The organism is Nonomuraea sp. ATR24 (assembly GCF_041950485.1).
GTDB classification, from domain to species: Bacteria; Actinomycetota; Actinomycetes; order Streptosporangiales; family Streptosporangiaceae; genus Nonomuraea; species Nonomuraea ceibae.
In genome coordinates this window covers 55,797-112,973 of sequence record NZ_JBGNUU010000022.1, presented here as the reverse complement: position 1 = coordinate 112,973, position 57,177 = coordinate 55,797, and the positions used below count along the sequence as shown (strand labels likewise).

The following is a 57,177-nucleotide window of genomic DNA, read 5'->3' as shown; positions in this document are numbered from 1 at the left end:
CGGCGGACATCTTCGCGTGGGGGTGCCTGGTCGCGTACGCGGGCAACGGGCGGCATCCGTTCGGGCGGGGCGACCCGATCACGCTCGCCACCCGGGTCCTGCACCTGCAGCCGGACCTGGGGGTGCTGCCCGCGCCGCTGGACGAGCTGGTACGGCGCGCGACCGACATGGAGCCCACGCAGCGTCCCACGGCGCAGGAGCTGGTGCTCGCCCTGGTCGGAGGGGCCGCGCCGACGTCGGCGAACCCGCCCACACTGGTCGCGACCGAGGTGCTGAGCGACTGGCGGGCGCCGCAGAACGTGGTGGACGAACCGGACATCACGGCCACCTTCACGACGCCCCCGCCCGGCGACACGACCGCCGTACGGCCCGCCGCGCCCGACCCTCCGAAGAAGGAAGCCGCCCACCACACGCTGCCGCCTCCCGACAGCGCCACCGACCCCGGGCACCAGCGGCCTCGCGGCACGCGGTGGCTGATCGCCGGCGCGGCGGCCCTGCTGGCCATCGCCGTCACCGGCGCGGTGCTGATCGCGACCTCCGGCCGCGACGGGGGCGTCCCGGGGGCGAGCGCGTCGCCGGTGGCCGCCGGGCAGCCCGCCGGGGACGTGGGCCGCCGGTTCACGCTGGGCGCGGGGTTCGACGACCCGATGCTGATCGTGCCGAGCGCGCCCGAGTGCGGCCTCAAGGAGTACGACGGCCGGACGCAGACGCAGGGCCAGCTCTGCGTGCTGCGCTGGACCGTGCTGAACCCCGGCGGCACGTCACGCGAGCTCGGCGACCCGGCCGTGACGCTCCGCGACGACCAGGGCGGCAGCCACGGCCCGCTGGAGGGCGGGCCGCCGGTGGCGGCGCTCGGGCCGGGTGACCGGATCGACGGCGTGTTCGTGTTCGACCTGCCGCTCTACCGCAAGCCGGTGGCGCTGTCGGCGACGATGCTCAAGGACGGCGACCAGATCGAGGTCAGGCTGTGAAGATCCTGCTGGTTCTCTTGCTGGCGCTGAGCCCGCTGTCCGTCCAGGCGACCGGGTCGGCGTGCGGCGGGGCCGCCGACTTCGACGGCGACGGGGTGGACGACGTGGCGGTGGGCGACCCGTTCGCGGACGACCGGCGCGGCGCCGCGTACGTGATCTCGGGCGACAAGGTCGTCCCGGTCGAGGTGCCGGGGCTGGCGGAGGGCGACGGGTTCGGCTGGTCGGTGGCGCTGGCCAAGGTCGACGGCGACGCCTGCGCCGACCTGGTCGTGGGCGCCCCTTACACGGATGTGGCGGGCAGTGCCGACGCGGGCGCCGCGTACGTGATTCGCGGCGGCGGGGCGGCGGCGCCACAGCGGCTGGTGGCGCAAGGGCCGCAGCGCGGCGCGCGGCTCGGCTGGTCGCTGGCGGCCCGGGACGACCTGGTGGCGATCGGCGCGCCGTACGAGGACGACGGGACGCTCGCCGACGCGGGCGCCGTCTACGTCCGCAAGGGCGCCGGAGCGCTGCGCCGGATCAGCCAGCAGTCGGTGGACGTGCGGGGCAACAGCGAGGTGGGTGATCAGTTCGGCTGGTCGCTGGCGATGGGGCCGGGCAACGGCCTGGTGGTCGGCGTGCCGTACGAGAACGACGACGGCGCGGGCCGGCAGGTGGCCGAGGGCAAGGTCGACTCGGGCTCGGTGGTGGTCGTCGCGGACGCGCTGGCGGCGCGGCTGTCCACGGTCAAGCTCGACTCCCCCACCGGCGCCTCGGGTGACCGCTACGGCTACGCGGTGGCGTGGGTGGATGGCGCCGGGCCGGCCGTGGGGGCTCCGGGGGCGGGGTACGTGCAGCTCTACGACGAGAAGCTGGCCCCGAAGGTCCAGGTGCGGCAGGGCGGCGGGGAGGCGTTCGGGTTCGCGCTGGCCGCCTCGGACGACGGCAGGCTGGCGATCGGCGCCCCGTACGGCGGCGAGGTGCGCGTGGTCGACGCCGCCGACGGCGCCGACGACCGGCGGTTCGCGCCGGCCGGCGGGCTGACCGGCTGGGCGCTGGCCTTCAGCGGCAACAAGCTGTACGCGGGCCGGCCGGACGCGGCCCCGTACGGCTCGGTGTCGGTCGCCGCGCGCAACGCCGACGGCCTGCGCGCGGTCCAGCCTCGGAAGGGGGCCGACTTCGGCGTCTCACTGGCCGGTTGAGGCGCTGGCCGACGAGACGGCAGGCGTGCCGAACAGGTGCGCCCCGCAGTTCGGCCACTGGCCCTCCCACTTGCCGGCGACCTTCTGGTAGAGCAGTTGCGCCCGGTACGTCTGCTCCTCGGCGGGCCAGGCGTGCGGCATGCCGGTGCCGCCGACGAGCTGCCACATCGGCAGGCTGAACTGGTAGAGCCCGTAGTAGGGCCCGTGCAGGTTGACGGCCTTGGGGTTGCCGCGTGACTCGCAGTGGGCCAGCGCCGCCCAGTTGAGCCGCATGACCTCCAGCCCGACGGGCACGGTGCGCGGCGGCAGCACGGTGATCACGGTGCCCTCCGCCGGGAACGTGTGCGCGGCGGGCCGCACCTGCTGGCCTGGCTGGAGCGGGATCCCGCTCTGCCGGAGCGCTTCGCGCACGGTCCTGGCGGTGGTGCGGGTCTGGCGGGTGCTGCCGTTGGCGAACACGTACACGGTGCGCTTGGTGTAGACGGTCAGCGACATGCCGGTCAGCGGCACGTGGCGGTGGCGCGGCGCCGACAGGCGGCCGGCCGGGATGTCGAGTTCGGCCAGCGCGCCGCGCACGGTGGTGGCGGTGACGACCCGCCGCGTGGTGCGGCCGTCGACCGTCAGCGTGATCGGCCTGGCGCGCCGGATCTCGATGCGGGCGCCGTCGATGACCTGCGCATGGGCGGCGGGACGTACGACGTCGTCCCTGCCGAGCTTGACTCCCTGGTCGCCGAGCAGTTCGAGGACCGAGGAGGCGAAGCTCCGCACGGCCCTCGGCTCGCCGTCGACCACCAGCACCACGTCCTTGGCCAGGCTGCCGATGACCGCGATGGCGGTCACGGTCACCACGCCCGCCAGGCACACCACAGGCGTCCACGGCGAGCGCCAGGGGATCTTGGGACGCGGGGCACGCCGCTTTCCTCGCACGGGCGACCTCCGGTTGAGCTTCCGGCGCCCGACGGTAGTGACGGCGGAACCTCCGCCGCCGCGGCTTCACCGAATCATGGCTACCACTCGCCGAAGACCGTGATTCCGTTGGCGCTGATGGTCTCGCACAGCGCGTCAGGATGGACGCCCTTGACCTCGGCGAGGCAGCGCAGCGTGATCGGGATGAGGTAGGGCGCGTTGGGCTTGCCCCGGTGCGGGACCGGCGGCAGGTAGGGGGCGTCGGTCTCGACGAGCATCAGCTCGGCGGGCGCTACCTGCGCGGCCTCGCGCAGGTAGCCGGCGTTCTTGTACGTGACCGGCCCGGAGAAGGACATGAAATATCCGGCGTCGGCGCATTTCTTGGCCATGTCGGCGTCGCCGGAGAAGCTGTGGAACACCACCACCGGCGGCGGCCCTGCCTCCGCGAGCACCTTCAGCACGTCGTCGTGCGCCTCGCGGTCGTGGATGACCAGCGCCTTGCCGGTGCGCCTGGCGATCTCGACGTGCGCGCGGAAGCTCGCGTGCTGATCCTCCTTGGACGCCCAGTCGCGGTAGTAGTCGAGCCCGGTCTCCCCCACGGCCCGCACCTCGGGCCGCCCGGCCAGCGCCTCGATCTCGGCCAGCACCTCGGGAGTCGCGTCGTGGGCCTCGTTCGGGTGCACCGCGACCCCGGCGTAGACGCCCTCGTGCGCGGCGGCCACCTCGGCGTTCCACCGCGACGACGGCAGGTCGTAGCCGATCGTCACCAGCCGGGTGACGCCCACGGCGCGGGCGTCGTCGAGGATGCTCCGCACGCTCGCCTCGGCGGCCTGCGCGGCCAGCGCCACGGGGTCGCCGGACGACGCCTGCCGGTCGCCCACCATGATGTCGAGGTGGCAGTGGCTGTCGAACACCTGCGCGGACAGCGGCTCCGGGGCGGCGGGAATCTTGCTCACGCCTCCTAAGGTAGCTTCCATGCGTTTCGGCATCCTCGGCAGCACCCGCGCGTGGCGCGCGGACGGCTCCGAGGTGGCGCTCGGCGGCCCGGCCCGGCGCGCGCTGCTGGCCTGCCTGCTGCTCACCCCGGGCCAGGTCGTGCCGCGCGAGCGGCTGATCGACGTCCTGTACGGGGACCGCCCGCCGGGCGACGTGCGGCACGCGCTGCAGTCGCAGGTGTCGAGGCTGCGGCGCGACGGCGTGGCGGTGGAGCTGTCGGCCGCCGGCTACCTGCTGGCCGTCGCCCCCGACGACGTGGACGCCCACCGCTTCCTGCGCCTGGCCGCCGAGGGGCGTGACGCCCTGCCGGGCGATCCAGGGCTGTCGGCGAGGCTGCTGCGGGAGGCGCTGGCGCTCTGGCGCGGGCCGGCCGTGGCCGACCTCGATCCCGCGTTCGGCGCGGCGCTGGAGGAGCGCCGTCTGGAGGCGCTGGAGGACCGGATCGAGGCCGACCTGCTGCGGGGCCGCGCGCGTGAGGTGATCCCGGAGCTGGGCGAGCTGATCGACCGCCACCCGCTGCGCGAGCGGCTGCGCGGGCAGCTCATGCGCGCCCTCCAGGCCGAGGGCAGGCAGGCCGAGGCGCTGGTGGCGTTCGAGCGGGCCCGGCGGGTGCTGGCCGACGAGCTCGGCGCCGACCCGTCGCCCGCCCTGACCGGCCTGCACCGGTCGCTGCTCCACGGCGAGCCCGCGCCCGCCGGGCCTGCCCTGCCCGCCCCGCTGACCAGCTTCGTCGGGCGCGAGCGTGACGTCGCGGCGGTGCGGTCGCTGCTCGGCGGGGCGAGGCTGGTGACGCTGCTCGGCCCGGGAGGCGCGGGCAAGACCCGGCTGGCGGTGGAGGTCGCCCGGCCGTACGGGGACGTGTGCCTGGCGGCGCTGGCCCCGGTGGCGGGCGGCGGCGCGATCCCGCGCACGGTGCTCGCCGCGCTCGGCGTCCGCGAGAACGGGCTGCTCGGCCCGGTGCGGCCGGGCGGCGCCGCCGACGAGACCCGCCTGGTCCAGGTGATCGGCGAGCGGGCGTTACTGCTCGTGCTCGACAACTGCGAGCACCTGGTCGGCGAGGCCGCCGCGCTGGCCGAGCGGCTGCTGGCGGCCTGTCCCGGCCTGCGGGTGCTGGCCACCAGCCGCGAGCCGCTGAACGTCACGGGCGAGCACCTGTGGCCGGTGCGCCCCCTCGCCCCGGACGACGCCGTCAGGCTGTTCGCCGATCGGGCGTCGGCGGTCCGGCCGGGGTTCGCGGCCGGTGAGGCGGTGGCGCGGATCTGCGCCACGCTGGACGGGCTGCCGCTGGCGATCGAGCTGGCCGCGGCCCGCACCCGTACGCACGAGCCCGCGGAGCTCGCCGGGCGGCTCGCCCACGACGACCGGTTCCGCCTGCTGTCGCGGGGCAGCCGCACCGCCGACGCCCGCCACCGGACGCTGCGTGCCGTGGTCGCCTGGAGCTGGGACCTGCTCACCGCCGGCGAGCAGGCGATGGCCCGCCGGCTGACGGTCTTCCCCGGCGGGGCGACGGCCTCGGCGGCGACCCGGGTGTGCGCGCTGCCGGGGGCGGAGGAGCTGCTCGACTCGCTGGCGGACAAGTCGTTCGTGGAGGTCTCCGGCGGCCGCTACCGGATGCTGGAGACCATCCGCGCCTTCTGCGCCGAACACCTCGCCGCAGAGGAGCCCGCCGTACGCCGCGCGCACGCGGAGCACTTCCTGGCCCTGGCCGAGGAGTCCGACGCCCACCTGCGGCGCGAGGGGCAGCTCGACCGGCTGGAGCGGCTGGCCGCCGAGCACGACAACCTGATGGCGGCCCTGGGCTGGGCCGTCGAGGCGGGCGAGGTGGCGACCGGGATGCATCTGCTGGGGGCGATGTCGTCCTATCTGTGGATGCGCGGCATGCGGAGCGCCGCCGCCGGGCCGGCGCTCGCGCTGCTGGAGGCCGCCGGTGACGTGCCCGACCCCGAGCTGGGCGACGACTACGTGCTGTGCCTGCTGACGGCGGTGAGCGGCGGCCTCACCCCGGCCGTCCGCGAGCCGTGGACCCGGGCGGCCGAGACGCTGGTGGCCCGCGGCGAGCGGGGGCGGCGCCGGCCGTTGCTGGCGTTCCTGTGGCCGATGGTCACCGCCGGGGGCGACCACCCGCAGGTCACGATCCAGGTGATCCGGCAGGCCGCCGCCAGCCCCGACCCGTGGGAGCGGGCCGTCTCCGGGCTGGTGTGGGCCTACCCGCAGATGGCGGAGGCCGACTTCGGCGCGGCCGAGCGCGGGCTGGACGCGGCGCTGGCCGGCTTCCGTGCGCTGGGCGACCGGTGGGGGGCGGCGCTGGTGCTCGACGCGCTCGCCTGGATGGCGAGCGTGCGCGGCGACGACGCCACGGCGCTGGCCCGCGTCGAGGAGGCGGTGGCGCTGGCCGAACGGCTGGGGGCCGCCGAGGACCTGGCCGACCTGCTGTGCAACCGGGGCGACTACCGCATCCGCCACGACCTTGCCGGCGCCAGGGCCGACTACGAGCGGGCCGCCGAGGTGGCGCGGCGGGTCGGGCTGCCCACGTACGTCGGCACGGCGCTGCGCGGGCTCGGCGACGCCGCCTACCAGGAGGGCGACCTGGCCGGGGCGCGCGGCCTCTACGAGCAGGCGGTGCGGCTGGCCGACCCGCAGTGGCTCAAGAGCTCGGGCAGCAGGGCGCGGCTGCTGGTGGGCATGGGCAGGCTCGCGCGGGCCGAGGGCGACCTCGCGGCGGCCAGGGCCGCGTTCGTGCAGGCCGTGGAGGTGTCGCTGACGGTGGGGGCGATCCCCGAGTGCGCCCGGCCGATCGAGGCGCTGGCCGTGCTGGAGACGTACGCCACCGTCCCGGACGCCGGGCGGGCCGCGAGACTGCTGGGGGTCGCGGCCGGGGTCCGCGGCGCCGAGTCCGCCGACCCCGAGGTGACGCGCGCCGCCGCGGCCGTGCGCGACCTGCTCGGCGAGCCTGAGTACGCGCGCGTCAGGGGCGAGGGCGCGGGCCTGGGCATCGCCGAGGCGTGCCTGCTCGCCGGGGTCGCCCCGGAGGCCGTGGCGGCCTCACCCCTGCGCTCGACCAGCCGCTGAGGCCGGTGACTCACCGGTGAGCGGCCGGTGAGCGCCGCCGGGCAGGCTCGGCCGCATGGACATCCTGATCTCCGGCGCGAGCGTCGCCGGCCCCGCCCTCGCCTTCTGGCTCACCCGCCACGGCCACCGCGCCACGATCGTCGAACGCGCGCCCGCCCTGCGCGCGGGCGGCTACGCCGTCGACTTCCGGGGCGAGGCGCACCTGACGGTGCTGCGCCGGATGGGCCTGCTCGACGCCGTCGAACGCGAACGGACCCGGATGGGCGCCACCTGGAACGTCAACGAGGCGGGCAGGAAGCTGACCCGCATGCCCGAGGACCTGTTCGCCGGGGACGTGGAGATCCTGCGCGGCGACCTGGCCGCGATCCTGCACGAGGCGACCAGGGACGACACCGAGTACGTGTTCGGCGACTCCATCACCTCGATCTCCAAGGCCGGGGAGGTGACGTTCGAGAGCGGCGCGGCGCGGCGGTTCGACCTGGTGATCGGAGCCGACGGCCTGCACTCCAACGTGCGGGCGCTGACGTTCGGCCCGGAGCGGAGCCTCGTCCACCACCTGGGCCTCTACTGCGCGGTGTTCACCCTGGACAACTACCTGGGGCTCGACCACAGCGGCCTGGCCTACAACGTGCCCGGCCGGACGGTCGGCGTCTACAGCGCCAGGCACAACGCCGAGGCCAAGGCCATGTTCTGGTTCGCCTCGCAGCCGCTGGAGCATGACCGGCGGGACGTGGCCGCGCAACGGCGGCTGCTGGCCGACTCCTACGCCGGCGTCGGCTGGGAGACGCCCCGGCTGCTGGCCGCGATGGACGGGGCGCCCGACTTCTACTTCGACTCCGCGAGCCAGGTCAAGCTGGACCGCTGGTCACGGGGTCGGGTGGCGCTGCTCGGCGACGCCGCCTGGTGCCCGTCGCCGCTGTCGGGCATGGGCACCGGGCTGGCCGTCGTCGGCGCGTACGTGCTGGCGGGCGAGATCGCCGCGGCCGGGGCCGACCACCGGGCCGCGTTCGCCCGCTATGAGCAGGTCATGCGCGGCTACGCCACCGCCTGCCAGAAGTCCGGCGAGGGCGTCAGCAAGTTCATGGTGCCCGACAGCAAGCTCATGGCCTGGCTGGTCAACCAGAACTACAAGCTGCTGCCCTACATGCCGTGGAAGAAGGCGATCGCCAGGTCGGTGCGGAAGACGGCCGAGGCCGTCTCCCTGCCCGACTACGGCGTCACTCGCCCAGCCGCGCGAGCTCCTCGTCCACGACCTTAGGGTCGAGCTTCTTGAACAGCGGCACCGGCGGCGCGAGCGGGGTGCCCGGCTTGATCGGCCGGTGCTCCCAGCGGGCGGCGCCGTCGTAGTCGCCGGTGATGATCGGGTAGGACTGGCCGCCGTCCTCGTCGACCTCGCGGATCTCCGGCATGCCGGACCAGACGCCCTGGCCGCCCAGCATGGCGTGGACCTTGTTGGACGAGCTCGGCAGGAACGGCGTCAGCATCGTCTTGGCGTCGTCGACCACCTGGAGGGCGACGTGCAGGATCGACTTCTGCCGCTCCGGGTCGTCCTTGAGCTTCCACGGCTCCTGCTCGGCCAGGTATTTGTTGGCCTCGCGGACCACGTCGAGCGCCTCGGTGATGGCGTTCTTGAACCGGGAGCGGCCCAGCTCGGCGCCCACCGGGGCGAACGCGCCGCGCGAGCGCTCCAGCAGCGCCCGGTCGGCGTCGGTCAGGTCGCCGGCCTCGGGCACCACGCCGAAGTTCTTCGACGCCATGGAGATCGACCGGTTGACCAGGTTGCCCCACGCGGCGACCAGCTCGCCGTTGTTGCGGTTGACGAACTCCTGCCAGGTGAAGTCGGTGTCCTGGTTCTCGGGCCCGGCCACGGCGATGTAGTAGCGCAGCGCGTCGGCGTCGTAGCGGGCCAGGAAGTCGCGCACGTAGATGACGACCTGGCGGGAGGAGGAGAACTTCCTGCCCTCCATCGTCAGGAACTCGCTGGAGACCACCTCGGACGGCACGTCGAGCTTGCCGAGCTCGCCCGGGCGGCCGTCGCGGGCGCCGATGCCGCTGTAGCCGAACAGCATCGCCGGCCAGATCTCGGCGTGGAAGACGATGTTGTCCTTGCCCATGAAGTAGTAGCCGCGCGCGTCGGGGTTCTGCCACCACTGGCGCCAGGCGTCGGGGTCGCCGGAGCGCCTGGCCCACTCGATGGAGGCCGACAGGTAGCCGATGACCGCGTCGAACCACACGTACAGCCGCTTGTTGGGCTGGTCGCGCCAGCCGTCGAGCGGGATGGGCACGCCCCAGTCGAGGTCGCGGCTGATCGCCCGCGGCTGCAGGTCGCCGAGCAGGTTGAGGGCGAACTTGAGCACGTTGGGCCGCCACTCGCCCTGCTTGGACTGCAGGTAGGTGCCGAGCACCTCGGCGAAGGCGGGCAGGTCGAGCATGAAGTGCTCGGTCTCGGCGAAGACCGGGGTCTCGCCGTTGATGCGGCTGACCGGGTTGATCAGGTCGATCGGGTCGAGCTGGTTGCCGCAGTTGTCGCACTGGTCGCCGCGCGCGCCGTCGTAGCCGCAGATGGGGCAGGTGCCCTCGATGTAGCGGTCGGGCAGGGTGCGCCCGGTCGACGGGGAGATGGCGCCCATCGTGGTCTTGGGGAAGATGTAGCCGTTGTCGTAGAGACCCTTGAAGATCTGCTGCGTGACGGCATAGTGGTTCTTCGTCGTCGTGCGGGTGAACAGGTCGTAGGACAGCCCCAGCCCGGTCAGGTCCTCGGCGATGACGCGGTTGTAGCGGTCGGCCAGCTCCCTGGCCGTGACGCCTTCCTTGTCGGCCTGCACCTGGATCGGGGTGCCGTGCTCGTCGGTGCCGGAGACCATCAGCACCTTGTTGCCCGCCATCCGCTGGTAGCGGCTGAAGATGTCGGACGGCACGCCGAACCCGGAGACGTGCCCGATGTGGCGGGGGCCGTTAGCGTACGGCCACGCGACGGCGGTCAGAATGTGCTGGGACATGGGTCCAAGCCTACGGGCCGACGCCGCGCGCCTCGAACGAATTGCTAGCGCGAGGTTGCCGAAGTTTCCTCACGTGTGACGGCCTCGGCGGCCTCTTCGGCGGCCTTCGCGGCGACGTCGATGGACGACTCGCGGGTGCGGCGGATGCCGAGGATGCTGATGAACAGCGAGGCGAAGATCGTCTGGAAGCTCATGATGAGCGCCGTCGCCGACGGCACGACCAGGCGCAGCGACTCGCGCGGGTCGAGCTCGCCGAAGTCGCGCACCTGCCAGTGGACCAGCGAGGCCACCAGGCCGACCAGACCGGCCAGGGCCAGCAGGCCGCCGACGATCAGGCCCTTCTCCAGGCTGACGATGTCGATGAGCCTGCGCACCCGGGACGACTCAGGCAGGAAGCCCTCCTCGGCCGCGTAGACCTTGGTGAACAGCGCGAACAGGGCCGCCTGGAAGCCGATCACCACCGCGGCCGACGCGCCGACCAGCGTGTCGACGTCGAAGGCCAGCTCGCCGATCTCGACCGGCCCGAACGTCAGCGCGGTGCCCGCGACCAGCCCCAGCACCATGAGCAGGATGCCCGGGTAGAAGAACAGCCACTTGGGGCTGTAGAGCAGCAGGAAGCGCAGGTGACGCCAGCCGTCGCGCCAGGAGCGCAGGTGGGGCGGGCGGGAGCGGCCGTCGGGCGAGAGCGTGGTCGGCACCTCGCGCACGTCGAGCCCCGACAGCGTCGAGCGCACCACCATCTCGCTGGCGAACTCCATGCCCCCGGTCTGCAGGTGCAGCTTGAGGATGGAGTCGCGGCGGAAGCCGCGCAGCCCGCAGTGGAAGTCGCCGATCGCCGACGGGAAGAACAGCCGGCCGATGAACGAGAGCACCGGGTTGCCCAGGTAGCGATGCAGCGGCGGCATCGCGCCCGGGGCGATGCCTCCCTTGAACCGGTTGCCCATCACGAGGTCGGCGCCGTCGCGCAACTGCTCGACGAACGGGAGCAACGAGGTGAAGTCGTAGGAGTCGTCGGCGTCGCCCATGATCACGTAGCGGCCGCGCGCGGCGCGGATGCCACCCATCAGGGCGTTGCCGTAGCCCTTCTCGTCCACGTGGACGACGCGGGCGCCGGCGTCACGGGCGAGCTGCTGCGAGCCGTCCGTGCTGCCGTTGTCGGCGATCAGGACCTCGCCCTCGATGCCGTGCTCCTCCATGCACGCCAGTGCCTTGCGCACACAGACTTCCACGGTCTCCGCCTCGTTGAGGCAGGGCATGACCACCGTCAGTTCCACGTCTCAACCCTTCAGTTAAGGCTCTTCCAGCACACCATCATGCCGTGTGCCCGTCCATGGTCGGGGCAAGTCACCGAAACGACTGGCATTCTTTACAGCATGGTGAGCGTCGCGGAGATTACCCCTGTGGACCACTCCGCCCCAGGCCGGACGGCTCGTGCGCGGGCTTTCCTGGGCCGTCATCGGGTGTTCGCCGCAGCGTTCGCCGCGGGTGCGGTGCTGCGGCTGATCACCATGCTCGGCTACGGCCCGGCGATGTGGTTCAACGACTCCTACGAGTACGTGTCGGTGGCGCTGCACCCCCGGCCGCACCCGATCCGGCCCGACGGCTACGGGTTCTGGCTGCTGCTGCTCAAGCCGTTCCACAGCTTCACGCTGGTGACGCTGACCCAGCACCTGATGGGCCTGGCCACGGCGGCGCTGATCTACGCGCTGCTGCGGCGCAAGTTCGCGCTGCCGAAGTGGGGGGCGACGCTGGCCGCCGCGCCGGTGCTGTTCGACGCCTACCAGATCCAGCTCGAACAGCTGATCATGTCGGACTCCATGTTCACGCTGCTGGTCGTGGGCGTGATCACGCTCGTCCTGTGGAACCGGCGCATGTCGTGGAAGGTCGGCGCGGTCGTCGGGCTGCTGCTGGCGCTGACCTGGCTGACGCGCTCGATCGGGCTGCCGATCCTCGCGCTCGTCGTGCTCTACCTGCTGGTCAAGCGGACCGGGTGGAAGCCGGTCGCGGCCGTGGTGACGGCCTGCGCGGTGCCGGTCGCCGCCTACATGGGGTGGTTCGCGGCAAGTTTCGGCAAATTCGCGATGACCAACAGCGACGGCCTCATCCTCTACATGCGCACCGCGATCTTCGCCGACTGCGACAAGATGAACATCGACCCCTACAAGGAGGTCGAGCTCGTCCTGCTGTGCATCAACGACCCGGTGCACGAACGCAAGGACTACGCGCAGTGGTATCTGTGGGGCCAGGGCAGCGGCGACGGCGAGGGCACCGGCGAGGTGCTGCACCGCTGGGGCACCGGCAAGAAGTTCACCGACGTCACCAACGAGGCGGCCAGCGCGTTCGCCATGCGGGCGATCATGTCGCAGCCCGGCGACTACCTGGGCGTGGTGGCGCGCGACTTCCTGCGCTCCTTCCACTGGGGCCGGCCGGTCTTCCCCGACGCCGCGACCTACAACATGTACGAGTTCAAGCCCTACTACGAGCTCGACAGCACCGGCAATCCCAAGCGGCTGCCCAACTGGCCGTCCTACCAGGGCTGGACCCACACCGACGCGTTCGCCTACGAGCAGGGGCCGCCCGAGACCAAGATCGTCTCGCCCTGGGCCGACATCATGAGCGGCTACCAGAAGGTGTTCTACCTGCGCGGCATCATGCTCGCCGGGATCATGCTGATCGGCCTCTACGGCATCGCGGTGCGCTGGCGGACGCTGGGCGGGCCGGTGGTGCTGCCGTGGCTGGGCGCGTTCGGGCTGCTGCTGGCTCCGGCGGCGACGGCCGAGTTCGACTACCGCTACGTCCTGCCCGCCGTGCCGCTGGCCTGCATCGCGGCGGCGATCACGCTGCGGCGGGGCGTCACTTGGGCGCCGTCTTCACCCAGGAGTCGACGAGCATCCGCGACCACCACTCCGCCTGCGTGATCGTCTCGGCCGACAGCACCGGATAGAGCCAGCCGAAGTTGATCAGGACGATGAGCGCGAACGCCCCCACGGCCGCGGCCCCGGCCGCCCGCCGCGCCGGGGCGGCGTCCGCCCTGCCGAGCGCGAGCCCGGCGACGAGGGTGACCGCCAGGACCATGAACGGCACCAGCGGGATCATGTAGAACAGGTACATCGTCCGGTTCTGCGCCAGCGCGTAGTAGAACCAGGGCAGCCAGCCCGCCGCGTAGGCCAGCAGCACGGCCCCGGCCCGCCAGTCGCGGCTGGAGACGTACCAGGCGATGAGGCCGAGCAGCGCCAGCGCGGAGCCGTACCAGAGGGCGGGGGTGCCGACGCCGAGCACGGCCTGCGAGCAGGCGTCGGAGCCGCACGCGGACGGCGGGATGCCGGTCGGGTAGTGGAACGACACCGGCCTGAACAGCAGCGGCCACGTCCACGGCTCGGACATGTACGGGTGATAGTCGGTCAGCCCGGTGTGGTAGCCGAGCACCTGGAACTGGTACTCCAGCCACGACCGGGCCGAGTCGACGACGAAGAACAGCGGCCCGGACGACGTGGCCTGCTCCCAGTTGCGCCCCCAGCCGTTGTCGGTGACGAACCAGGTCGTCCACGACAGCACGTACGTGATCGCGGGCACGGCGGCGAGCGCGGCCAGCCAGCGGGGCCCGTCGAGCGCGAGGGTCTCCCGGTACGGCTGCCGCATGCCGACGGCGCGGCGGGCGCCCAGGTCCCACAGGAGGGACATGACGGCGAAGGCGATCAGGAAGAAGATCCCCGACCACTTCACCGCGCACGCCGCGCCCAGGCACACCCCGGCGGCGACGCGCCAGGGCCGCCAGCCGAGCGACGGCCCCGGACCGCCCTCGTACCAGCCGACGAGCCTCTCCCTGGCCCGGTCGCGGTCGACCACCAGGCAGGCGAAGGCGGCGAGCACCCAGAACATCAGGAAGATGTCGAGCAGCGCGGTACGCGAGAGCACGAAGTGCAGCCCGTCCAAGGCGAGCAGCAGACCGGCGAAGCAGCCCAGCAGCGTCGAGCGGGTCATCCGCCGCGCCACCCGCGCCAGGATCAGGATCGACAGCGTCCCCACCAGCGCCGCCGCGAACCGCCAGCCGAACGGCGTCATGCCGAACAGCCATTCGCCCACCGCGATCATCCACTTGCCGAGCGGCGGGTGGGCCACGTAGAGGGCGCACTCGTGGGCGTCGGCGCACTGCTTGAAGATGTCCAGGTTGCCGGTGATCAGCCGCTCGTCGGCGACGGGGTCCTTGGCTGTGCCCAGCATCGCGCGCTCCGCCCCGTACTTGAGCAGCGCGTACGCGTCCTTGATGTAGTACGTCTCGTCGAAGACGACCGCGTGCGGCTCGCCGAGCCGGAAGAAGCGGAGGATCCCGCCGAAGACCGCCACGAGGACCGGGCCCAGCCAGCCCCACAGCGGGCCCTCCTGCATCGGCGGGACCAGGCGCTGCCGCGAAACCCCCCAGTTCTTCACGATCCGCACACTATGGCGTCGTGGATCTTCTGTGAACCGCGTCATAAAGCTCGCGTTTGGGCACGCCCGCGCCCTTGGCCACGTCCGCGACGGCGGCCTTGGCCGGCTCCCCGGCGGCCACCCGGCGGTCCACCTCGGCCACGAGCGCGTCGATGTCCGGCGGCCCGTCGTCGGGCGTGAACCCGGCGACCACGACCGTGATCTCGCCCTTCACGCCGTCCGCCGCCCAGGCCGCCAGCTCGCCCAGGCCGCCGCGGCGGACCTCCTCGTAGGTCTTCGTCAGCTCGCGGCAGACCGCCGCCTGCCGGTCGTCGCCGAACGCGGCGGCCATCGCCGCCAGCGAGTCGTCCAGCCGGTGCGGCGCCTCGAAGAACACCATCGTGCGCTCCTCGCGCGCCAGCGCGGCCAGGCGGCGGGCCCGGTCGCCGGCCTTGCGCGGCGGGAAGCCCTCGAAGCAGAACCGGTCACTCGGCAGCCCCGAGACGGCCAGCGCCGTCGTGACGGCGCTCGGCCCCGGCAGCGCGGTCACCGTGACGCCCGCGTCGACCGCCAGCCTGGTCAGCCGGTAGCCGGGATCGGAGACGCCCGGCATGCCCGCGTCGGTGATCACCACGACGGTGCGGCCGTCCTTGAGCGTCTCGACGAGCTCCTGCGCGCGGCCCGCCTCGTTGGCGTCGTAGTAGGACACGACCCGGCCGCCGATCTCCACCCCCAGCTCACCGGCCAGCCTGCGCAGCCTGCGGGTGTCCTCCGCGGCCACCACGTCGGCGCTCTCCAGCACCTCGCGCAGCCGCGGCGAGACGTCGCCCGCCTGACCTATCGGGGCCCCTGCCAGCACCAACCTGCCCTGTCGTGTCACCCGACCATTGTGACAGGGCACCCGGATTGCCCCGTGTTTCTTGGGTAAGCACCGGCTTCCGCACCGTACGATGGCCGAATGGCGGTGACCGATTTCCCGTACCAGACCTCCGGCGGCGAGCCGAAGCCTGGCGCGAGCAGTCCCCCTGGTTCGTCCGTGCGCGCGCGCATGATCCCCCCGATGCCCGGCAAGGCGCTGTGGGGCTGGATCGGACCGCTGCTCGTCACCGTCTTCGGCGGCGTGCTGCGCTTCACCGGGCTGGGACACCCGAACGCCGTCGTCTTCGACGAGACCTATTACGCCAAGGACGGCTATTCGCTGATCACCTGGCTGGTCGAGCGCGTCACGATCAAGGACGCCGACAAGGCGATCCTGGCCGGCAACACCGACATCTGGCAGAAGTGCACCGACGACCTGGGGCCGTGCGCCTCCTACGTCGTGCATCCGCCGCTCGGCAAGTGGATGATCGGCGCGGGCGAGTGGCTGTTCGGGCTCACCCCGTTCGGCTGGCGCTTCGCCGCCGCGGTCATCGGCACGCTGTCGATCCTGATCCTGGCGCGGGTGGCGCGGCGGATGACCCGCTCGACGCTGCTCGGCTGCTTCGCCGGTCTGCTGCTGGCCCTGGACGGGCTGCACTTCGTCCTGTCCCGCACCGCGCTGCTCGACATCTTCCTGATGTTCTGGGTGCTCGCCGCCTTCGCCTGCCTGGTGGTCGACCGCGACCGGGCCAGGGAGAAGCTCGTCGACTGGTACGAGAGCTCGCCGCTGACCCCGCAGGGCCCCTCGCTCGGCTGGCGGCCCTGGCGCATCGCCGCCGGGGTGTGCCTGGGCGCGGCGATGGGGGTCAAGTGGTCCGGGCTGGCGTTCGCGGTGGCCTTCGCGATCCTGTCGCTGCTGTGGGACTTCGGGGCGCGCCGGGCGGTCGGTCTGCGCCACCCCTACCAGGGGGCGTTCGGCAAGGACGTGCCCAACGGGGTCATCGCCTTCGCCCTCGTGCCGTTCGTCACGTACATGGCGACCTGGACGGGCTGGTTCGCCACCGCCACCGGCTACGGGCGCAAGTGGGACCAGGCCACCTCGTCGGACAACCCGTTCTTCTTCCTCATCGACTCGGCCCGCTCCTGGGTGGAGTACCAGTGGCAGGTCTTCAGCTTCCACAACGACCTGGCCACCTCCCATCCCTACATGTCGGAGCCGTGGTCGTGGCCGCTGCTGCTGCGGCCCGTCGCCTTCCACTACGAGGGCAAGCAGCAGGTGTGCGGGGCCCCCGACTGCTCGGAGGCGGTGCTCGGGGTGGGCACGCCGGTGATCTGGTTCGGCGCGCTGGCCGCCCTGGTGACGCTCATCGCCTGGTACGTGGGCAACCGCGACTGGCGGGCCGGGGCCGTGCTTCTCGCCTACGCGATGGGGTGGCTGCCCTGGTTCTACTTCGCCTTCGCCGAGAACCGAACAATGTTCCTTTTCTACGCGATCCCGATGGTGCCTTTCATGGTGCTGGCGATCACCCTGTGTGCCGGATGGCTGATAGGGCCCACGGTCCGCACCGACGACGGCCGCCTCCCGATGCGCCGCACCACCGGCGCCGCTCTCGTCGGAGCCTTCGCACTGCTCGCTTTGATCAACTTCTGGTGGCTTCATCCTGTACTGTCGGCCGAAGTCATTCCCTACAGCGACTGGAACGCGAGGATGCTCTTCGACAAGCTATGGATCTAACCCGGTCACAGTCCATTACATAGTGATTTCGTAGGGTAGTCGCTGTGCAAGACCCAATACGCACCGGATTCGGTCATCGTCAGGCCTGGGGTCCATACGGCAAACTTCGAGGCATGAGTGCACCAGACGTCACCGCGCTTCTCGCCGAGTTGGAGCGGTCCCAGCCGGACCTCGCCGACGACGCCAGGACCGCCGTCGAATGGCTGACCGGCGGCGAGCCGCTGGAAACGGTGACCCAGCTCGACGTGTGCGAATTCCTCTGGTACACGCTGCCGCTCAAGGTGGGCGGCGACCACGAGCGCCTGGCCTCCTCGCTGGGCAGGCTGCTGCAACTCGGCGGGCTCGAACGCTACGCCGCGCTGTGCGTCTCGCCGACCACCGCGCAGATCCTGCGCGCCTACGCCCGCGAGGGTGAGGAAGCCGGCACCGCCGCCTACCAGGAGGCGCTCGAAGCCACCGGCGTCCTGCCGCCCGACGTGCCCGAACTGCGCTGGAGCATGATCATGGGGCCGGAGGAGCTCGGCGCCCACGTCGCCTGCTCGGCCGCCCTGGAGCTCGCCATCGTCGCCGGCGAGAGCGTCGACCGCGTCGCCCTGACCCGCCGCTGGCTCACCGAACCGCGCGCCGACCTCGGCGGCGACAGCTGGCTGCACCGCGTCCACGGCGAACGCCTCAACCGCTGGGTCCTCGGCCGCGGCCCCGCCCGGCGCGAGCTCGCCCAGCCCTTCGAGGTCCGCCTGTACGCGCCCGTGACCCCGCAGCCGCTGCCCGCCCTGCACAAGCTGCTGTCGCTGGCCGCCTCCGACATAAACCTGCCGCTCCGGCTCGCGCCCTCGCCCGAGGCGCTGCGCCTGCGCGAGCTCGCCGAACGCGACCTGGGCGCGCTCAGCCGCGACGGCTCCCGCCTGGCCATCACCGACCACGGCCGCGCCCTGCTCGCCTCCCCCGACGCCATGTGGGAGGCCGTCACCCGGCTGCTGCTGGCCCGGGGCGAGCACGAGTTCGAGGTGTCGGCGCGGGAGGCGGCGCTGATGCTGCTCGCCGACGGCGTCCTCATGTCACCCGCCCAGCTCCGCGAACGGGTCGCCGAGGTCGTCGGCGGCGAGGGCTGGCACCCGGCGACGGGCCTGGACGACGTGTCCGCCCCGATCAACGCCCTCGTCGGCCAGCTCACCGCCCTCGACCTGGCCTTCGGCGACGACCTGGCCGTCCGTCTGACGCGCACCGGCCAGTTCGCCGCCCTGGCCGCCCTGCGCGCCCACGCGCTGCGGCCCCGCAAGTACGTCAACTCCACCTGAGAACGCCGAAACGCCCGCCTTCCCGGAGGAAGACGGGCGTCCCGACGTGTAAACCGATGTGCAGGTCGCCTCTCGGCGAAAGGCACAACGCGGCTCCAGCCGAACGGTAGTCCGCGAAGGCAATAGGTGAGGCCCGGGGACACTGGACACACCGGCTACGTGGTGTATAACCACAAGCCCCCCTGACCCATTCCCCGGAGCCGGAGACTTTTCGACGCACCCTCGGGGGTGATCTTGCCGTCTCAGGCGGTGAGCAGGGCGTGGAGGCGGCGGCACTCGCGAACCAGCCCCGTGACGCGCTGCCCGGCCGCCAGCCGCGCCACGGCCGGTATCGCGCCCCGGGCATCCGCCCAGCCGGCCGCCTCGGCGGCGAACGCCACCAGGCGGGTGTGCGTGCCGGTGGCCCGCTCCCCCGGCCCCGGCAGCGCGGCGCCGAGCAGCGCCGCCACCGCCTCCCACACCATGAGGTGCGCCCCCTGCCTGGCCGCGCTCCGCAGCGCCGCCATCGCCCCGGACGGCGAGTGGCCGGCGCCGTGCCGGAACAGCGCCGCGAGCTGCCTGCCCACCGCCTCGCCCGGCAGGTCCCCCGACGCCGCCAGCCACAGCATCGGCGCCACCGCCCCGCCCCTCGCCCCGGCGCACAGGTGGTGGGCCAGGATCAGCGCCACCGCGTCACCCGCCGGGCCGTCGGCCGCCGCCAGCGCCCGCAGGTCGTCCGGTGACGGCATCGCGGCGAGGTCGCCGACGAGCCGCCCGGCCACCGCCTCCCGGTGCGCGGGCATGACGCCCAGCAGCGCGTCACACCCCTGCCCCGCCGGCTCGAACGGCAGCCCCGTGACCGACACGCGGGGCCCCGTGGCGTGGCCCTCCCAGCGCACGGTGACGCACGGCTCGGCGGGCCGATCCGTCCCCGCCAGCCGGCCGGCGACCGCACGCCCCGCGGGCCCCTCCAGCCGGGCGGCCCGCTCGGCCACGTCCCCCGGCGCCTCGCGGGGCAGCCGGAGAAGGGCCTGCCGCAGGTCCACGGGCAACGCCTCGACGCCGCCGCGCTCGTACCCCTCCAGCCGGGACACGAGCTCATCCGGATCCAGCCGCCCGTCGGCGTGCGTCGGGGTGGCCAGCAGGTACGGCGGCAGGGCGTCGGCGGCCAGCGCCCGGTGGACCTCGGCGAACCGGGCCTCCGGCAGCGCCCCGTCCGGCGGCGGGACCCCCGGCTCCTGCGCGAGGCCGGGCCGGGCCACCAGGGCGGCCAGCGCCGCGCCCCACCCGGCCGGTCCCCGGCTCCCCTGCTGGAGCCCCGGGCCTGGCATGGCCAGCGCACCCTTCAGGCCGGCGCGGTCCGTGGCGGCGAGCCGTACGAACGCGTCGAGCCAGCGTTCGGCGCCCCGCCAGTCGAGCTCCGCCAGCCTGGCCCGCCCCAGCCACCCGGCCGCGAGCGTCGGCGGCGCCCAGCGCTCCGGCGCGGGCGCGCCCCGCAACGGCAGCGGCACGAACGGCTCAGACTCTGGCGGCTCCGACTCTGGCGGCTCCGACTCTGGCGGCTCCGACTCTGGCGGCTCCGACTCTGGCGGCCCGGTCTGGGGCAGGGGCGTCCCGGTGAGGGCGGCGACGGCCTCCGCGCCCTCGTCGCCGGGCATCAGCCGGGCGGCCTCCAGGACCGGCTCCGCCCCCGCCGGGGTGAAGCGGGCGGCATGCCGGACCACCAGCCGGGCGGCCCGGCGACGCGCCTGGCCCGCCCCGGCCCCGAGCGCCACGCTCAGCCCGGTGGCGAACGCGTCCAGCACGTCGGCGTCCTGGGCGGCCAGGCGGTCGAGCCGGCCCAGCCCGGCCGAGATCAGGCGGCCTTCCGCCCGATGGAGAAGGGCGTCGACCGCCTCGCGCGCTTCGCCGGGCGGCAGGGCGCCGAGGCGGCGCAGGTGCCGCAGCGCCAGGTCCGCCACCGGGCCCGGCGCCGACGGCAGCAGCGCCAGGTAGGCGCGGCGCCGCGCGGCCACCTCGTCGGCAGCGGGCGCGAGCAGCTCGTGCAGACCGGCGAAGAACCGCAGCTCGGCGGCGCTCCCCCGGCGCAGGAACCGGCTCAGGCAGCCGTCCAGCAGCGTCGCCCGCGGCACCCGGCCGTCCAGCGTGAGCGAGACCAGCGCCTCCGGAGCGCCGGGACGGGCGGACAGCACGCCCCCTGCCTCGAACAGGCGCGGCAGCATGGCGTCGAGCAGCGGATCGGCCCGCAGCGCTGCGGCCATCCGGCCGGCCGGGGCGTCCAGGACCGATGCGAACCAGGCGTGGACGAGCGGGTCGTGCGCGGGCGGCTCCGCCCCGGTGGCGCGCAGCAGGCCCAGCGCCAGCTCGGCGTTCGCGCCGGGTTCGCGGACGCGGCGCGCCAGGCGTAAGGCCAGGTCGGCACGCCACTCCGGCGGCCGGGACGAGATCGCCAGCAGGAACGGCGCGATCTCCTCCCCGCCCCAAACGCGCAGCTCGCGACGGCACAGCCAGGAGGCGACGGCGGCGGCGCCGCCGATGGCGCCGCACCCGGCCACCCGCATGGCCACGAGCCACCGCCACGGCCGGACCACGACCACCGGCAGGCGGCCGGGCAGCTCACGCGCCACCTCGCGCCGCCCGTCACGCCCCAGCCCGGCCACGAGGGCCGCCACGGCGGCCGCGTCCTCGGCGTCGATCGCCGACCGTACTGCCGCCCACGCCTCGGTCATGCCGGGCACACTAGGCGCGGCGACCGACAACCTTGTCGCGCGCCTGGGAGGCCCAGTCGTGCAGGGCGTCGGTGTGGCCGGCGGCGTCGAGGTTCAGGGCGGCCTCGATGAGGGCCAGGTGGGTGAACGCCTGCGGATAGTTGCCGAGCATGGCGCCGTCGGCGGCCATCTCCTCGGCGAACAGGCCGAGCGGGCGGGCGCGGGCGCACAGCGTCTCGAACCGGTCGCGCGCCTCGGCGGTACGGCCCGCCAGCACGAGCGCCGACACCATCTCGAACGAGCACATCAGGAACGCCCCCTCCGGCCCGTCGACGCCGTCGCCGGTGGCGTCCGGGTCGTAGCGGTGGACCAGGGCGCCCCCTTCGCCGAGCCGGGCCTGGATGTGGTCGAGGGTGCCGAGCACGCGCGGGTCGCGGCAGTCGAGGAAGCCGACGAGCGGCACCCGCAGCAGCGACGCGTCGGCGTCGGGCGAGCCGTACGACTGCGTGAACGCGCCGATCTCCCGGTCGAAGCCGCGCGTGAGGATCTCGTCGCGGGCGGCGTCGCGCTCGCGCCGCCACGCGTCGATCGGGGCGCCGGTCGAGCCCGTGGCCTCGGCCAGCCTGACGGCGCGGTCGAAGCACACCCAGGCGTACAGGGTGGTGTAGGTCCAGTGGCGCGGGTTGTGGCGCACCTCCCAGGGGCCGTCGCCGGGTTCGCGCCAGCGGGCCGCGCACTGGTCGACGAGCCGCCACAGGCTGTCCAGCTCGTCGCCGGTGAGGTCGCCGGTGACGTCGTGGTAGGCGAGGGCGGCGTCGAGCACGTGGCCGTAGCCGTCGAGCTGGTGCTGGTGGAAGCCGTCGTTCCCGACGCGGACGGGCCGCGACCCGGCGTAGCCGTCGAGGTGGCCGAGCGTCGTCTCCCGGGCGACCTCGCCCCCGTCGACGGCGAACATGGGCGGCAGCCGGTCGTGGCAGCTCGCGCACCGGTCGAGCACGAACCGCAGGTAGCGGCCCGCCTCCTCGCGGTGGTCCAGGCGCAGCAGCGCGAGGACGGTGAGCGCGCAGTCGCGCTGCCAGGCGTAGCGGTAGTCCCAGTTGCGCGGGCCGCCCGGCCATTCGGGCAGCGACGTGGTGGGGGCGGCCAGCAGCGCCCCGGTCTCGTCGTACAGCAGGCCGCGCAGCACCACCGCGCTCTGCCGCACCTCGGCCGCGCCGACGCCGGAGTAGCCGGACCGGGCCGACCAGGACCGCCACGACCGTACGGTCTCGTCGAGGAGCGCGTGGGCGTCGGCGGGGGCGCGCTCGCCGGTGTAGGCGAGCGTGAACGCCACGGACTCGCCCTCGCGCAGCGACGCCTCCGGCGGGCCGGTGAGGACCGCCCCGTCGTCCTCCACGAGCGTGTCGTCGCGCCGGGTCCAGCGGGCGTCGCGGGTGGCGTAGCCGGGCCTGGCCAGCACGCGGGAGCGGACGAGCGCCCGGCCGCGCTCGCAGGTGGCGAGCCGGACCAGCCGGTGGACGGGTTCGAGGCCGCCGTCGCCGGTGGTGGCGAGGAAGTCGTGCACGGCCACGACGCCGTCGGGGCCCTCCCAGCGGGTCCGCAGCACCAGCGTCTCGTCCAGGTAGCGGCGCTCGCGCACCGAGGCGCCGTCGACGGTCAGCTCCCACGCGCCGCCGCCGCGCCGGTCGAGCAGCCTGGCGAACAGGCTGGGCGCGTCGAAGCGCGGCGCGCACATCCATTCGACGGCGCCGTCCGGGCCGACGAGGGCGCCGGTGTGGCAGTCGGACAGGAAGGCGTACGCGCCGATCGGCGGACAGTCGCTCATCGTCCCCTCATCCCCGCCGCGGCTCCCGAGTCGGCAGGTCAGGGCTGCCCGGAGGGCTCGGCGGCTAAACCGGGCGGGCCGCCCGCGCCCCGCAGGCCGTGCTCGGCGGCGAGCTGCTGCGGGGACACGCCGTCGAGCAGCCGGTCGAGCTCGCCCATCAGGAAGCCGCACTCACGCACCGGATGCTCGGTGGGGCAGTCGAGGGCGTGCCGCAGCACCTCCTGGGCGGTCCGGGCGCGGGAGACGAGCGCGTCCAGCGCGGCCAGCGTGCCGGTGACCTCCTCCCGCCAGCGCGCTCCCGGCGCGTCCAGCACCGCGCCCGCCGTGTCGAGCGGGATGCCGAGAAGCTGCGCCGTCCGCAGGAAGGCCAGCCGGCGCAGCTCCTCGACGCCGTAGACGCGCCTGCCCTGCCTGCGGCCCACCGGCCGCACCAGCCCGCGTTCGTCGTAGTAGCGCAGCGCGGAGGCGTTCAGGCCGAGCCGCCGGGCCGCCTCACCGATCGGGATCAGGTCCATGTCTCCCATTTGACTTCAACCCGGCTTGAACCGCTTGGCTGAATTCATGCCAACCACGACATCCTGGATCGACGGCCGTTCCTACGACTCGCCCTTCACACACCCGGTGGGGTGGGTGGGCCGGATGGCGGGCCGGTTCATGCTCTGGACGAATCGGCACCAGAAGGAGATCCTGCCCCTGGTCGCCGCCGGGCCCGGGCAGCGGGTCCTGGAGATCGGCTACGGCGCGGGCGGCCTGGCCCGCCTGCTCTGCGCGACGGGCGCGCGGGTGTGCGGCGTCGACCCGTCACCCGACATGCGCCTGCTCGCCGCCCGCCGCGCGCCCGCCGCCGACCTGCGGCTCGGCACCGCCTCCGACACCGGCTTCCCCGACCGGGCGTTCGACCGGGTCGTCTCGGTCAACACCGTGGCGATCTGGCCGGAGCTCGCCCCGGCCGTGCGCGAGCTGCACCGCGTCACCCGGCCGGGCGGCCGGGCGCTGATCGCCTGGCACGGCGGCTCCGCGCCGTCCCGGGTGGCGCGCGGCCTGCGCATGTCCGCCGCCGGCCTGGAGCGGGTACGGGCCGCGCTCGGCGACGTGTTCCACCGGGTGGACCGGGAGGAGCTGTCCGGCCTCACGGTCTTCGTCGCTCACCGATAGTCGATCACACGCTCGCTCCTGCCAGGATAGACCATGACGAGGACGTGCTGCGGGGTCCACGCCTCCCAGTCGGGCTCGCGGTAGTGCACCCGGACCCGGTAGCGGCCCGCGCCCCGGACGGCCAGGTTCGGCAGCCCCTCCCCGGACATGGCCTCCACCAGCTCCAGCACCCCGGTCGGGCTCTCATAGCCCAGCTCCACGACCCGGTCCCAGCCCTTGGTCTCGACCGGCGGCCGGCGGTCGTACGCCTCACCGGTCAGGCAGTTGGTGTAGTCGGAGTGGGTGGTGATCAGCAGGTGGCCGCGCCGGGCGGCCACGAGCCCGTCGTCCTGGGCCCTGTTCAGCAGGTCGTCGTCCAGCGCGTCCTCGGTCTCGACGGCCTCCATCACGCCGTAGTCGGTCAGCATGCGGTCGTGGGCCACGCGTACCGGCCTGATCCTCGGCCGGTGCCTGGCACGGTCGCACACGGCCTGTTCGGCGGCCTCCTCCGCCTCCCAGGCGGCCTGGTCGGCGGCCTGGGCACGCCGCAGCACGTCGGCCGCCGGCGGGCAGATCGGGGCGATGGCGTACGCCTCCGTGGGCTCGCCGCGGAAGGCCGCGCACCGCTGCCGCCCATAGGCGAGGGCGAGGTGGTCGCCCACCTTGGTGAACCTGCCGTCCTGGCGCAGCCCGCAGAGGTAGGCGCCCGTGCCGGACTCGCAGCCGCCGGTCGTGATGGGCCCCGGGGTCAGGTCGGCGGCGGGGAGGAACGCCAGCGCCCCCAGGGCCGTCGCTCCCGCCACACCCCGCCGGAACCACCGCGAACGCACCATCCGGCGCGTCCGGAGCCTGGGACCGCGCGCGGCGACCAGCACGCAGAGGGCGGCGATCGTGGGCGCGACGTCGTTCCGGAGGAAGAAGCGCGCTCCCTCGACGCCGCCCCACATCTCCAGGCACTGCCGGTCGATCGCCATGTCCACACCGAACGCGATCAGGCCGTGGCCGTACAGGAGCAGGGTCACCACCGCGGTCACCCGGGCCAGCACCCGCCCGATCCGGGGCCGCCCCAGCCGGGTCGTCAGCCAGTGCGCCCCGAAGGCCGCCACGATCAGCGGCGCCGCGTTGTACCAGAGCAGCGGCACCCGTTCCACCAGCGGCCACACCCTGTCCGGGACCTCCCAGCGCAGGTCGGCGCCGGGGCAGAACCCGCTGGAGAAGTACCCGAACGCCAAGGTCTCCCCGGTCAGCGACAGCAGGTAGGCGACCCCCGCCGCCGTCGCCGTCAGCGCGGCCGACCACCATAATCGTGATCTTCGAGTCATGCCCCCAGAACTTACCCCGCGACCCCGACAAGCCCGCCGTCCACGACGAGGTCCTGGCCGGTGATGTACGAGGCGTCGTCGGAGGCCAGGAACGCCACGGCCGCCGCCACGTCCTCCGAGCGCCCCAGCCGCCCGAGCGCCACCTGGGCCGTGGCCGCCGCGGCGGCGTCGTCGTCCATGGCGCCCCGGAACATGGGCGTGTCGATGTATCCGGGGCTGACCGAGTTGACGCGGATGCCGCGCCCGCCGAGGTCGGCCGCGAGGGTGCGGGCCAGGTTGTGCACGGCGGCCTTGGTGGCCGAGTAGACGGACGCGATCGCCAGCCCGCGATGGAGGGTCCAGGAAGCGTTGATCACCACGGAGGCGCCCGCGCCCATCAGCGGCAACGCCTTCTGCACGGTGAAGAACACGCCCTTGAAGTTGACGTCCACGGAGGTGTCGAAGTCCGCCTCGGTGAGGTCGGCGCTGGGGGCGAAGATGCCGACGCCCGCGTTGGCCACCACCACGTCCAGCCGCCCGAACCGCTCGGCGATCCGGCGCATCAGCTCGTCACGGTCTCCCGCGCTCGCCACGTCGCCGCGTACCGCGAGCACCCGGTCGCCGCCGTCGAGCTCCTTGACCGCCTGTGCCAGCCTGTCGTCGTCGCGGCCGGTGACGACCACGCTCGCCCCCTCGTCCAGGAGCCGCTTCGCCGTCGCCAGTCCCATGCCGCTCGTCGCGCCCGTGACCAGCGCGACCTTGCCGTCAAATCGTGTCATGGCTCGATTGTCGGGCGGCCCGGCGGACCCATCCAGACGCGGCTCAGCCTAGGTCTGGCACCACCAGTCAACCGGCCAGCCGCACCTGGCGGACGAGCAGGGTCAGCTTCTCCTCGGTGCCGGTGCCGGGCTGCGGGTTGTGCAGGAGCAGCCGGTGGTCGGGCCGGCCGGGCACCGGGACGCCGGTGAACTCGAAGACCAGCTCGCCGACCTCCGGGTGGGTGATCACCTTGACGCCCTGCGCGGTCTCGCCGACCTCGTGCTCGGCCCACAGCGCGGCGAACTCGGGGCTGGACTCCGACAGGTGGGCGGCCAGCCGGCCGAACTCCGGATCGTCCGGGTAGCGGGCCATGTCCCACCGGAACTGCCGCACCACGCCCGGCGCACCGGCGGCCCAGTCGCGGAACGCCGCCCGGTGGCGGAGGCTGGTGAAGAAGGCGATCAGGCAGTTGCGGTCCTCGTCCGCGTAACCGAACACGGCCCGCGCGGCGTCGTTGACGGCGGCGAAGTTCCAGTGCCGGTCGAGCACGTACGCGGGCCGGGGCGACCACGCCTCCAGCACCCGCAGCAGCTCCTCGCGCAGCGGCTGACCGTCGTCGCCGGCCTCGCGGGGCGGCGGGTTGAGCCCGGCCAGCAGGTAGAGGTGCTCGCGTTCCATGGCGCCCAGCCGCAGCGCCCGGCTGACGGCGTCGAGCACGTCCCCGGACACCTGGATGTCGCGCCCCTGTTCCAGCCACGTGTACCAGGACACGCCGACGCCGGCGAGCACCGCGACCTCCTCGCGTCGCAGTCCGGGGGTCCGGCGCCGGCCGCCGCCGGGCATTCCGACCTCCTCGGGGGTCAGCCGGGCCCGCCGCGACCTGAGGAAGTCGCGCAGCTCCTCGCGCCGCCGCTGCTCACCGGCGGAGTGCAAAGGGGACATTCCTCAACCCTAACCGCGCACGGCGGCGACCAGCCGCATCCCGCCCCAGAGCAGGGCGGCGAGCACCGCGACGAGCAGGTATTCGATGGCCGGGATGCGCACCACCTCGTCGAGGCTGCCCCAGCCCCGCACCGCGTAGACGGCCACGACGGCGGCCACGTAGCCGGCGGCGAGCGCCCAGCGGGCCGGGACGCCGAGGCCGAGCCCGTGCATCTGGGTGAGGACGAACACGCCGAGGAAGCCGAACAGGAACATCGGCCACAGCCCGCCGGGCCCGGTGCTCATGACGGCGACCAGCGTGCCGTGCGCGGCGACCAGCAGCTCCAGGGTGAGCGTCCACCAGCGGTTCGTGTGGGCCCGGGTCAGGAAGAGGCTGCCCTGGAGCAGCAGCAGGAACATGTAGAAGAACCCGATCAGGTGCCCGCTGGTGGTCTCCATCGGGTGGTACCAGAACGTGTAGACGGCGGCCCAGCTGAACAGGTAGCCGTGGTAGCGGCGGGCGAAGTCGACGACCCCGGCGGAGATGGGCGCGGGCCGGCCGGCGAACAGGCCGCGGCGGCGGTTCTCCATGAGCAGGACCACGACGAGCAGCAGCACCACCGAGCCCTGCGAGCTGAAGATCGACACGTCCTGGGCGAGGCCGTCGTAGAACACCTGGGTCTGGAGCTGGTGCAGCACGATGAAGCCGAAGTTGACCGCCAGCGCCACCACGTTGACCCGGTGGAGGCCGGAGGTGTAGCGGCGGACGCGGGTCTGCGCGTAGTAGATGACGCCCCAGAGCGCGAGCTGGTGTCCGGCGTAGCCGAGCCAGGCCGACAGGCGGGTCCAGACGGTCGGCTCGGGCAGCTTCCAGTAGTACCAGGCCGCGCCCTGGTCGGGCAGCAGCTCGACCTGGAGGCGCTGCCCCGCCACCCAGATCAGGCCCGTCAGCACGGCGCTGGCCACGACTCCCCAGAGCACGACCCGATTGCTCAGCATGCTGAACATTATGAACTACGGGACAATGTGCCGGTGGACGAGGGAGAGGCGATCCGCGGCGACATCGCCGCCTGGCCGACCGGGCGCCTGCTGTCGGTGGCGGCCCGCGTCGTGGAGGGGCGCTTCCACGCGTTCCTGGAGGCGCACGGCCTGACCCACGCCGGGCTGATCGCCCTGCACCACCTGGCGGCAGGCCCGCTCTCCCAGCGGGAGATCGCGGCGCTGTGCCGGGTGACCGACCAGACGATGAGCCGCACCGTCGAGCACCTGCGCCAGGCCGGCCATGTCGAGCGCCACCCCGACGACCGCGACCGCCGCCGCATGCTCGTCCGGATCACCGAAGCGGGCGCCGGCGCACTGGCCGCCGCCCGCCACGAGGAACGCGCCTCCGAGCACCTGATGGGCGCCCTGGACGACTACGACTGGTTCCGCGAGCAGTTGATCAAGCTGATCGCAGCCGGCTGACCACCGGGAGCCGATGGGCGTCGGCCGCCCACAGCGCGATCGCGATGTAGAGCACCTGCTCCGGCACGCGCAGCCACAGGGGCGAGGCGTCCGGCACGTCGGCGACGGCGGCGTAGACGTTGGCCGGCAGCACCAGCAGGAAGAACAGGGCCAGGCAGAGCCCCGCGGCCCGCCGGGTGGCGCCGAGGACGAGCCCGGCCGCGCCCGCCAGCTCCAGCACGCCCGTCGCGTACACCATGAAGCTCGGGAACGGGACGAACGGCGGCATCATGGCGACCATCGACGCGTGGTTGGGCATGAACGTGACGCCCGCCGGGACGAAGTGGGCGCTGGCGGTGAGGACGAGCATGACCGCGAGCCCGTGCGCCGCGCTGACCTTCCAGGTGGCGAAGCGGCGGACGCCGAGCGCACCCAGCAGCCTGAACAGCAGGAGCGCCCCGACCAGGACGCCGATGACGATGAACATGATCGATCCTCCTTTTGGATAGTGACACTATCCAGTTGTTGGCTAGATAGTAGCACTATCCAAAAGGGAGGAACAAGGGATCAGGAGATGCTGCGGCCCTCCACGGCGTCGAGCAGCAGCGGGGAGGCGCCGGCGTCGCCGCGGACGCCGAAGCCGTAGCGGTAGCCGGCCCGCACGTCCGGGTCCGACAGCTCGGGCAGGTGCTCCAGCGTCGCCACGGTGACCAGCTCCCAGCCCGATCCGGTGTCGGCGTACATGGCGGCCCGGTCACCCACCAGCGACAGCGCGAACCGGCCGCCGTCCGGGATCGTCACGCCCTGCTTGATGCCGAACACCGCCAGTCCGCCGGGCACCTGCGGCCCGCGCACCTCGAAGCCGGCGAACTTCTGCGTGTTCACGTAGAAGGCCACCACGTCCGTTTTGCCGTCCTTGACGAGGCCCGTGTAGACGGTGTCCATGTCGGTGGAGTCGCCCTGGAACTTCCGGATGGTGATGGCCGTGCTGAACGCCGGGTTGCGCGGCGACACGCCCGACGACAGCAGCCCGAACCAGCCCGCCGTCGCGTTGCCCGCCGACAGCACGCCGTCCGCGTAGCTCACCCGCGGCAGCTCCTTGTTCTCCGGCTCCACCCGGTGCACCTGGTAGTCGCCGGCCGTGTCGAAGCCGTCGGCCAGCTCCTGGTTGGCGAAGGCGTCGGGCGCGGGCGGCACGTAGCCGGCCTCCGGCGGCAGCCGGAACGTCACCCGGTGCTCCTGCCGCAGGTAGGACGCGCACACGACCGGATACTCGCCGTCGGCGGGCCCGTACGCGGTCAGCTTGGTGTCGAACGTGCGGCTCGCGCCGGCGCGCAGGCCGGTGACGCGCAGCGCCGCCGGGTCGACGGTGACGCCGTCGCAGGCCGTGAGCCTGACCTGGCCGGCCATCGGCAGCACGTCGCGGTTGGTCACGGTGAAGGTGACCGTGGAGCCGACCAGGCCGCGCTCGGCCGTGGCGGCGGTGATCTCGACGTTGCGCCGGTCCGGGGCGGGCAGCGCGGCGGCGGCCAGGCTGAGCCTGTCGATCTCGTACGAGCCGGCCCAGTCGGAGCCCACTGAGCCGCGTACCCACACCTTGACGCGGGAGATCGCGTCACGCGGGGCCCAGCGGGACAGGTCGAGCGTGAGCCTGTTCCAGCCGCGCGCGGGGTCGATCGCGCCCACGCCTTCTGCCACGGCGCCGTCGCGCCCGTACACGCGGATCTTGGCGGAGAACGCGTTGCCCGGCTTGAAGCCGTCGTCGGCGCTGTCCGGCACCCGGATCGACACCGAGAGCCGCGCGGTGCGCGAGGCGTCGAGCGGCTTGCCGAACAGCACGTCGGCGCCCTTGTACGACTTCGCGTACTGGGACCAGCCGGGCAGGTCGCGGTCGAAGCGGACGCGCAGCGCGTGCCCGCCGTCGGCGGCCACCCGCTCCACCGCGGCGGCGTTGTCCGAGGGCCGCCAGCCGTCCGTGCCGGTCTCGAAGCCGGAGATCACCCGCTCGGCCACCGGCTTGGCGTCGAGCTGCGCGCCGACCGTCACCGGCGGCTTGCGGACCGCCAGCTCGGCCGGGTCGAACCCGGGAATGACGTCCTTCCAGTCGGAGATCCCGATGATCTCCTTGGCGAACTCGGTCACCTCCAGCGACCGCGCGGTGTCGATGGCGGCGAACACCTCGTGCACCGGCTTGCGCTCGCCCGCGTTGGACGGCGAGGCGTGCTCCTCGTCCCACGTCCACAGGCCGAGCCGCAGCCCGCCCTCCTGCTTGTGGTCGACGTGCCGGTGCAGGATGAACGAGTCGATCCCGTCGGCGAAGGCGACCTTGTAGTAGGCGTAGGCATAGGCCGCGGCCTGGAGCCTCAGCTCCTTCGCGGTGTAGTCCTGCGAGTTCAGGCCCTGCTCCGACAGGATCACCCGCCGTCTCTCACCGCCGTACGTGAGGTGCTCCTGGGCGAGGTAGCGCGGCAGCAGCTCGATGTTCTTGAACGTGATCCGCATCGTGTCGAAGCTGTCCGTGGCGGTCTTGTCCTGCCAGAACGCCGGATTGAACAGGTTCTCCGGATACGGGTGGTAGGCGATGTGCCAGTCGAAGTCTCCCTGCCTCTTGGTCAGCGCGTTGAGCCCGTCGACCACGTCGCGGCCCTTGTAGGTGTACTTCGGGTCGTCGTTGGCCGCGCCGGTCCAGAAGTGCGTGAGCGAGGTGTAGACGCGGGCGGCGGCGTCGGACTTGCGCACGGCCTGCCAGGTCAGCCGCATCGCACGGGTGTACTGGTCGAGGAAGACGTCACGGTCCTGCGGGCCCATGTTGTACCAGAACTGCTGGGCGTCGATCTCGTTGCCGACGATCCAGCCCCACGCCCTGCCGTACTGGCCGTCGGCCCGGCTGTAGCGCTGGGCGAAGAACTCCATCGCGGCGGTGAAGTGCGCCTCGCCCTCGGCCGTCTTGGTGTTGAACGCGTAGACGGTGCCCTTGCCGAGCTCGGCGTCGGGGTGGATGAGCGTGCGGGCGGCCGAGTTCGGCGCGGTGCTGTTGTAGACCAGCACGATCAGGTTGACCAGGACGCCGTTGTCCGACAGCGGTTTGACCTGGGAGTCCACCCCGGCGACGGCGCCCCGGTCGAAGTAGTAGGTCCTGCCCTGCGAGACGAACTCGATGGTGTTGCCCGGCGCGCCGGGGCCGGACATCATGACCGAGTCGAGGGCCAGGTTGATGCCCGCGTGCTGGACGCCGATCTCCTCGGCGTCGTCGGTCATCTGCACCTGCAGACCCTTTTTGGACGAAATTTCGGGATAAGGGGTCTGGCTGGTGGGCCGGAACGTCAGCTTGTCGGCGTAACGCACCTCGCCCAGCGGCCCGTCCGCCCCCACCGCGACGAACTTGTCGTGCAGCCGGTCCTGCTCCCCCTCCATCCGGGGCACCTCGACGCGGAACTCGCCCGCCTCGACGCTCGCCACCGGCTCCTCACCCTCGTGGCCGTCCTGCCAGGTGTCCAGCGCGTACAGCCGGGCGGGCCCGGAGGCGGTGCCGGTGACGGTGACCGTGCTCTCGCCGACCTCCACCCCGGTCACCCCGGTCACCTCGGCAGCCGCCGCCCGCGCGGGCAGGCCGGCGAACAGCATCGGCACGGCCAGCGCGAAGGCCGTCAATAAGCGCAGCATCCCATCTCCTCCTATTTCGCCCAGTCCTCGTCGCCCCAGGCGTTCTTCTTGATGCCGGCCTCGACGCCGCGGTCCCACCACTTCGCCAGGTCGTCCAGCTCCTCCTCCAGCGACCGCTCGCCGAGCAGGTAGCCGTCGAACACGTCGCGGAACGAGGTCCCCTCGGGCCCGCCGGGCAGCCCGGTGACCCGGAACGTCTTGCCCCACTCGCCCTCCAGCAGCCCGGCGGTCTCGGGCGACGGCTCGACGCCCTCGATCGCGGGCAGGCCGCCGGTCGCGTCCAGCCACGGCTTGATCGCCGGGGAGCTCATGTACTGCAGGAACTTGACCGCCGCCGCGTACTTCTCGCCCTTGACCGTCGACGGGATCATGTAGCTGGTGCCGCCGATCGAGGCGCCGTAGCGGGCCGGGGCGTCGCTCGACAGCGGCGTGGTGGCCTTGGTAATGGTCGGGAACGGCATCGTGGCCAGCGGGAACTTCGCGTCCGCCTTCAGCGCCTCGACGGCGAAGTCGGTGCCCCACGACATGGCCGCCTTGCCGGCCACGAAGTCGCGGTAGCCGACCGTCGCGCCGCCGTCGGCCACGCCCGTCCAGTTGGGCGTGCCGCAGTCGAAGAACTCCTTGTAGAGCTTGAGCGCCTCGGCGACCTCGGGCGTCTTCGTGCTGAGCGTGCCCTCCTTGATCGCCTTGCTGAGCGACTTCTCCGTCACCAGGGGCGCGACGGTGGCCTTGCCGGGCTTGCCGGTGGCGTCGAAGAAGTTCCACTCCTCGTGGTACTTGTCGACGAGCTGGGTGCTGATCGACTCCCAGGTCCAGCCCACGGCCATGCCGCCCTTGTCGAGCGCGACCGGGTCGTAGCCGGCGTCCTTCAGCTTCTTGCAGGCGCTCCTGAAGTCCTCCCAGGTGGCCGGCGGCCCGTCGAGGCCGGCCTTGGCGAAGGCGTCCTTGTTGTAGAACAGGCCGATCGCGACCAGGTTGAACGGGATGTACTCCAGCTTCCCGCTCTCCTTGCTGAGCGCCTTGGCGACGCCGGGGCCGAAGTAGTCCTTCTTGAACACGTCGAGCCAGCGCTGGTTGCCCGGCACGTACGGGTTGGGCTTCTGGAGCTCGGCGTCGAGGGCGTGCACCTCGTGCGCCTTGTGCGGCGGCTGGTTGAAGACGAGTTCGGGCGCGGTTCCGGCGGCGAGCTGGGTGGTGATCGTCTGGGAGAAGCCGTCGAGGGGCAGCACCTGGGTCCTGACCTCGATGCCGGGCTCGCGCTTCTCGAAGGAGTCGACGATCGCCTCCCAGGCGGGGCCGAAGGTGCTGCCGCTGGAGTTCCACTGGTTGGGGCCGGCCAGGGTGATCGTGACCTTGCCGTCGGCGCCGGTCGCGCCCTTGTCGCCGGTGCCCAGCAGGCCGCAGCCTGTCAGGGCGAGCAGCATGGCGGCGCCCGCCAGCCCGCTCTTGGGGGGTGTTCTCATGAGAGCTGGGTCCTTTCGTGGTTGATACGTTTCAAACAACCGCATGACCTCACTTGCCGGAGACGATGCCGCCCTGGATGCCGGCCAGGAACCACTTCGACAGGAACGTGAACAGCGCCAGCAGCGGCAGGCTGGCCAGCACATATCCGGCGAACAGCGGCCCCCACTGCTGCACGTTCTGGTTGGCGAAGAACGCCAGGCCGGCCGGGATCGTCCGGAACTCGTCGGTCTGCACGGTGAGCAGCGGCCAGAAGTAGTCGTTCCACACGCCCAGCACGGTCATCAGCGCCACCGTGCCGATCACCGGCCGGGCCAGCGGCAGCATGAAGGCCAGGAACAGGCGGACGCCGCCGGCCCCGTCCACCCGCGCCGCCTCGAAGATCTCCTCGGGGATCTGCGCCATGTAGGTGCGCATGATGACGATCCCGAACACCGTGTTGCCGGTGACGTGCGGAATGATCAGCACCAGCCGGCTGTCCAGGATGCCCAGGTCGCGCATCAGCACGAACAGCGGGATCAGGCTGGTGATCGACGGCACCATGAGCAGCGCCGCGATCAGCCCGAACAGCGCGCCGCGCCCCGGGAAGCGGTAGCGGGCGAAGACGAACGCGGCGGCGGGGGCCAGCACCAGCGTGCCCGCGATGGCCAGCCCCGCCACCACGAACGAGGTGAACAGGTACGGGCTGACCTGCTCCCAGGCCACCGCGTAGTTGTCCAGGTGGACCGGCCAGGCCGGCGACCAGTAGCTGGCGAAGAACTGCTCGTTGTCCTTGACCGAGGCGGCCAGCATGAACAGGTACGGGAACAGCCCGGCGAAGGCGAGCACCGACAGCGCCGCGCCCGCCACCAGGTTGGTCCTGCGCGTGCGGCTCACGCTCCCGCCTTCCTGCCGAGAACCAGCGAGACCAGGCTCACGCCGAGCGTCAGCGCGAACAGCACGGTGCCGAGCGTGGCGGCGTAGCCCCAGCTCGTGTCCAGGAAGGCGGCGTCGAGCATGCGCAGCACCGGCACCTGGGTGGCGTTGTCGGGGCCGCCCTTGGTCATGATGTGCGCTTGCATGCCGTACTGGAGCACCGAGATCACCGCCAGCACGAACAGCAGCTTCACGTCGCGCAGCATCATCGGCAGGTCGATGCTCCAGAAGCGGCGCAGCCGCCCGGCCCCGTCGACCTCGGCGGCCTGGTAGATCTCCGCGGGCACGTTCTGCAGGGCCGACAGGAAGACCAGGAACGGCAGGCTCGCCACCCAGGGGAAGCCGATCGTCATCAGCGCGACCAGCGCGGTGTCGGGGTCGCCGATCCAGTTGGCGGCCACCCCGTCCAGTCCCACCGCGCGCAGCAGGCTGTTGATGACGCCGTCGCGCGGGTCGTACATGAACTGCCACAGCAGCACGTTGACCACCGCGGGGAAGGCGAGCGGGAGGATGAGCAGCGTGCGGAAGACGAAGCGCAGCCGCTCGCTCGACAGCGACATCACCAGCTCGGCGGCCAGCAGCGGGAACACCCACATGAGCGTGACGGCCCAGACGAAGATGACGCCGATGTTGCGGAACGAGGCCCACCACAGGTCGTCGCCGAGCATCGTGAGGTAGTTCTCGAAACCGACGAAGGGCGACTCGAAGCCCGGCCGCCACTCGAAGAGCGAGTGGACCATGCCGTTCAGCGCGGGGTAGTACGCGAACGCCGCGAGCAGGGCGAACGTGGGGAGGAGAACAAGATAGACGCCCCACGGGAGCCGGCGGCGCGCCTTTGTGCTGGTCACGATGGAACTGCCTCTCACCTTGCCGTGTCCTGCGTTGATTTGAACGTTTCAGACACGTTTCGAGTCTCGCGATCCCCTCTATTTGTGTCAATAGCCTGGGATAACGGTTTGTTCACCGTGGCTGCCTCAAACCCGACATTTCGGGATGTACGGGCGGCCACGGTGAAACGTTAAAACGTCCGGAACGCGTACGTGCCGGAGCCCACCCGGAAGACCGACCCGCCCTCGTCACCGGGCCGGTCGAACAGCACGCCCGGCGACTCCGCCACGGGCGCCCCGCCCTCGCTCACCCGCTCGGGCGACGCCGGCACGTGCACCTCGCCGCGCGTGCCGGGCGGCAGCACCACGTCCAGCGCGAAGCCGTCGTCCCCCTGCCGCCAGGCGACCTCCACCCGGCCGTGCCGGGTGCGGTGCGCGGTGCGCGCCCACGTGATGCCGCCGCCGGGGCGCGGGCGCACCACGACGTCGGCGTAGCCGGGCGATCCGGCGGCCAGCCCTCCGACCGTCCGGTACATCCAGTCGCCGACGGCCCCGTACGCGTAGTGGTTGAAGGAGTTCATGCCCGGGTCCTGCAACCCCCGGTGGTGGCTCCAGGAGTCCCAGCGCTCCCACATCGTCGTCGCGTCGCCGTGCACGACCGGGTAGAGCCACGACGGGAACGTGTCCTGCGTCAGCAGCCGGTACGCCACGTCCAGCCGCCCGGTCGAGGTGAGCGCGTCCAGCAGGAACGGCGTGCCGAGAAAGCCCGTCGACAGGTGGCCGCCGCGCGCCTCGACGTCGCCGGCCAGCCGCGCGGCGGCCCTGGGCAGTTCGTGCTCCTCCAGCAGCCCGGCCGTGATGGCCAGCACGTACGCGGTCTGCGTCCCGCTCGCCACCACGCCGGGCCCCTCGACGAAGGCCGCGCGGAACGCCTGCCGGACGCGCCCGTACAGCTCCAGGCAGGCCCGCTCGTCCTCGTCCCGGCCGAGCGCGGCGGCGAGCCCGGCGAGCTGCCGCGCCGACAGCGCGAAGATCGCGGTGCCGACGAGCCGCTTGGGCGTCTCGGCGCCGATCGACAGCCAGTCGCCGAACCCCTCCTCGGGGAAGACGCCGCTGTCGGAGCGCTGCTCCAGGTACGCCAGCCAGCGCAGCATCGGCTCGAAGCAGGCGGCGACCACCCCGGCGTCACCGCGCAGCCGGTGCAACGCCCACGGCAGCATCACCAGCGCGTCGCCCCAGCCGGGCGAGCCCGCCTCCTTGGCGTTGGACGACAGCCCGCGCCCCGACAGCACGTCGGGCGCCACGTGCGTGACCGCGCCGTCGTCGGCCTGCGCGTCGACCACGTCGGCCAGCCAGCTCCGCAGGAAGGCGGCGGCGTCGTAGTTGAACAGCGCGGTGGGCGCGAACGCCCAGATGTCGCCGGTCCAGCCCAGCCGCTCGTCACGCTGCGGGCAGTCGGTGGGGACGGCCACGAAGTTGCCCCGCTGCCCCCACACGATGTTGCGCTGCAGCTTGTCCAGCCGCTCGTCGGAGCAGGCGAACTCGCCCGCGGGCTCCATCGCGGCGTGGGCCACCCGGGCGGTGAGCTCCGCCGGGGCCTCGCGCAGCCCCGACACCTCGACGTAGCGGAAGCCGTGGAAGGTGAAGCGCGGCTCGAACGTCTCCGCCCCGTCGCCGCGCGGCAGGAACTCGTCCGTCGCCCGCGCCGAGCGCAGGTTGGCCAGGTGCAGCCCGCCCTCGTGGTCGAGCACCTCGGCGTGGCGCAGCACCACCGGCCGGTCGCGCCCGGCGCGGCCGGTCAGCCGGACCCAGCCGACCAGGTTCTGCCCGAAGTCGGCGATCCACACGCCCGGCCGCCGCTCCCACACGGCCACGGGCTCCAGCTCCTCGTGCACCCGGATCGGCGGCGCGACGGCGGCGGTCAGGCGGCCCGAGGGCGGGCTCACCGGCACCGCCGGCGCCCAGCCGGAGTCGTCGAACCCGGCCGCCGTCCAGCCGAGCGGCTCGGCGGCCAGGTCCTGCCGCTCGCCGTTCTGCAGGTCGGCGTAGCGGATCGCGCCCGACCCGGCCCGCCAGTCGCGATCGGTGCACAGCCGCGTCACGCTGCCGTCGTCGTGCAGGATCTCCAGCTCGGCGCGGAAGGCGAGCCGCCTGCCGTACTGGAAGGACCCGAACCAGCTGATGTGGCCCGCGTACCAGCCGTCGGCCAGGACCGCGCCGATCGCGTTGCGCCCCTCCGACACCAGCGCCGTCACGTCGTAGGTCTGGTACGTGACGCGGTGGCGGTAGTCGGTCCAGCCGGGGGCCAGGTGGTCGGCGCCGACCCGGGTGCCGTTCAGGTGCATCTCGTAGACGCCGAGCGCGGTGGCGTACAGCCTGGCCCGGCGCACCGGCGACGGCACGCCGAACTCGCGGCGCAGGTAGGGGCTGGGCCGGTCGCCGATCGGCTCGCGGCCGTGCGGCGGGTCGCCGTGCAGGCCCGCCTCCTCGGCCAGCGACCACCCGGAGTCGTCGTAGCCCGGCTGCTCGAACCCGTCGCCGGGCTCGTCGCTCGCCCGCCACCGGCCGCCGGACGTGACGGTCACCGCGCTCTCCCCGGCCACCGGCACGAGCTGCGGCAGCACCGGCCGGCCCTCGACCACGACCTCCAGCCGCACGCACAGCCCGGACCCGTCAGCCCTGATCGCGAGCACGTTCTCGCCCGGGGCGACCAGGTCCCCGGCCTCGGCCACGAACGCGCCGTCACGCGTCTCCCCCGCGACCGGCTCGCCGTTCAGGTACGCCTCGACCGCCGTGCCGCCGCCGATCACCAGCGACGCCGACAGCGGCCTGGCCCCGCCCGGCACGGTGAACCGGGTCCGGAACGCCCCGCTCTCCGACGGCGACGGGCCGAGCGGCCCGGCCACCCAGACGCGCGGCACGTTCTCCAGCGACGGCAGGCGCTCCGAGCCGGGCACGGAGGGTGTGCCGATCCAGCCGGCCGTCCAGTCGCCGGCGTCGCCCAGCCCGGTCTCGAACCAGTGCGCCGGGCTCCACGCCGACCACGCGCCGCTCTCGTCGGCCACCCTGACCCGCCAGTGGTAGCGGGTCCGCGGCCGCAGCTCCGTCCCGCCGTACGGGATGTCGTACGTCGCGGCCGAGGTCACGTCGCCGCTGTCCCAGACCAGCTCGGCCCCGTCGTCCACCGGGTCGCCCTCGCGCGCCACGATCAGCCGGTACGCGCTCTGCGCCCGCCCGCGGCCGGGGCCGGTGAGCCGCCAGGAGAAGCCGGGCGCGCGCACGTCCAGGCCCAGGGGCTCGCTCAGCCCTTCCACCCGCGGATCGGTCACGGCGAGATGCATTGGACTCCCAAGCTAGTTGAAACATTTCAATATCTGCGCACCGTAAACAGCCCGAGGTCTCCGCGTCAATGCCCGCTCCCCCAGGCCCAGCCCGACGGCGCGGTCGGCTGAAACATTTCAACAGGTAGACTGGACGCTTCCAGCCAGGTGACCAGAAGGGCTTTCCCCCGGTGACCGACATCCACAGGCCGGCCGAGCGCCGCCGGCTCAGCATGGTCGACGTCGCGGCCCACGCCGGCGTGTCCGTGGGCACGGTCTCCAACGTGCTCAACCGGCCCGAGCTGGTCGCCGAGCCGACGCTGCGCCGGGTGCGCGCCTCCATCAAGGCGCTCGGCTTCGTGCCCAGCGCGCCCGCCCGGCAGTTGCGCGGCGGCTCCGGCCGCTCGGTGGGCGTCATGGTGCGCGACATCGGCAACCCGTTCTTCTCCGAGGTGCTGCCCGGCATCGAGACCAGGCTGTCGCAGGAGCAGCTCCTGCTCGTGCTCTGCAGCTCCGGCGACTCGATCGAGAAGGAAGCCCACTACCTGCAGATCCTGGAGCAGCACCGGGTGCCCGGCATCCTCATCACGCCCGCCGGGCAGGACATCTCCCACCTGGTCGAGCTGCGCCGGCGCGGCATCGGCATGGTGCTGCTCGACCGGCCGGGCGCCGACTCCCAGCTGTGCGCGGTGGCGGTCGACAACGTCCGGGGCGGCGAGCTGGCCGGCGCGCACCTGCTGTCGCTGGGCCACCGGCGCATCGCGTTCCTCAACGGGCCGCCGATCGTGCGGCAGTGCGCCGACCGCAGGGAAGGGCTGGTCAAGGCGGTGCGCGCGGCCGGGCTCGACCCCGACGAGGTGATCACCGAGATCACGCTGCCCGCGCTCACCCCGCGTGAGGGTGAGGCCGCGCTGGAGCGGCTGCCGGCGCGCGGCGGGCCGACGGCGCTGTTCTGCGTCAACGACACGGTGGCGCTGGGCGCGCTGCGCGGGCTGGAGCGGCGCGGCGTCTCGGTGCCGCACGACATGGCGGTCATGGGCTACGACGACGTGGAGTTCGCGGCCTTGCTGTCGCCTGCGCTGACCTCGGTGCGCCAGCCGAAGCACCAGCTCGGCCAGGCCGCCGCCGAGCTGCTGCTGACCGACGCGCGGGGCGACTCGGGCCACTGGCACCAGGAGATCGTCTTCCAGCCGGAGCTCATGGTCAGGGCGTCGACGAGCGGCTAGGCACGTTTCAAAGCCGATCCTCGCAGGAAAACGGGTCTTGCCGGGCCGCCTTCTGGGCGTCATTGTTGAGACGTTTAAATCCAGGAGGTCCCATGCGTTGGCTCGTCGCCTTCCTCTTACTCCTCGTCGCCGCCGTCCCCGCTGACGCCACAGCCGCGTTGCCGTACCCGACCCGCTCCGACTACCGCATCAAGGGCCTCCAGCCGGACTTCTGGCCCGACAAGAACGAAATATCCGGCAACAACGCCGGCGGCGTCGCCATGAACCTCGTCTGGTCCGACTGGGAGCCCACCGTCAGGACCCCGCCGTGCGCCACGGGCGCCCAGGAGTTCGGCGGACGCTGCTACACCGTCAACGCCGCCGTCGACTCCGCCGTCAAGGACTGGACCGCCCGCGGCCTCGTCGTCACCGCCGTCGTCTACGGCACCCCCGCCTGGGCGCGGCAGGGCCGCACCTGCACCCCGCACGCCCCCGGCTTCGAGAAGTTCTGCGTGCCGAACGACCCCGCCGAGTACGGCCGCTTCGCCGGCATGCTCGCCCAGCGCTACGACGGGCAGCACGGCAACGGCCGCATCGCCGACTTCGTCGTCATGAACGAGGTCAACAGCAACATCTGGTTCGACATCGGCTGCGGCCAGGGCACGCCCTGCGACACCACCGCCTGGCTCGACGCGATCGCCGCCACGTACAACGCCGCCTACGACGCCGTCATGGCCCAGCAGCCCACCGCCAAGGTCCTCACCTCGCTCGACCACTACTTCGGCACCGCCTACGACCGGCCCGCCGCGCACGAGGCCATGCTGTCGGGCATGACCGTGCTCAAGGGCCTGGCCGCCCGGGCGGGCAACCGGGCCTGGCGCGTCGCCTACCACCCGTACCCGCCGAACCTGCTGGCGCCGCAGTTCTCCGCCGACGACTTCCCCCGCGTCACCTACGGCAACATCGGCGTGCTCGTGGGCTGGCTGCGGCAGCAGTTCCCCGGCACGCCCTCGGCCTGGCAGGTGCAGCTCACCGAGAGCGGCGTCAACTCCCTGTCGCCCTCGTCGGAGGCCGCCCAGGCCACGCAGCTCTGCAACAGCTTCCGCAACGTCCTCGGCACCCCGGGCATCGAGAGCTACATCTGGCACCGCATGACCGACCACCCGGACGAGACGGCCGCCGGCCTCGGCGTGGGCCTGCGCCGTACCGACGGCTCGGCCAAGCCCGCCTGGGCGACCTGGGCGCTGGCCAACCGCGCCGACCTGTCGCCGCCCCGGCTGTCGTGCGGGTTCGAGCTGCTGCCCCACACCCAGCTCCGGCGCGGCTACGACCCGGCCAAGGGGCACGTGGCCACCTCCCGGCTGCTGCCGCCCGGCTTCACCCAGGAGCGCGTGTGGAAGCTGCTGCGCAACCAGGCGGCCGGCACCGTGCCGCTGTACGAGTGCAAGGTCGCCGCGCACACCATGCTCACCCGTGACCCGGGCTGCGAGGGCCAGTTCGCGATGGGGCCGGTCGGCCACATCCACACGAGCCAGGTGCCCGGCTCCGTCGCCCTGCACCGGTGCCGTTCGGCGGGCGGCGACCACCTCGTCACCGACCAGGCCGGCTGCGAGGGTCTCGTCCACGAACAGGTGCTGGGCTACGCGCTGACCTGACCCTCGGGCCGGGCGCGCACGCACAGCAGGGTGTCGCCGCCGGTCAGCACCTCGGTGGCGAACCCGTCCAGCCGCAGCCGCCCCAGCAGGTCGTCGCGCCTGGCCGCGCCGGGCGGCTCGTAGAACAGGAAGAGCGTGCCGCCCGGCGCCAGGGCCCGGCGGATCACGTCCAGCTCGCGGGCGGGGACGCCGGTCCAGAACACGTTGACGTTGACCGCGAAGACCTTGCCGAACGCGCCTTCCGGCAGGTCGGCGTCGGCCAGCGCCGCGGTCCGCAGGATCGCCCGCCCGGCGGCGACGTGGTGGGCGTTGCGCTGCCGGGCGGCCTCGATCATCGTGGCCGAGCGGTCGATCGCGGTGACCGTGGCTCCGGCGTCGCAGGCCAGCTCGACCGCCACGCCACGGCCGCAGCCGATCTCCAGGATCCGTTCGCCCGCCTGGACGTCGAGCGTGTCGACGGCCCAGGCCAGCCGTTCCGGCACCGCCATGCGGGCACCCTAGCAGCGGGCCGGAACGCCGAAAATCCCTGGACAGCGCCCGATATCCTCTGTGGATGGGACGTGATGAACGCGGTGTGACACCTCAGAGCGAGGACTTCTCTGCCTGGTACAACGAGCTGGTCGCCAAGGCCCAGCTGGTGGACCGGGGACCGGCGAAGGGCACCATGGTCATCCGACCGTACGGCTACCGGCTGTGGGAGCTGCTCCAGGGAGAGCTGGACCGGCGGATCAAGGACACCGGTCACGAGAACGCGTACTTCCCGCTGCTGATCCCGGAGAGCTACCTGCAGCGCGAGGCCCAGCACGTCGAGGGCTTCTCGCCGGAGCTCGCGGTCGTCACCCACGCGGGCGGCAAGGAGCTGGAGGAGCCGCTGATCGTGCGGCCGACCTCCGAGACGATCATCGGCGAGATGATGGCCAAGTGGATCTCCTCCCACCGTGACCTGCCGCTGCTGCTCAACCAGTGGGCCAACGTGGTGCGCTGGGAGATGCGGCCCCGGATGTTCCTGCGCACCACGGAGTTCCTCTGGCAGGAGGGCCACACGGCGCACGCCGACCGGGACGACGCGATGCGCGAGACGATGCTGGCCCTCGACCTCTACGCCGAGGTGGCGCGCGACATCGCGGCGCTGCCGGTGGTGCCGGGCGAGAAGACCGCCGGGGAGCGGTTCGCGGGCGCGGAACGCACGTTCACCATCGAGGCCATGATGCGCGACGGCAAGGCGCTCCAGGCGGGCACCTCCCACTACATGGGGACGAACTTCGCCGAGGCGTTCGACATCCGCTACACCGCCGAGACGGGCAGGCAGGAGACCTGCCACACGACGTCCTGGGGCATGTCGACCCGGATGATCGGCGGCGTGATCATGACGCACGGCGACGACAAGGGCCTGGTGCTGCCGCCCCGGCTCGCGCCGCACCAGGTGGTGATCGTGCCGATCGGCCGGGGCGACGAGGTGCCGGCCGCGGCCCGCGACCTCGCCGGGCGGCTACGGGCGGCCGGGGTGCGGGTGCACGTCGACGACCGCGCCCACCTGTCGCCGGGTTACCGGTTCAACGACTGGGAGCTGCGCGGGGTGCCGGTCCGGCTGGAGCTCGGGCCGCGTGACCTGGAGTCCGGCACGGTGGTCATGGCCAAGCGGCTCGGCGACGAGGGCAAGCAGCCGATCCCTCTCGACTCGGCCGCCGAGGTGCTGCCGGGGGTGCTGGACGACTTCCAGGCGTTCCTGCTGCGTCGGGCCACCGAGTTCCGCGACGCCCACACGCGGGCGGCCGGCGACTGGGGCTCGTTCACCGATGCCGTCGCCTCGGGCTGGGCGCTGGCCCCGCACTGCGGCGAGCCCGCCTGTGAGGACGACATCAAGGCCGAGACCGGCGCGACGCCCCGGTGCGTCCCGCTCGACGGGGCCGCCGAGAGCGGCGTCTGCGTGCGCTGCGGCCGGCCCGCCGCCTACGGCAAGCGGGTGATCTTCGGCCGCTCCTACTGACCGGGCCGGCCTCCCGGGATCGGCGGTAGTGACCAGAACTGCTAGTGTGGTCACTACCTCGATCCCGGGAGGCCGCATGCCACGCCCCACGATCCCCGACCGCGCCGCGGTGATCCTCGACCACGCCCGCGCCGTGATCCTGGAGAAGGGCTACCCGCGCGCCACCATCGCCGACATCGCCCGGCGCGCCGGCATCGGCAAGGGCGCCGTCTACCTCGACTTCCCCTCCAAGGAGGCGCTGCTCGACGCCGTGCTGGCGCGCTCCATGCGGGAGCTGGCCGCCGCCGTGCGCGGGCGCGTCGAGCGTCACGACGGCCCCGTCACGCTGTCCCAGCTGTACGGCATCAGCATGGACGCGCTGCTGGCCGACGAGCTCATGCTCGCCTTCTACCTGGCCGACACGGCCGTCCTCGGCGACTACGTACGCGACAAGGGCCCCGAACGGTACGGGCCGCGCCTCGACTGGCTGACCGGCTACGCGAGCGACCTGCGCGAGGCCGGGTTGCTGCGCGGCGACGTCGACCCCGACGCGGCCTCGCTGGTGATGTCCGTCTTCTCCGTCGGCCTGATCAACGCCGCCCCCGTGCTGGGCGACCTGCCCCGCGAGCGGCTCGCGCGGGCCGTACGCGAGATGAGTGCGCTGATCAGCGCCGGCTGGGAGCTCGACCCGGCCGGGGCCGACGCGGCGGCGGTGCGCCGGGCGCACGACACCCTGCTCGACCGGCTCGACGCCCAGATGGGAGCACCATGACCACCTCCACCACCGTGCTGCGACTCGACGGCGGCCCGCTCAGCGTGCACCGGAGCGGAGACCCGGCCGCCCCGCCCGTGGTCCTGCTGCACGGCGCGATGCTGGACGTCGCCCCGCTCATCTGGCGTCACCTGATCCCCGCCCTGGCGGGCACCCGGCACGTGATCGCCCCCGACCTGCCCCGGCACGGCGGCTCACGCCCCTGGACCGGCACCCTGGACCAGCAGCGGCTGGAAGGCGTGCTCGACGACATGCTCGACCGGCTCGGCGTCGCCCGGGCCCCGTTCGTCGGCCTGTCGATGGGCGGCGGCCTCGCGACCGGCTACGCGCTCACCCGCCCCGAACGGGTCAGCGCGCTCGTCGCGGTCAACCCGGGCGGGCTGGACGACGTGCGCCCCTGGCAGTTCGTCACCTGGCTCGCGCTGCGCTCCCGGCCCGCGCTGCGCTGGACCATGAAGTGGCTGGCCTCCTCCGCCTACCTGCGGCGTTCCATGGTCGACGCGCTCACCGAAGGGGAGCGTACGCGCGACTTCGCGGAGGTGATGGCGATGACCGAGGCCGAGGCGCGCGCCCGCGCCGCGCACGGCGAGGCCGCCCTGGACGACTGGCAGATCACCGCGTACGGGCCGCGCCGCATGCGGCTGAACCACCTGCCGCACCTGCACCGGCTCGCGGTGCCGTCGCTGTGGGTGCACGGCGAGCACGACACCGCCGTGAACGAGGCCGTCGTCCGCCGCGCCGCCTCGCTCGCCCCCGGCGGCCGCTACGCCGTCGTGCCCGGCGCGGGCCACCTGGCCCCGCTGGACCGGCCCGACGAGGTCAACGCCCTGGTCATGGGCCTGCTGGACGAAGTTCAGCCGGTTCGTCGGCGAAAGTGATCACGATGTAGCGGCCGTTGGCGTAGCTGACCACGGGCCGCCCCAGCCTCTCGCCCGCCTGCCGCGCGACCGCCTGGAACAGCTCCACCATCTCGGGCGTGTCGGCGCTCACCCGGAACCGCCCGTGGGTGGTGAGGTGCTCGACGACCAGCGGCACGAAGCCCGCCTCACTCCGGGCCCTTTCGTCCGTGGTGAGCGGGGTGCGGCGGAACGCGGGCTGCGTCATCACTGGTCTCCTTACGACGGCCGCCTCCCAGAATGCCACCCCGCCGACCACGCCCACCGCATGAACCGGGCGGAATCGTCCTTTCGTCCGGTGCAGCGGGGCGGGACCTCCGGCCTATGATCGGCCGGACACCCGGCCACCGACGACAAGGACACCCATGCCCCTGCTGGCCCGCATGCTCGCCGCACCCCTGTTCATCGACGTACGGGCCGGCGCGGTCGCCGGTCTGGGCACGCTGCTGTCCGATCTGCAGATCGCCCGCAGCGGCCGGGTGGCCGTCGCCGTCGGCCCAAGCCAGGGCGACGCCATCCGCGACGAGCTGCGCATCGACGGCGCCGAGGTGCTCCGCATCCCCGACGGCAGCCTGGCCTCGGCCGTCGAGCTCGGGCAGCGGCTGCGCTCCGGCCAGTTCGAGGCGATCGCGGGCATCGGCGGCGGCAAGACGATCGACGTGGCCAAGTTCGCCGCGCACATGGCGGGCATCCCGATGGTCGCAGTGACCACGAGCCTGGGCCACGACGGCATCGCCTCACCCGTCAGCACGCTGCGCCACGAATCGGGCACCGGCTCCTACGGGGTCGTCATGCCGACGGCCGTCCTGGTGGACCTCGACCGCGTCCGGTCCGCCCCGGCCGCGCTGTCCACGGCCGGGATCGGCGACGTGATCAGCGACCTGTCGGCGGTGGCCGACTGGGAGCTGGCCGCGGCCGAGGCAGGCGAGCAGATCGACGGCCTGGCGGTGGCGATGGCCAGGTCGGCGGCCCTGGTGGTGCTGCACCAGCCGGGCCCGGCGCGCGGCGACGAGTTCCTCACCGTGCTGGCCGAGTCGCTGATCATGTCGGGCATGTCGATGGCCGTGGCCGGGTCCAGCCGCCCGGCCAGCGGCGGCGATCACGAGATCATGCACGCCGTCAACGAGCTCTTCCCCGGCACGGCCAGCCACGGCGAGCTCGCCGGAGTGGGCGCGCTGTTCTGCACGTTCCTGCGCGGCGACGACGCCAAGGCCGAGCTCATCTCCGCGTGCCTGCGCCGCCACGGCCTCCCGCGCACGCCCGCCGACCTCGGCCTGTCGGACGCCGACTTCGCCAAGGCCGTGGCGTACGCGCCGCGCACCCGTCCGGGCCGCTACACCATCCTCGAGCACCTCGACCTCTCCGAGCCCCAGCTCACCGACCGCGTGAGCGCCTACGTCAAGACCTTCACGGCCTGACCACTCCTCAGGCGTCCGATCGGAGGGCCGCTTCCGGGGCGCCGGGGCCGCGGACGCTGGACAGGAACGCCCTGGTCCGTTCGTGGGCCGGGTTGGCCAGGAGCTCGGCAGGGCGGCCCTGCTCGACGACGACGCCGTCGGCGAAGAAGGTGAGCCGGTCGCCGACCTCGCGGGCGAAGGCGATCTCGTGGGTGACGACGACCATGGTCATCCCGTCGGCGGCCAGGTCGCGCATGACCTCCAGGACCTCGTCGACCAGTTCGGGGTCCAGCGCCGAGGTGGGCTCGTCGAAGAGCATCAGGGCGGGGTTCATGGCGAGCGCCCTGGCGATGGCGACCCGCTGCTGCTGGCCGCCGGAGAGCTGGTGCGGCCGCTTGTGCGCGTGGTCGGCGAGGCCGACCCGGTCGAGGAGTTCGAGCGCCAGCTTGCCGGCCTGGTCCTTGGGGGTGCCGAGGACGTGGACGGGCCCGCAGGCGACGTTCTCCTGCGCGCTGTGGTGGGCGAACAGGTTGAAGCGCTGGAACACCATGCCGATGTTCTTGCGGAAGGCCGCGTACTCCTTGGGCGACCAGGGGTGGTAGCGGCCGTCGCGGAGGGTGTGGCCGACCTCCTCGCCGAGCACGCGCAGGCTGCCGCCGAGCACCGGTTCGAGGCCGTTGAGGCAGCGCAGGAACGTGGACTTGCCGGAGCCGGACGGGCCGATGACGCAGCTGACCTCGCCGGCGGCGACCTCGAAGTCGACGCCGTTGAGCACCTGGACGTCGCCGTAGCTCATGCGCACGCCCGTGGCGCGCACGACGGGGCTCACGCGGGCACCTTGGGCAGGACCTTGGCGGCGACGCCGCCGCGGCGGACGAGCCGGACGGCGTCGGAGCCGAAGCGGCGTTCCAGCCGGCCCTGCAGGAAGGTGGCGACGGTGGTCAGGAGCAGGTACCAGAGGCTGGCCACGATGAGCAGCTCCATGATCATGTTGTTGGTCTTGTAGATCTGGCTCGCGTTGGTCATCAGGTCGTGCCCGGCGACGACGTACACGAGTGAGGTGGTCTTCAGCATGGAGATGAACTCGTTGCCCGTCGGCGGGATGATGATGCGCAGCGCCTGGGGCAGCACGATCACCCGCATGCGCTTGGCCGGGGTCATGCCGAGCGCGTAGGCGGCCTCGCTCTGGCCGGTGTCGACGGCCTGGATGCCGGCGCGCACGGTTTCGGCGAAGTAGGCGGCCAGGTTGAGCCCGAGTCCCAGCATGGCGGCGGTGAACCCGGTCATCACCTGGTTGGTGTCCCACATGAGGCCGATCGAGGTGAACGGGATCTTGATGATGAGGGCCGGGAACAGGAAGGCCAGGTTGTACCAGAAGATGAGCTGGACCAGCACGGGCGTGCCGCGGAAGAACCAGATGTAGAGCGTCGCCAGCCGGCTCAGCACCGGGTTGTGCGCCAGCCGCATGATCGCGATGACCACGCCGAGCACCAGGCCGAGAATCGTGGCCAGGACGGACAGTTCGACGGTGACCCAGACGCCGGCCAGGATCCGCTCGTTGAACAGGTACGTGGCCACCGCGCTCCAGTCGAGGCGCGGGTTGACGACGAGGAGGAAGAGCAGCCAGCCGAAGATCGCCAGGGCGGCCACGGCGGACAGGACGCGGCCCCAGTGGCGGGTGCGGGCGACGGGGATCATGGCCCCCGACGGGCCGGCGATCGGTTCGGTGCGCACGCTACTTCCCGCCGTTGACGACGGCCGACTCGACGGCGAGCTTGTCGAGGTTCCAGGCGGCGAGGATCTTGCCGTACTCGCCGCTCTTGATCAGGGAGTCGAGCGCGCCCTTGACCGATTCGATGAGGGCGGTGTTGTCGGGCTTCATCCCGATTCCCCACGGGCTTTCGGTGCCTTCGAGCGCGATGGCTTCGACCTCGACCTTGGGGTCGGCGGCCTTGTAGGCGGCCACGACGTAGTCGGTGATGGTCGCCTGGGCGCGGCCGTTGATGACCTGGAGCATGGCCTCGGTGTCGCCGGGGAACTTGAGGATGTTCAGCGCCTGCTTGCCGCCGGACTTGCAGTCGGCGTCGTACTTCTCGGCGAGCTCCAGGGACGAGCCGTTGTCGACGACGGAGACGGTCTTGCCGCACAGGTCGGCGGGGGTGCTGACGCCGGCCGGGTTGCCCTTCTTGACGAGCAGGCCGGAGCCGGCCTTCACGTAGTCGACGAAGGTGATCTTCGCCTGGCGTTCGGCGTTGTCGGTCATGGAGGAGATCACGAAGTCGTAGCGGCCGGTCAGCACGCCGGGGATCTGGGAGTTGAACTCCTCGTCCGTGAGCGTGTACTTGACGCCGAGCTTCCTGGCGATGGCCCTGGCCAGCGCGGGGTCGAAGCCGATGGCCGTCTTGCCGTCGCTCGCCCACAGCTCCATGGGCGGGTAGCCGATGGAGGAGACGACCTTCAGCCCCTCGGCCTTGACGTCCGCGGGGACCTTGGCCGCGAGCTCCTTGTCCGGGGTGATGGCGTTGATGACGCCGGCCGCCTTCTCCTCGGCGGGGGCCTGGTCGAGGACCACCTCCGCCGCGGGCTCCGCGTCGCCACCGGCGGCGGCGTCGAGGGACTGGGCGCCGCAGGCGGCGGTGGCGGCCAGCAGGGCGCCGCTGACGAGGAGGGTGGGGATACGGGTGTTCACGGGGGGTGGCTCTCCTTCAGGCTCGCTGCCAGCGGACTTCGCCGCCGACCACGGTGGTCATGACCTTGGTGCGCAGCACCGCGTCTGGCGACTCCTGGTAGGGGTCGGTGTCCACCGCGATGAAGTCGGCGAGCATGCCGGGGACGAGGAGGCCCTTGCGGTCCTGCTCGCCTGCCGCGTAGGCCGCGCCGAGGGTGTGCGCGGTGATCGCTTCGGCCATGCTCAGCCGCTGTTCCGGCTGCCAGCCGCCGACGGGGGTGCCGTCCTGGCGGGTACGGGTCACCGCGGCGTACAGCGCGGCGAACGGATCGGGGTGCTCGACGGGGGCGTCGGAGCCGAAGGCCAGCGCGACGCCGGCGTTCAGCATGCCGCGCCAGGCGTAGGAGGCCAGGTCGTGGCCGGCGAGCAGCGAGTCGACGAGGTCGATGTCGCTGGTGCAGTGGACGGGCTGCATGGAGGCGACGACGCCGAGCCTGGCCATCCTGGTCAGGTCGGCCGGGCGCAGGTGCTGGGCGTGCTCGATGCGGTGGCGCAGCCCGGGGGTGCGGCCGATGGCCTCGTAGGCGTCCAGCACGAGGTGGTTGGCCTGGTCGCCGATGGCGTGCGTGGCGATCGCGACGCCGGCATCCGCCGCGGTCCTGAACAGCTTGACGAGGTCGTCGTACGGGGTGACCGCGATGCCGACGTTGTCCGAGTCGCCGGCGAACGCCTCGCTCATGTGGCAGGTGTGCGAGCCGAGCGCGCCGTCGCTGAAGATCTTGACCGGCCCGGTGCGGATCCAGTCGTCGCCCTGGCCGGTGCGGCGTCCTTCGGCGATGGCCGCTTCCAGGTGGACGGTCGGGATCGCCTTGTGCACGCGGATCTTGAGCTGGCCGGCGTCGCGCAGCCGCAGGTAGGCGTCGCGGCAGTCCTCGCCGTCGATGTCGTGCACGCTGGTGAGGCCGAGGGAGAGCAGTTCGTCCTGGGCGCGGCGCAGCTTGTCGCTCAGGTCGTCGGAGACCATGAGGGCGCGCAGCGGGTAGGAGGCGGACTCGCGCAGGATGCCGGTGGGCTCGCCGTTCGCGTCCCTGACGATCTCGCCGCCGACGGGGTCGGGGGTGGTGGCGTCGATGCCGGCCAGGCGCAGGGCGGCGGAGTTGGCCCACACGGTGTGGCCGTCGATGTTCGGCAGCGCGATCGGCAGGTCGCCGCTGACGGAGTCGAGCGCGTACCGGTCGGGCTGGGCCGGGGGGTTCCAGGTGTTGCTGTTCCACCGGCCGCCGAACAGCCAGGCGCCGGGGCGCAACCTGGCGACGTGCGCGCCGATCAGGGTGAGCGCGTCGGCCAGGGAGCGGACGTCGCGCAGGTCGATGGCGTCGAGGCTGTGGGCGTACTGGGCGGTGTGGATGTGGGCGTCGTAGAGGCCGGGCAGGACGGCGGCGCCGTCCAGGTCGACGAGTTCGGCGCCGTGGCCCGCGGCCTCGCGGACCTCGGCCTCGGTGCCGACGGCCACGAGGTGCTCGCCGTCCACGGCCATGGCCTGGGCCGGCGGGCGGCCGTCCGCCCCGGTGTGGATGGCGGCGTTGCGGTACACACGGATGCTCAAAGTGACTCTCAAGGGTGCTGGAGTGACGGTGAGCATCACTGTAGGAGTAGCTAAAAGAACGCGGAAGCGCTATAAACACGGCATTTAGCAACCCTGAGAGCAAGGAACGCTAATGCTGAAGCCGGAACACCTTCGCACTCTGCGTGAGGTCATCCAGTTGGGCTCCTTCGCCGCGGCGGCGAATCGGCTCGGCTACACCTCCTCGGCCGTCTCCCAGCAGATGGCCGCGCTGGAGAAGAAGATCGGCGTGCGGCTGTTCGAGCGCTCGGCGCACAGCGTGCTGCCGACCGACGCGGCGGAGGTGCTGGCCAGGCACGCCGAGACGGTCCTGGTCGACATCGAGCGCATGATCGCCTCCGTCCAGGCCGTGCACCGGGGCAGCGAGCGGCAGATCCGGCTCGGCGTGTTCCCGAGCTTCGCCGACCGGCTGGCCGAGGTGCTGGGGCAGCTGGAGCAGGCGGACCTGGCCGGGGTGCGGATCTCGGTCGCCGAGCCGTCGCAGCTCATCCCGCACCTGGGCGCGGGCGGCGAGATGGACGCGGCGATCGTCTACCAGGTGGGCAACTCGGGGCTGTCGTGGCCGTCGGCGCTGAGCAGGCGGTGGATCGCCGAGGACCGCTACCGGCTGGTGCTGCCCGCGAGCTGGCCCGACCTGTCGCCGTACCGGGCCGAGCAGCTCGTCGACCTGCCGTGGATCGTGCACCACCCGGGCAGCAGCGACGCCTCGTTCTTCGACGGCGTGTTCTCCCGCTGGGACCTGCACCCCCGGGTGGCCTGCCACTCCGACGACTTCAAGATCACGCTGTCGCTGATCGAGGCCGGGGTGGGCGCGGCGTTCGTCGCCGACCTGGCGCTGGCCCGGCACGGCCCCGGCGTCGTCGTCGCCGACGTGCCCTGGCTGAACACCAGCCGCAGCATCTTCGCCCTGGTCAGGCCGGACCGCGAGACCGCCAGGCTGCGGGCGCTCCTGGACGCCCTGGAGGTCTGAGCGCTATCAATTCCGCACAGCACCTTCGACAGGAGATCCATGGAACGCGCGGCGGCGATCGCCACTTCGGCCGAGGCCATCAGACGGCACGGTGACCACAACATCCTCATCGAGGCCGGCCCGGCCCCCGTGATCGACAGGCTGGCCACGCTCCCCGCCCGGCCGCCCGGCGGGCCGCTCGACGGCTGGACGTTCGTGGCCAAGGACATGATCGACGTGGCCGGCCTCCCCACCACCAGGGGCTCGATCCTGTACGGCGCCGAGGAGGCGCTGACGACCGCGCCGTGCGTCGAGGTGCTGGAGTCGGCCGGTGCGCTGCTGGTGGGCAAGGCCAACCAGCACGAGTTCGCCTGGGGTGTGACCAGCGAGAACCCGCACTGGGGCGACGTGCGCAACCCGCGCCACCCGCACCTGTCCGCCGGCGGCTCCAGCGGCGGCACCGCGGCGGCGCTGGCGGCCGGCATCGCCAGGTTCGGCCTGGGCACCGACACCGGCGGCTCGGTGCGGATGCCGGCGGCCTGCTGCGGCGTGGTCGGGCTGCGGCCCCGCGCGGGCTCGGTGCCGGGCGCGGGCGTCGCACCGCTGGCGCCGATGTTCGACGTGGTCGGCCCGATGGCCGCCTCGGTCGCCGACCTCGCCCGGGTGTGGGAGGTGCTGTCCGGCGCCCCCGTCGCCCCGCTCTCCTCCCTGGCCGGGTGGACGGTCGGCGTCGCCGAGGGCTGCGCGCAGGCCGCCGCCTTCGCCGGGCTCGGCGCCGGACTCCGCGAGGTCGCGCTGCCGTACGACATCCTCGCGCCCTACTGGACGATCGTCGGCGCGCAGGCGCGGCGCACGCACGAGGCCACCTACCCGAGGAACGCCGGTCACTACAGCGACGGCGTGCGCCGCAAGCTCGACGACGCCGGCCGGATCGGCCGCGACCGTTACGCGGCGGCCGTCGAGGCGCTGGGCGCCGCGCGGGCCGGGTTCGCCGACCGGACGACCGGGCTGGACCTGCTGATCATGCCCACGCTCGGCGGCCCCGCGCCCCGGGCGGGCTGCGACGAGGCCGCCGTCCGGGGCGAGGCCGGCCGGATCACCGCTGTGGTGTCCGCGCTCGGGCTGCCCGCGCTGGCGATCGGCGACCTGCAGTTGGTCGCCTGGTCCGAGGAGGCGGTGCTGCGTGCCGGGCTGGCCTGGGAGTCGCTGGGCGAGCCGATACCGCCGCCCCGCTGACCGCCCCACCCGTCAAGGGTGCGGCGCCAGGCTCCACGGATCGACGGGCACGACCCCGGTACAGCGTCCCGCCGGGTCGAGCAGCCTGCCGTACAACTTGGTCTGGCGCAGCACGACCTGCCGGTCGGCGACGGTCACGTACGGGAACTTCCGCTCCAGGCGCATCACCAGCGGGTGCAGGTCGGTGACGGCGTGCAAACCGACGGTGAGCAGCATGTTGCTGGTCCCGGCCAGGGCGGCGCAGGTGCGGGTCTCCGGCCAGCCGAGCAGCGCCGTGCCGGTCTCCTCCAGGAGGCGGTCGGGCAGGCGCAGCCACAGCACGGCGGAGGAGTGCCAGCCGGCGTGCGAGCGGGCCAGGTCGCAGCGGAAGTCGATGTCCTCGGTGGCGACGAGTCTGGAGAGCCTGCGCTGCACGGTCCGCTCGGAGGTGCCGACGGTCGCGGCCAGCTCGGCGTAGCCGGCCCGGCCGTCGGCCAGCAGGGCGTGGAAGAGCTGCCGGTCGATCCCGTCCATCCGCCGGGTGGACTCGGGCGGCCCGCTCCGCCTGGCCAGCCCGGCCGCCGCGCCCTGCGGCAGCACCCGCAGCCGCCAGCGGCACGACGCCTCGAACACGCGCGTCGCCAGGTGGGTGCGCACCTTGGCGACGCCGGGCACCCGGGGCAGGTCGGTGAGCAGGTAGTCGGCCAGCGCCGGCATCGAGGCCGCCGCGGCGATCACGAACAGGTCGTGCCCGGCGGCGACGTGCTGCACGGTGATCAGGTGCCTGGCCTCGGCCAGCGTCGCCGCGACCTCGACGGCCGCGCCCGCCGCGCAGTCGATCTCCAGGAACGCCATGCTCATCTCGTGCATCTGCCGTTTGCCGAGCGCGACGGTGGTCCACGCCTCGCCCGAGCCGGTCAGCCGCTGCCAGCGCCGCGCCGCCGTGGCCGGGTCCGAGCCAGTGGCCTGGCCGATGTCCACCCAGCTCGCCCGGGGGTTGATCTGGAGGGCGTCGATGAGCTCCAGCTCGGCCTCGGACAGCAGTCTGCCGGATTCCTGCACCGAGCCTCCCTGGATGACCGATTGCAGCATTTTTCGCGAAAAGTCACCTTATCCGGCGATCCTGTTGCCCGCGGCTGTCCCACCGGCCGCGAAGGAGAGGACGCATCCCGTGACCCGGTCGCACCACCGGCCGGCCCGTCCGCCGCGCCTGGTCGGCGTCCTGGGCGGCATGGGCCCCGCCGCCACCGCCGACTTCTACGGCAAGCTCGTCGAGGAGACCCCCGCCCACGGCGACCAGAGCCACGTGCCGGTCGTCATCTGGGGCGACCCGCGCGTCCCCGACCGCTCGCTGAGCCTGCTCGGCCTCGGCGAGGACCCGACCCCGCAGCTCCGGCAGGGCATCCAGGCGCTCAGCCGCGCCGGGTGCGAGGTGCTGGCCGTGCCGTGCAACACCGCGCACGCCTTCGTCCCCCGCCTCGCCGACGAGGCCGGCCTCGAGCTCGTCAGCATCGTCGAGGTCACCGCCGACGCCCTCGCCACCGACGGCGTCACCGCCGCCGGGCTGCTCGCCACCAGCGGCACCCTGCACTCCGGCCTGTACGCGCACGCGCTGCGCGGCCGGGGCGTCGCACCTCTCGAACCGTCAGGCGACGAGCAGGAGCGCGTGTCGGCGGCGATCGCCGCGGTCAAGGCCGGCGCCGTCACCCCGACGCACCGGCACGCCCTGGCCGAGGTCGCCCGCGCCCTCGCCGATCGCGGCGCCGAACGGGTGGTCGCGGCCTGCACCGAGATCGTCCTCGCCCTGGACAGCCGCCGGGTGCCCGTCCCCGTCCTGGATCCGGCCCGCCTCCTGGCCCGCCGCGTCGCCGCCGTCTCCCTGGGTCTCCCGGACCGGTTCCCCCAGCGGGCTTGACCTTGACGCCGGGGTCAACGTTCTAGCGTCCCGGCATGACCGCCTCCACCCCAGCAGCCCGCCTCCGGTCCACCACGGGACACGGCCGCTCCCCCGCGTGGCTGCTCTGCCTGGCGCTGCTGACGTTCGTCATCGGCACCGACGACTTCGTCATCGCCGGCGTGCTCGGCGAGATCGCCGCCGACCTCCGGGTGACCGAATCGGCGGCCGGCCAGCTCGTCACGGCGTTCTCCCTGGCCTACGCCGCCGCCGCGCCCCTGGCCGCCGTGGCGACCGCGCGGCTGCCCCGCCGGGCCGTCATGATCTGCGGGATGCCGGTCTTCGCCGCGCTGAACGCCCTGGCCGCGCTCGCTCCCACGTACACCGCCCTGATGGTCTGCCGGGTCCTGGCCGCGGTCACCGCCTCCATGATCACCCCGGCCGCGTTCGCGACCGCCGCCGTCCTGGCCCCGCCTGGGCGGGCGGGCCGGTTCATGGGGACCGTGGCGACCGGGCTGACCCTGTCGCTGCTCGCGGGCGTCCCGCTCGGCACCTGGCTGGGCGGCCTGTCCGGCTGGCGCTCGACCATGCTGTTCGTCGCGGCCCTGGCGCTGGTGACGGCCGCCGGCCTGGGGCTGTTCATGCCCGCCCTGGACAAGGCGCCGCCCCTCACACTCGGGCGGCGGCTGGCCCCGCTGGCGAGCCGTCCCGTGCTCGTCTCGCTCGCCGCCATGGTGCCCGGCGCAGCCGGCGGCCTGATGACGTTCGTCTACATCGACCCCATCGCGCAAGCTCTGTCCGGGGTGACCACGTACGGGCTCGCGCTGCTCATCGCGGTGATCGGCGTCGCGGGGATGGCCGGGGCGTGGCTCGGCGGCCGGGGCGCCGACCGGCTGGGCCCCGAGCGCACGATCTTCCTGGCTCTCGCGGTGCAGAGCGCGGGCACACTGACGCTGACCGCGCTGGCGTGGCTGTGGCCCGGCCGGACGCCGGCGCTGCTGCTCGCCCTGGTGCTGGCCTGCTGGCAGATCGGCGGCTGGGCGTTCAACGCCCCCAGCCAGGCGCGGCTGCTGCGCATCGCCGGCCCTTCCGGCACGGAGGCCCTGGCGCTGAACACCAGCGCCATGTACGCCGGCATCGCCGTCGCGGGCTCGGCCGGCGGGCTGGCGCTGGCCGCCGGAGGCGCGGCGGGGGTGCTGCTGGCCGGTTCCGGGTTCACGCTGCTCGGCCTGGCCATGTTCGCGCTGGCCTGCCGCCGCTAGCCTGCACAGGAAAGGCCGACGACCGTGGGAGCAACCGTGCGCATCGGAGAGCTGGCCCGCCGGACCGGGACGACCACCCGCGCCCTGCGCTACTACGAGCAGCAGGGCCTGCTCACCGCCGCCCGGGGCGGCAACGGCTACCGCGAGTACGACCCGTCCGCCGAGACCCTGGTGCGCAACATCCGCACGCTGCTGGCCGCCGGGCTCACCTCGGACGACATCCGGCAGATCAGCGGCTGCCTGACCGTGGACCTGGCGGGCGAGCCCCCATGCGACGCGGCCGTCAAGCTGTACGAGCAGCGCCTGCGGACCGTCGAGGAACGCATGGACACCCTCGCCGACCTGCGCTCCCGCCTCCAGGCCGAGCTCCGGGCGCTGCGGTCCGGCCCCGGCCTCAGCGCGTGACGAACGTCTGCACGAGCCGGAAGCGGTGACCGAACGGGTCGCGGAACATGGCGTCGATCCCGTACGGCCGCTCCTCCGGCTCCTCGACGAACTCGACCCCGGCGCCGCTGAGCTGCTCGTACGCGCCCCGGCAGTCGTCGGTCTCCAGGTGGAACCCGCCCGCCGTCCCCTTGGCCACCAGCTCCAGCACCTGGTCACCGGTGCCGTCGTCGACGACCGGGGGCCGGGGGACGTTCAGGATGAACGACACCTCCGGCTGCCCGGGCGGCCCCACGGTGAGCCAGCGGTATCCGTTCATCTCGGGCATCGAGACGTCCTCGCGGACCTCCATGCCGAGCTTGCCGACATAGAAGTCCAGCGCCTCGTCCTGATCGGGCACCCACAGGTTGGCGTGCGTCAGCCGCAGCCGCATCGCTCAGGCACTCCCCTCGGCGCGCACCGGCCGACCCCACGCCCGCAGCACACAGGCCGGGACGCGCGCCCGGTGCGCGGCCGGTGCGAACCTCGCCCGGTAGGCCGTCGGCGACAGGCCGAACGTCCGCCCGAAACTCGTGGTGAACGCGCCGACGCTGAGCAGGCCCACCTGCCCGCAGATG

General features: G+C 72.9%; 48 protein-coding genes (2 of these 48 running past the window's edge). 20 read left to right on the top strand and 28 right to left on the bottom strand.

Going from position 1 to position 57,177, the window contains the following annotated elements:
- Window positions 1–971 carry the 3' portion of a serine/threonine-protein kinase gene (locus ACBI99_RS37495; protein ID WP_219500306.1) on the top strand. It extends 595 nt beyond the left edge of the window, so the window shows 971 of its 1,566 coding nt (coding positions 596–1,566); its start codon lies beyond the left edge, outside the window; the stop codon is at window positions 969–971.
- Complete coding sequence (locus ACBI99_RS37490) at window positions 968–2,149, top strand: hypothetical protein (RefSeq protein WP_375074651.1); 1,182 nt, start codon at window positions 968–970, stop codon at window positions 2,147–2,149. Before ACBI99_RS37495 ends, ACBI99_RS37490 begins: the two co-directional genes overlap by 4 nt.
- Here the strand turns inward: ACBI99_RS37490 and ACBI99_RS37485 are convergent.
- On the bottom strand, window positions 2,135–3,076 hold the full coding sequence (locus tag ACBI99_RS37485; RefSeq protein WP_219500301.1) for a resuscitation-promoting factor: 942 nt from the start codon (window positions 3,074–3,076) through the stop codon (window positions 2,135–2,137). The two genes, ACBI99_RS37490 and ACBI99_RS37485, sit on opposite strands and share 15 nt — an antisense overlap.
- 80 nt (window positions 3,077–3,156) lie before the next feature.
- Complete coding sequence (locus tag ACBI99_RS37480) at window positions 3,157–4,032, bottom strand: TatD family hydrolase (RefSeq protein WP_219500298.1); 876 nt, start codon at window positions 4,030–4,032, stop codon at window positions 3,157–3,159.
- On the opposite strand from ACBI99_RS37480, the gene ACBI99_RS37475 reads away from it, so the two are divergent.
- Window positions 4,031–7,120 carry a BTAD domain-containing putative transcriptional regulator gene (locus ACBI99_RS37475; protein WP_375074650.1) on the top strand — a complete coding sequence of 1,030 codons (3,090 nt, stop codon included), beginning with the start codon at window positions 4,031–4,033 and terminating at the stop codon, window positions 7,118–7,120. The genes ACBI99_RS37480 and ACBI99_RS37475 overlap by 2 nt on opposite strands.
- 55 nt (window positions 7,121–7,175) lie before the next feature.
- Window positions 7,176–8,378, top strand: a complete 1,203-nt coding sequence (locus ACBI99_RS37470; protein WP_375074649.1) for an FAD-dependent monooxygenase — start codon at window positions 7,176–7,178, stop codon at window positions 8,376–8,378.
- Here ACBI99_RS37470 and metG read toward each other — a convergent pair.
- A complete protein-coding gene (metG, locus tag ACBI99_RS37465; protein ID WP_357586204.1) occupies window positions 8,338–10,119 on the bottom strand; it encodes a methionine--tRNA ligase in 1,782 nt (593 codons plus the stop codon). The two genes, ACBI99_RS37470 and metG, sit on opposite strands and share 41 nt — an antisense overlap.
- A gap of 44 nt (window positions 10,120–10,163) precedes the next feature.
- On the bottom strand, window positions 10,164–11,393 hold the full coding sequence (locus tag ACBI99_RS37460; RefSeq protein ID WP_219500291.1) for a glycosyltransferase: 1,230 nt from the start codon (window positions 11,391–11,393) through the stop codon (window positions 10,164–10,166).
- 186 nt (window positions 11,394–11,579) lie between these two features.
- Between ACBI99_RS37460 and ACBI99_RS37455 the strand changes: the two genes are divergently transcribed.
- Entirely contained in the window at window positions 11,580–13,037 is a 1,458-nt protein-coding gene (locus ACBI99_RS37455) for a hypothetical protein (protein ID WP_308125608.1), read from the top strand.
- Here the strand turns inward: ACBI99_RS37455 and ACBI99_RS37450 are convergent.
- Together ACBI99_RS37450 and rsmI are read right to left on the bottom strand one after the other, a co-directional pair.
- Window positions 12,973–14,547, bottom strand: coding sequence for a phospholipid carrier-dependent glycosyltransferase (locus ACBI99_RS37450; RefSeq protein ID WP_357586202.1), 1,575 nt, complete (start codon window positions 14,545–14,547; stop codon window positions 12,973–12,975). The genes ACBI99_RS37455 and ACBI99_RS37450 overlap by 65 nt on opposite strands.
- Window positions 14,548–14,557: 10 nt before the next feature.
- The gene (gene rsmI, locus ACBI99_RS37445) at window positions 14,558–15,406 is read right to left on the bottom strand and encodes a 16S rRNA (cytidine(1402)-2'-O)-methyltransferase (protein ID WP_375074648.1); all 849 of its coding nucleotides are present in this window, start codon (window positions 15,404–15,406) and stop codon (window positions 14,558–14,560) included.
- Window positions 15,407–15,484: 78 nt separating this feature from the next.
- On the opposite strand from rsmI, the gene ACBI99_RS37440 reads away from it, so the two are divergent.
- Both ACBI99_RS37440 and ACBI99_RS37435 read left to right on the top strand, forming a co-directional pair.
- A complete protein-coding gene (locus tag ACBI99_RS37440) occupies window positions 15,485–17,119 on the top strand; it encodes a dolichyl-phosphate-mannose--protein mannosyltransferase (RefSeq protein ID WP_375074647.1) in 1,635 nt (544 codons plus the stop codon).
- Window positions 17,120–17,232: 113 nt separating this feature from the next.
- Complete coding sequence (locus tag ACBI99_RS37435) at window positions 17,233–18,417, top strand: hypothetical protein (protein ID WP_219500282.1); 1,185 nt, start codon at window positions 17,233–17,235, stop codon at window positions 18,415–18,417.
- Window positions 18,418–18,659: 242 nt separating this feature from the next.
- On the opposite strand, the gene ACBI99_RS37430 is transcribed toward ACBI99_RS37435, so the two are convergent.
- Genes ACBI99_RS37430 through ACBI99_RS37420 form a run of 3 tightly spaced genes read right to left on the bottom strand, consistent with a single transcriptional unit; the run spans window position 18,660 to window position 23,444 of the window.
- The gene (locus ACBI99_RS37430; RefSeq protein WP_375074646.1) at window positions 18,660–21,125 is read right to left on the bottom strand and encodes a DUF6493 family protein; all 2,466 of its coding nucleotides are present in this window, start codon (window positions 21,123–21,125) and stop codon (window positions 18,660–18,662) included.
- A gap of 10 nt (window positions 21,126–21,135) precedes the next feature.
- Window positions 21,136–22,929, bottom strand: a complete 1,794-nt coding sequence (locus ACBI99_RS37425) for a glycoside hydrolase family 15 protein (protein WP_219500280.1) — start codon at window positions 22,927–22,929, stop codon at window positions 21,136–21,138.
- Between the two features lie 38 nt (window positions 22,930–22,967).
- Window positions 22,968–23,444 (bottom strand): MerR family transcriptional regulator, encoded by a 477-nt coding sequence (locus ACBI99_RS37420; RefSeq protein ID WP_357586194.1) that lies wholly within the window; start codon window positions 23,442–23,444, stop codon window positions 22,968–22,970.
- A gap of 46 nt (window positions 23,445–23,490) precedes the next feature.
- Here ACBI99_RS37420 and ACBI99_RS37415 point away from each other — a divergent pair, with 46 nt between their 5' ends.
- Window positions 23,491–24,084, top strand: coding sequence for a class I SAM-dependent methyltransferase (locus ACBI99_RS37415; RefSeq protein WP_375074645.1), 594 nt, complete (start codon window positions 23,491–23,493; stop codon window positions 24,082–24,084).
- Here ACBI99_RS37415 and ACBI99_RS37410 read toward each other — a convergent pair.
- From ACBI99_RS37410 to ACBI99_RS37395, 4 genes are all read right to left on the bottom strand, one after another.
- The gene (locus tag ACBI99_RS37410; protein WP_375074644.1) at window positions 24,075–25,385 is read right to left on the bottom strand and encodes a hypothetical protein; all 1,311 of its coding nucleotides are present in this window, start codon (window positions 25,383–25,385) and stop codon (window positions 24,075–24,077) included. The two genes, ACBI99_RS37415 and ACBI99_RS37410, sit on opposite strands and share 10 nt — an antisense overlap.
- 11 nt (window positions 25,386–25,396) lie before the next feature.
- On the bottom strand, window positions 25,397–26,143 hold the full coding sequence (locus ACBI99_RS37405) for an SDR family NAD(P)-dependent oxidoreductase (protein WP_219500276.1): 747 nt from the start codon (window positions 26,141–26,143) through the stop codon (window positions 25,397–25,399).
- Between the two features lie 67 nt (window positions 26,144–26,210).
- Window positions 26,211–27,065: a helix-turn-helix transcriptional regulator gene (locus ACBI99_RS37400; protein ID WP_375074643.1), complete on the bottom strand. Its 855-nt coding sequence runs from the start codon at window positions 27,063–27,065 to the stop codon at window positions 26,211–26,213.
- Between the two features lie 9 nt (window positions 27,066–27,074).
- Window positions 27,075–28,043, bottom strand: coding sequence for a hypothetical protein (locus ACBI99_RS37395; protein ID WP_246643907.1), 969 nt, complete (start codon window positions 28,041–28,043; stop codon window positions 27,075–27,077).
- A gap of 33 nt (window positions 28,044–28,076) precedes the next feature.
- Here ACBI99_RS37395 and ACBI99_RS37390 point away from each other — a divergent pair, with 33 nt between their 5' ends.
- Window positions 28,077–28,508, top strand: coding sequence for a MarR family transcriptional regulator (locus tag ACBI99_RS37390; RefSeq protein WP_308125606.1), 432 nt, complete (start codon window positions 28,077–28,079; stop codon window positions 28,506–28,508).
- Here ACBI99_RS37390 and ACBI99_RS37385 read toward each other — a convergent pair.
- From ACBI99_RS37385 to ACBI99_RS37360, 6 genes are all read right to left on the bottom strand, one after another.
- Complete coding sequence (locus ACBI99_RS37385; protein ID WP_364177109.1) at window positions 28,486–28,974, bottom strand: hypothetical protein; 489 nt, start codon at window positions 28,972–28,974, stop codon at window positions 28,486–28,488. The two genes, ACBI99_RS37390 and ACBI99_RS37385, sit on opposite strands and share 23 nt — an antisense overlap.
- An 80-nt stretch (window positions 28,975–29,054) precedes the next feature.
- Window positions 29,055–32,150: a DUF5722 domain-containing protein gene (locus ACBI99_RS37380; protein ID WP_375074642.1), complete on the bottom strand. Its 3,096-nt coding sequence runs from the start codon at window positions 32,148–32,150 to the stop codon at window positions 29,055–29,057.
- Between the two features lie 11 nt (window positions 32,151–32,161).
- A complete protein-coding gene (locus ACBI99_RS37375; RefSeq protein ID WP_375074641.1) occupies window positions 32,162–33,613 on the bottom strand; it encodes an ABC transporter substrate-binding protein in 1,452 nt (483 codons plus the stop codon).
- A 49-nt stretch (window positions 33,614–33,662) separates the two neighbouring features.
- A complete protein-coding gene (locus ACBI99_RS37370) occupies window positions 33,663–34,487 on the bottom strand; it encodes a carbohydrate ABC transporter permease (RefSeq protein WP_219500261.1) in 825 nt (274 codons plus the stop codon).
- The gene (locus ACBI99_RS37365; protein WP_308125605.1) at window positions 34,484–35,374 is read right to left on the bottom strand and encodes a sugar ABC transporter permease; all 891 of its coding nucleotides are present in this window, start codon (window positions 35,372–35,374) and stop codon (window positions 34,484–34,486) included. The genes ACBI99_RS37370 and ACBI99_RS37365 overlap by 4 nt, the downstream gene beginning before the upstream one ends.
- 170 nt (window positions 35,375–35,544) lie before the next feature.
- Window positions 35,545–38,682, bottom strand: coding sequence for a family 78 glycoside hydrolase catalytic domain (locus ACBI99_RS37360; protein ID WP_375074640.1), 3,138 nt, complete (start codon window positions 38,680–38,682; stop codon window positions 35,545–35,547).
- 182 nt (window positions 38,683–38,864) lie between these two features.
- Between ACBI99_RS37360 and ACBI99_RS37355 the strand changes: the two genes are divergently transcribed.
- Complete coding sequence (locus ACBI99_RS37355; protein ID WP_308125604.1) at window positions 38,865–39,899, top strand: LacI family DNA-binding transcriptional regulator; 1,035 nt, start codon at window positions 38,865–38,867, stop codon at window positions 39,897–39,899.
- 92 nt (window positions 39,900–39,991) lie between these two features.
- Window positions 39,992–41,533: a DUF5722 domain-containing protein gene (locus tag ACBI99_RS37350; protein ID WP_357586186.1), complete on the top strand. Its 1,542-nt coding sequence runs from the start codon at window positions 39,992–39,994 to the stop codon at window positions 41,531–41,533.
- Here the strand turns inward: ACBI99_RS37350 and ACBI99_RS37345 are convergent.
- Window positions 41,518–42,021, bottom strand: coding sequence for a class I SAM-dependent methyltransferase (locus ACBI99_RS37345; protein WP_357586184.1), 504 nt, complete (start codon window positions 42,019–42,021; stop codon window positions 41,518–41,520). The two genes, ACBI99_RS37350 and ACBI99_RS37345, sit on opposite strands and share 16 nt — an antisense overlap.
- Window positions 42,022–42,086: 65 nt before the next feature.
- Here ACBI99_RS37345 and proS point away from each other — a divergent pair, with 65 nt between their 5' ends.
- The 3 genes from proS to ACBI99_RS37330 all read left to right on the top strand — a co-directional run bounded on the left by proS (window position 42,087) and on the right by ACBI99_RS37330 (window position 45,149).
- Window positions 42,087–43,520 (top strand): proline--tRNA ligase, encoded by a 1,434-nt coding sequence (gene proS, locus ACBI99_RS37340; RefSeq protein WP_375074639.1) that lies wholly within the window; start codon window positions 42,087–42,089, stop codon window positions 43,518–43,520.
- A gap of 76 nt (window positions 43,521–43,596) precedes the next feature.
- Window positions 43,597–44,271: a TetR/AcrR family transcriptional regulator gene (locus tag ACBI99_RS37335; protein ID WP_219500254.1), complete on the top strand. Its 675-nt coding sequence runs from the start codon at window positions 43,597–43,599 to the stop codon at window positions 44,269–44,271.
- Window positions 44,268–45,149: an alpha/beta fold hydrolase gene (locus ACBI99_RS37330; RefSeq protein ID WP_219500252.1), complete on the top strand. Its 882-nt coding sequence runs from the start codon at window positions 44,268–44,270 to the stop codon at window positions 45,147–45,149. Before ACBI99_RS37335 ends, ACBI99_RS37330 begins: the two co-directional genes overlap by 4 nt.
- Here the strand turns inward: ACBI99_RS37330 and ACBI99_RS37325 are convergent.
- A complete protein-coding gene (locus tag ACBI99_RS37325) occupies window positions 45,103–45,375 on the bottom strand; it encodes a hypothetical protein (protein ID WP_219500250.1) in 273 nt (90 codons plus the stop codon). The two genes, ACBI99_RS37330 and ACBI99_RS37325, sit on opposite strands and share 47 nt — an antisense overlap.
- Before the next feature lie 175 nt (window positions 45,376–45,550).
- On the opposite strand from ACBI99_RS37325, the gene ACBI99_RS37320 reads away from it, so the two are divergent.
- Entirely contained in the window at window positions 45,551–46,585 is a 1,035-nt protein-coding gene (locus ACBI99_RS37320; protein ID WP_219500385.1) for an iron-containing alcohol dehydrogenase family protein, read from the top strand.
- A gap of 7 nt (window positions 46,586–46,592) precedes the next feature.
- Here the strand turns inward: ACBI99_RS37320 and ACBI99_RS37315 are convergent, their stop codons facing one another.
- From ACBI99_RS37315 to ACBI99_RS37300, 4 genes are read right to left on the bottom strand one after another with little or no spacing between them, the layout of a single operon-like run.
- Window positions 46,593–47,360, bottom strand: coding sequence for an amino acid ABC transporter ATP-binding protein (locus ACBI99_RS37315; protein WP_219500383.1), 768 nt, complete (start codon window positions 47,358–47,360; stop codon window positions 46,593–46,595).
- Window positions 47,361–47,389: 29 nt separating this feature from the next.
- Window positions 47,390–48,298: an amino acid ABC transporter permease gene (locus tag ACBI99_RS37310; protein ID WP_375074638.1), complete on the bottom strand. Its 909-nt coding sequence runs from the start codon at window positions 48,296–48,298 to the stop codon at window positions 47,390–47,392.
- 1 nt (window position 48,299) lies between these two features.
- The gene (locus ACBI99_RS37305; RefSeq protein WP_357586176.1) at window positions 48,300–49,253 is read right to left on the bottom strand and encodes an ABC transporter substrate-binding protein; all 954 of its coding nucleotides are present in this window, start codon (window positions 49,251–49,253) and stop codon (window positions 48,300–48,302) included.
- Window positions 49,254–49,269: 16 nt separating this feature from the next.
- Window positions 49,270–50,838, bottom strand: coding sequence for an amidohydrolase (locus tag ACBI99_RS37300; RefSeq protein WP_219500246.1), 1,569 nt, complete (start codon window positions 50,836–50,838; stop codon window positions 49,270–49,272).
- A gap of 112 nt (window positions 50,839–50,950) precedes the next feature.
- Between ACBI99_RS37300 and ACBI99_RS37295 the strand changes: the two genes are divergently transcribed.
- Complete coding sequence (locus ACBI99_RS37295) at window positions 50,951–51,826, top strand: LysR family transcriptional regulator (protein WP_219500244.1); 876 nt, start codon at window positions 50,951–50,953, stop codon at window positions 51,824–51,826.
- A 39-nt stretch (window positions 51,827–51,865) separates the two neighbouring features.
- Window positions 51,866–53,041, top strand: coding sequence for an amidase (locus ACBI99_RS37290; RefSeq protein ID WP_375074637.1), 1,176 nt, complete (start codon window positions 51,866–51,868; stop codon window positions 53,039–53,041).
- Between the two features lie 12 nt (window positions 53,042–53,053).
- Here ACBI99_RS37290 and ACBI99_RS37285 read toward each other — a convergent pair whose 3' ends face one another.
- Window positions 53,054–54,082 carry an AsnC family transcriptional regulator gene (locus ACBI99_RS37285; protein WP_219500240.1) on the bottom strand — a complete coding sequence of 343 codons (1,029 nt, stop codon included), beginning with the start codon at window positions 54,080–54,082 and terminating at the stop codon, window positions 53,054–53,056.
- Between the two features lie 109 nt (window positions 54,083–54,191).
- Between ACBI99_RS37285 and ACBI99_RS37280 the strand changes: the two genes are divergently transcribed.
- Genes ACBI99_RS37280 through ACBI99_RS37270 form a run of 3 tightly spaced genes read left to right on the top strand, consistent with a single transcriptional unit; the run spans window position 54,192 to window position 56,581 of the window.
- Window positions 54,192–54,935 carry an aspartate/glutamate racemase family protein gene (locus ACBI99_RS37280; RefSeq protein ID WP_375074636.1) on the top strand — a complete coding sequence of 248 codons (744 nt, stop codon included), beginning with the start codon at window positions 54,192–54,194 and terminating at the stop codon, window positions 54,933–54,935.
- Between the two features lie 35 nt (window positions 54,936–54,970).
- On the top strand, window positions 54,971–56,176 hold the full coding sequence (locus tag ACBI99_RS37275; protein WP_375074635.1) for an MFS transporter: 1,206 nt from the start codon (window positions 54,971–54,973) through the stop codon (window positions 56,174–56,176).
- 36 nt (window positions 56,177–56,212) lie between these two features.
- Window positions 56,213–56,581, top strand: a complete 369-nt coding sequence (locus ACBI99_RS37270) for a MerR family transcriptional regulator (RefSeq protein WP_375074634.1) — start codon at window positions 56,213–56,215, stop codon at window positions 56,579–56,581.
- Here ACBI99_RS37270 and ACBI99_RS37265 read toward each other — a convergent pair.
- Complete coding sequence (locus ACBI99_RS37265; RefSeq protein ID WP_357586164.1) at window positions 56,571–56,993, bottom strand: VOC family protein; 423 nt, start codon at window positions 56,991–56,993, stop codon at window positions 56,571–56,573. The genes ACBI99_RS37270 and ACBI99_RS37265 overlap by 11 nt on opposite strands.
- A 3-nt stretch (window positions 56,994–56,996) precedes the next feature.
- Window positions 56,997–57,177, bottom strand: the 3' portion of a protein-coding gene (locus tag ACBI99_RS37260; protein WP_357586162.1) for an AraC family transcriptional regulator. 233 nt of this gene lie beyond the right edge of the window; the window shows 181 of its 414 coding nt (coding positions 234–414); its start codon lies beyond the right edge, outside the window — the gene reads right to left on this strand; the stop codon is at window positions 56,997–56,999.

Coding starts and splice junctions, on each gene's coding strand:
- ACBI99_RS37265 (WP_357586164.1), bottom strand. CDS start 56,993: ATGCGGCTGCGGCTGACGCACGCCAACCTGTGGGTGCCCGATCAGGAC.
- ACBI99_RS37480 (WP_219500298.1), bottom strand. CDS start 4,032: ATGGAAGCTACCTTAGGAGGCGTGAGCAAGATTCCCGCCGCCCCGGAG.
- ACBI99_RS37290 (WP_375074637.1), top strand. CDS start 51,866: ATGGAACGCGCGGCGGCGATCGCCACTTCGGCCGAGGCCATCAGACGG.
- ACBI99_RS37325 (WP_219500250.1), bottom strand. CDS start 45,375: ATGACGCAGCCCGCGTTCCGCCGCACCCCGCTCACCACGGACGAAAGG.
- metG (WP_357586204.1), bottom strand. CDS start 10,119: ATGTCCCAGCACATTCTGACCGCCGTCGCGTGGCCGTACGCTAACGGC.
- ACBI99_RS37400 (WP_375074643.1), bottom strand. CDS start 27,065: ATGTCCCCTTTGCACTCCGCCGGTGAGCAGCGGCGGCGCGAGGAGCTG.
- ACBI99_RS37315 (WP_219500383.1), bottom strand. CDS start 47,360: ATGAGCTACGGCGACGTCCAGGTGCTCAACGGCGTCGACTTCGAGGTC.
- ACBI99_RS37395 (WP_246643907.1), bottom strand. CDS start 28,043: ATGCTGAGCAATCGGGTCGTGCTCTGGGGAGTCGTGGCCAGCGCCGTG.
- ACBI99_RS37425 (WP_219500280.1), bottom strand. CDS start 22,929: ATGAGCGACTGTCCGCCGATCGGCGCGTACGCCTTCCTGTCCGACTGC.
- ACBI99_RS37345 (WP_357586184.1), bottom strand. CDS start 42,021: ATGGCGGTGCCGGAACGGCTGGCCTGGGCCGTCGACACGCTCGACGTC.
- ACBI99_RS37420 (WP_357586194.1), bottom strand. CDS start 23,444: ATGGACCTGATCCCGATCGGTGAGGCGGCCCGGCGGCTCGGCCTGAAC.
- ACBI99_RS37330 (WP_219500252.1), top strand. CDS start 44,268: ATGACCACCTCCACCACCGTGCTGCGACTCGACGGCGGCCCGCTCAGC.
- ACBI99_RS37405 (WP_219500276.1), bottom strand. CDS start 26,143: ATGACACGATTTGACGGCAAGGTCGCGCTGGTCACGGGCGCGACGAGC.
- ACBI99_RS37430 (WP_375074646.1), bottom strand. CDS start 21,125: ATGACCGAGGCGTGGGCGGCAGTACGGTCGGCGATCGACGCCGAGGAC.
- ACBI99_RS37475 (WP_375074650.1), top strand. CDS start 4,031: ATGCGTTTCGGCATCCTCGGCAGCACCCGCGCGTGGCGCGCGGACGGC.
- ACBI99_RS37350 (WP_357586186.1), top strand. CDS start 39,992: ATGCGTTGGCTCGTCGCCTTCCTCTTACTCCTCGTCGCCGCCGTCCCC.
- ACBI99_RS37295 (WP_219500244.1), top strand. CDS start 50,951: ATGCTGAAGCCGGAACACCTTCGCACTCTGCGTGAGGTCATCCAGTTG.
- ACBI99_RS37435 (WP_219500282.1), top strand. CDS start 17,233: ATGAGTGCACCAGACGTCACCGCGCTTCTCGCCGAGTTGGAGCGGTCC.
- ACBI99_RS37380 (WP_375074642.1), bottom strand. CDS start 32,150: ATGCTGCGCTTATTGACGGCCTTCGCGCTGGCCGTGCCGATGCTGTTC.
- ACBI99_RS37470 (WP_375074649.1), top strand. CDS start 7,176: ATGGACATCCTGATCTCCGGCGCGAGCGTCGCCGGCCCCGCCCTCGCC.
- ACBI99_RS37415 (WP_375074645.1), top strand. CDS start 23,491: ATGCCAACCACGACATCCTGGATCGACGGCCGTTCCTACGACTCGCCC.
- ACBI99_RS37320 (WP_219500385.1), top strand. CDS start 45,551: ATGCTCGCCGCACCCCTGTTCATCGACGTACGGGCCGGCGCGGTCGCC.
- ACBI99_RS37275 (WP_375074635.1), top strand. CDS start 54,971: ATGACCGCCTCCACCCCAGCAGCCCGCCTCCGGTCCACCACGGGACAC.
- ACBI99_RS37375 (WP_375074641.1), bottom strand. CDS start 33,613: ATGAGAACACCCCCCAAGAGCGGGCTGGCGGGCGCCGCCATGCTGCTC.
- proS (WP_375074639.1), top strand. CDS start 42,087: ATGGGACGTGATGAACGCGGTGTGACACCTCAGAGCGAGGACTTCTCT.
- ACBI99_RS37385 (WP_364177109.1), bottom strand. CDS start 28,974: ATGTTCATCGTCATCGGCGTCCTGGTCGGGGCGCTCCTGCTGTTCAGG.
- ACBI99_RS37335 (WP_219500254.1), top strand. CDS start 43,597: ATGCCACGCCCCACGATCCCCGACCGCGCCGCGGTGATCCTCGACCAC.
- ACBI99_RS37440 (WP_375074647.1), top strand. CDS start 15,485: ATGGCGGTGACCGATTTCCCGTACCAGACCTCCGGCGGCGAGCCGAAG.
- ACBI99_RS37410 (WP_375074644.1), bottom strand. CDS start 25,385: ATGACTCGAAGATCACGATTATGGTGGTCGGCCGCGCTGACGGCGACG.